The 54,941-nt window shown below is 69.2% G+C and carries 63 protein-coding genes (2 of these 63 running past the window's edge); 9 read left to right on the plus strand and 54 right to left on the minus strand.

Going from position 1 to position 54,941, the window contains the following annotated elements; genetic code table 11:
- The 3 genes in view from ORG17_RS16080 to ORG17_RS16090 are tightly spaced (at most 5 nt apart) and all read right to left on the minus strand, a layout consistent with a single transcriptional unit that may run on beyond the window.
- Positions 1–601, minus strand: the 5' portion of a protein-coding gene (locus ORG17_RS16080; RefSeq protein WP_214526143.1) for an SURF1 family cytochrome oxidase biogenesis protein. The gene continues 176 nt to the left of window position 1, outside the view; 601 of the gene's 777 nt are visible here — the first part of the coding sequence; its start codon is at positions 599–601; its stop codon lies off the left edge, out of view.
- 5 nt (positions 602–606) lie between these two features.
- Positions 607–2,058 (minus strand): cation:proton antiporter, encoded by a 1,452-nt coding sequence (locus ORG17_RS16085; protein ID WP_027466692.1) that lies wholly within the window; start codon positions 2,056–2,058, stop codon positions 607–609.
- 3 nt (positions 2,059–2,061) lie between these two features.
- A complete protein-coding gene (locus ORG17_RS16090) occupies positions 2,062–2,592 on the minus strand; it encodes a cation:proton antiporter regulatory subunit (protein WP_214526142.1) in 531 nt (176 codons plus the stop codon).
- 75 nt (positions 2,593–2,667) lie between these two features.
- Here ORG17_RS16090 and ORG17_RS16095 point away from each other — a divergent pair, with 75 nt between their 5' ends.
- Entirely contained in the window at positions 2,668–3,171 is a 504-nt protein-coding gene (locus ORG17_RS16095) for a hypothetical protein (RefSeq protein ID WP_214526141.1), read from the plus strand.
- A gap of 225 nt (positions 3,172–3,396) precedes the next feature.
- On the opposite strand, the gene ORG17_RS16100 is transcribed toward ORG17_RS16095, so the two are convergent.
- The 7 genes from ORG17_RS16100 to ORG17_RS16130 all read right to left on the minus strand — a co-directional run bounded on the left by ORG17_RS16100 (position 3,397) and on the right by ORG17_RS16130 (position 11,181).
- The gene (locus ORG17_RS16100) at positions 3,397–5,283 is read right to left on the minus strand and encodes a glycerol-3-phosphate dehydrogenase/oxidase (protein WP_071245430.1); all 1,887 of its coding nucleotides are present in this window, start codon (positions 5,281–5,283) and stop codon (positions 3,397–3,399) included.
- A gap of 62 nt (positions 5,284–5,345) precedes the next feature.
- Positions 5,346–6,464 (minus strand): GuaB3 family IMP dehydrogenase-related protein, encoded by a 1,119-nt coding sequence (locus tag ORG17_RS16105; RefSeq protein WP_027466694.1) that lies wholly within the window; start codon positions 6,462–6,464, stop codon positions 5,346–5,348.
- A gap of 206 nt (positions 6,465–6,670) precedes the next feature.
- Positions 6,671–6,862, minus strand: a complete 192-nt coding sequence (locus ORG17_RS16110; RefSeq protein ID WP_027466695.1) for a hypothetical protein — start codon at positions 6,860–6,862, stop codon at positions 6,671–6,673.
- Between the two features lie 323 nt (positions 6,863–7,185).
- Complete coding sequence (locus ORG17_RS16115; RefSeq protein WP_027466696.1) at positions 7,186–7,992, minus strand: ABC transporter ATP-binding protein; 807 nt, start codon at positions 7,990–7,992, stop codon at positions 7,186–7,188.
- Positions 7,989–8,879 carry an ABC transporter ATP-binding protein gene (locus ORG17_RS16120; RefSeq protein WP_027466697.1) on the minus strand — a complete coding sequence of 297 codons (891 nt, stop codon included), beginning with the start codon at positions 8,877–8,879 and terminating at the stop codon, positions 7,989–7,991. The genes ORG17_RS16115 and ORG17_RS16120 overlap by 4 nt, the downstream gene beginning before the upstream one ends.
- On the minus strand, positions 8,872–9,858 hold the full coding sequence (locus tag ORG17_RS16125; protein WP_027466698.1) for a branched-chain amino acid ABC transporter permease: 987 nt from the start codon (positions 9,856–9,858) through the stop codon (positions 8,872–8,874). Before ORG17_RS16125 ends, ORG17_RS16120 begins: the two co-directional genes overlap by 8 nt.
- A gap of 12 nt (positions 9,859–9,870) precedes the next feature.
- Positions 9,871–11,181 (minus strand): branched-chain amino acid ABC transporter permease, encoded by a 1,311-nt coding sequence (locus ORG17_RS16130; protein ID WP_214526159.1) that lies wholly within the window; start codon positions 11,179–11,181, stop codon positions 9,871–9,873.
- Positions 11,182–11,507: 326 nt separating this feature from the next.
- Between ORG17_RS16130 and guaB the strand changes: the two genes are divergently transcribed.
- The 3 genes from guaB to ORG17_RS16145 all read left to right on the plus strand — a co-directional run bounded on the left by guaB (position 11,508) and on the right by ORG17_RS16145 (position 14,681).
- Positions 11,508–13,010 (plus strand): IMP dehydrogenase, encoded by a 1,503-nt coding sequence (gene guaB / locus ORG17_RS16135; RefSeq protein WP_027466700.1) that lies wholly within the window; start codon positions 11,508–11,510, stop codon positions 13,008–13,010.
- Positions 13,011–13,216: 206 nt separating this feature from the next.
- Positions 13,217–14,113 carry a hypothetical protein gene (locus ORG17_RS16140; RefSeq protein WP_214526140.1) on the plus strand — a complete coding sequence of 299 codons (897 nt, stop codon included), beginning with the start codon at positions 13,217–13,219 and terminating at the stop codon, positions 14,111–14,113.
- Between the two features lie 166 nt (positions 14,114–14,279).
- Complete coding sequence (locus ORG17_RS16145; protein ID WP_214526139.1) at positions 14,280–14,681, plus strand: VOC family protein; 402 nt, start codon at positions 14,280–14,282, stop codon at positions 14,679–14,681.
- Positions 14,682–14,774: 93 nt separating this feature from the next.
- Here the strand turns inward: ORG17_RS16145 and ORG17_RS16150 are convergent, their stop codons facing one another.
- A complete protein-coding gene (locus ORG17_RS16150; protein WP_214526138.1) occupies positions 14,775–15,575 on the minus strand; it encodes an SDR family oxidoreductase in 801 nt (266 codons plus the stop codon).
- A 262-nt stretch (positions 15,576–15,837) separates the two neighbouring features.
- Between ORG17_RS16150 and ORG17_RS16155 the strand changes: the two genes are divergently transcribed.
- The gene (locus ORG17_RS16155) at positions 15,838–17,166 is read left to right on the plus strand and encodes an ABC transporter substrate-binding protein (protein WP_071245441.1); all 1,329 of its coding nucleotides are present in this window, start codon (positions 15,838–15,840) and stop codon (positions 17,164–17,166) included.
- A 153-nt stretch (positions 17,167–17,319) separates the two neighbouring features.
- Here ORG17_RS16155 and rarD read toward each other — a convergent pair whose 3' ends face one another.
- Both rarD and groES read right to left on the minus strand, forming a co-directional pair.
- Positions 17,320–18,282, minus strand: coding sequence for an EamA family transporter RarD (gene rarD, locus ORG17_RS16160; protein WP_214526137.1), 963 nt, complete (start codon positions 18,280–18,282; stop codon positions 17,320–17,322).
- A gap of 164 nt (positions 18,283–18,446) precedes the next feature.
- A complete protein-coding gene (gene groES / locus ORG17_RS16165; protein ID WP_017885484.1) occupies positions 18,447–18,743 on the minus strand; it encodes a co-chaperone GroES in 297 nt (98 codons plus the stop codon).
- Positions 18,744–18,903: 160 nt separating this feature from the next.
- Here groES and ORG17_RS16170 point away from each other — a divergent pair, with 160 nt between their 5' ends.
- Positions 18,904–20,106 (plus strand): class I SAM-dependent methyltransferase, encoded by a 1,203-nt coding sequence (locus tag ORG17_RS16170; RefSeq protein WP_071245445.1) that lies wholly within the window; start codon positions 18,904–18,906, stop codon positions 20,104–20,106.
- Positions 20,107–20,148: 42 nt separating this feature from the next.
- Here the strand turns inward: ORG17_RS16170 and ORG17_RS18415 are convergent, their stop codons facing one another.
- The 12 genes from ORG17_RS18415 to glmS all read right to left on the minus strand — a co-directional run bounded on the left by ORG17_RS18415 (position 20,149) and on the right by glmS (position 30,426).
- Positions 20,149–20,907, minus strand: a complete 759-nt coding sequence (locus ORG17_RS18415; RefSeq protein WP_214526136.1) for a DUF4190 domain-containing protein — start codon at positions 20,905–20,907, stop codon at positions 20,149–20,151.
- A 125-nt stretch (positions 20,908–21,032) separates the two neighbouring features.
- Positions 21,033–22,088: a tRNA (adenosine(37)-N6)-threonylcarbamoyltransferase complex transferase subunit TsaD gene (gene tsaD / locus ORG17_RS16180; protein WP_111191886.1), complete on the minus strand. Its 1,056-nt coding sequence runs from the start codon at positions 22,086–22,088 to the stop codon at positions 21,033–21,035.
- Positions 22,075–22,620 (minus strand): ribosomal protein S18-alanine N-acetyltransferase, encoded by a 546-nt coding sequence (rimI, locus tag ORG17_RS16185; RefSeq protein ID WP_214526135.1) that lies wholly within the window; start codon positions 22,618–22,620, stop codon positions 22,075–22,077. The genes tsaD and rimI overlap by 14 nt, the downstream gene beginning before the upstream one ends.
- A complete protein-coding gene (gene tsaB / locus ORG17_RS16190) occupies positions 22,617–23,252 on the minus strand; it encodes a tRNA (adenosine(37)-N6)-threonylcarbamoyltransferase complex dimerization subunit type 1 TsaB (RefSeq protein ID WP_111056667.1) in 636 nt (211 codons plus the stop codon). The genes rimI and tsaB overlap by 4 nt, the downstream gene beginning before the upstream one ends.
- 41 nt (positions 23,253–23,293) lie before the next feature.
- Positions 23,294–23,839, minus strand: a complete 546-nt coding sequence (locus ORG17_RS16195) for a hypothetical protein (protein ID WP_214526134.1) — start codon at positions 23,837–23,839, stop codon at positions 23,294–23,296.
- Complete coding sequence (locus tag ORG17_RS16200) at positions 23,823–24,494, minus strand: hypothetical protein (protein ID WP_214526133.1); 672 nt, start codon at positions 24,492–24,494, stop codon at positions 23,823–23,825. The genes ORG17_RS16195 and ORG17_RS16200 overlap by 17 nt, the downstream gene beginning before the upstream one ends.
- Positions 24,481–25,281, minus strand: a complete 801-nt coding sequence (locus tag ORG17_RS16205; RefSeq protein ID WP_214526132.1) for a TIGR04255 family protein — start codon at positions 25,279–25,281, stop codon at positions 24,481–24,483. The genes ORG17_RS16200 and ORG17_RS16205 overlap by 14 nt, the downstream gene beginning before the upstream one ends.
- Positions 25,282–25,399: 118 nt before the next feature.
- A complete protein-coding gene (tsaE, locus tag ORG17_RS16210; protein WP_214526131.1) occupies positions 25,400–25,915 on the minus strand; it encodes a tRNA (adenosine(37)-N6)-threonylcarbamoyltransferase complex ATPase subunit type 1 TsaE in 516 nt (171 codons plus the stop codon).
- The gene (alr, locus tag ORG17_RS16215) at positions 25,912–27,078 is read right to left on the minus strand and encodes an alanine racemase (RefSeq protein ID WP_173032762.1); all 1,167 of its coding nucleotides are present in this window, start codon (positions 27,076–27,078) and stop codon (positions 25,912–25,914) included. The genes tsaE and alr (ORG17_RS16215) overlap by 4 nt, the downstream gene beginning before the upstream one ends.
- Positions 27,075–28,178, minus strand: a complete 1,104-nt coding sequence (gene alr, locus ORG17_RS16220) for an alanine racemase (RefSeq protein WP_071406148.1) — start codon at positions 28,176–28,178, stop codon at positions 27,075–27,077. The genes alr (ORG17_RS16215) and alr (ORG17_RS16220) overlap by 4 nt, the downstream gene beginning before the upstream one ends.
- Positions 28,175–28,570: a holo-ACP synthase gene (locus ORG17_RS16225; RefSeq protein ID WP_214526130.1), complete on the minus strand. Its 396-nt coding sequence runs from the start codon at positions 28,568–28,570 to the stop codon at positions 28,175–28,177. Before ORG17_RS16225 ends, alr (ORG17_RS16220) begins: the two co-directional genes overlap by 4 nt.
- A gap of 8 nt (positions 28,571–28,578) precedes the next feature.
- A complete protein-coding gene (glmS, locus tag ORG17_RS16230; RefSeq protein ID WP_071245461.1) occupies positions 28,579–30,426 on the minus strand; it encodes a glutamine--fructose-6-phosphate transaminase (isomerizing) in 1,848 nt (615 codons plus the stop codon).
- Positions 30,427–30,496: 70 nt separating this feature from the next.
- On the opposite strand from glmS, the gene ORG17_RS16235 reads away from it, so the two are divergent.
- Together ORG17_RS16235 and coaA are read left to right on the plus strand one after the other, a co-directional pair.
- On the plus strand, positions 30,497–30,982 hold the full coding sequence (locus ORG17_RS16235; protein ID WP_071245463.1) for a glutathione peroxidase: 486 nt from the start codon (positions 30,497–30,499) through the stop codon (positions 30,980–30,982).
- A 105-nt stretch (positions 30,983–31,087) separates the two neighbouring features.
- The gene (coaA, locus tag ORG17_RS16240; protein ID WP_027466714.1) at positions 31,088–32,032 is read left to right on the plus strand and encodes a type I pantothenate kinase; all 945 of its coding nucleotides are present in this window, start codon (positions 31,088–31,090) and stop codon (positions 32,030–32,032) included.
- 93 nt (positions 32,033–32,125) lie between these two features.
- On the opposite strand, the gene glmM is transcribed toward coaA, so the two are convergent.
- From glmM to infA, 13 genes are all read right to left on the minus strand, one after another.
- Positions 32,126–33,499 carry a phosphoglucosamine mutase gene (gene glmM / locus ORG17_RS16245; protein ID WP_214526129.1) on the minus strand — a complete coding sequence of 458 codons (1,374 nt, stop codon included), beginning with the start codon at positions 33,497–33,499 and terminating at the stop codon, positions 32,126–32,128.
- A gap of 22 nt (positions 33,500–33,521) precedes the next feature.
- Positions 33,522–34,007, minus strand: a complete 486-nt coding sequence (gene rpsI / locus ORG17_RS16250) for a 30S ribosomal protein S9 (protein WP_027466716.1) — start codon at positions 34,005–34,007, stop codon at positions 33,522–33,524.
- Positions 34,008–34,043: 36 nt separating this feature from the next.
- Positions 34,044–34,490: a 50S ribosomal protein L13 gene (gene rplM, locus ORG17_RS16255; protein ID WP_027466717.1), complete on the minus strand. Its 447-nt coding sequence runs from the start codon at positions 34,488–34,490 to the stop codon at positions 34,044–34,046.
- Between the two features lie 330 nt (positions 34,491–34,820).
- The gene (locus ORG17_RS16260; protein WP_214526128.1) at positions 34,821–37,886 is read right to left on the minus strand and encodes an ExeM/NucH family extracellular endonuclease; all 3,066 of its coding nucleotides are present in this window, start codon (positions 37,884–37,886) and stop codon (positions 34,821–34,823) included.
- Between the two features lie 85 nt (positions 37,887–37,971).
- A complete protein-coding gene (locus ORG17_RS16265; protein WP_214526127.1) occupies positions 37,972–38,715 on the minus strand; it encodes an MBL fold metallo-hydrolase in 744 nt (247 codons plus the stop codon).
- Positions 38,712–39,620, minus strand: a complete 909-nt coding sequence (gene truA, locus ORG17_RS16270; protein WP_081827412.1) for a tRNA pseudouridine(38-40) synthase TruA — start codon at positions 39,618–39,620, stop codon at positions 38,712–38,714. The genes ORG17_RS16265 and truA overlap by 4 nt, the downstream gene beginning before the upstream one ends.
- Positions 39,621–39,696: 76 nt before the next feature.
- Entirely contained in the window at positions 39,697–40,815 is a 1,119-nt protein-coding gene (locus ORG17_RS16275) for an aromatic acid exporter family protein (protein ID WP_214526126.1), read from the minus strand.
- 140 nt (positions 40,816–40,955) lie between these two features.
- Entirely contained in the window at positions 40,956–41,534 is a 579-nt protein-coding gene (gene rplQ, locus ORG17_RS16280) for a 50S ribosomal protein L17 (RefSeq protein WP_071245471.1), read from the minus strand.
- A gap of 63 nt (positions 41,535–41,597) precedes the next feature.
- Positions 41,598–42,593, minus strand: coding sequence for a DNA-directed RNA polymerase subunit alpha (locus ORG17_RS16285; protein ID WP_017885506.1), 996 nt, complete (start codon positions 42,591–42,593; stop codon positions 41,598–41,600).
- Between the two features lie 205 nt (positions 42,594–42,798).
- On the minus strand, positions 42,799–43,197 hold the full coding sequence (rpsK, locus tag ORG17_RS16290) for a 30S ribosomal protein S11 (protein WP_017885507.1): 399 nt from the start codon (positions 43,195–43,197) through the stop codon (positions 42,799–42,801).
- Positions 43,198–43,206: 9 nt separating this feature from the next.
- Entirely contained in the window at positions 43,207–43,581 is a 375-nt protein-coding gene (gene rpsM / locus ORG17_RS16295) for a 30S ribosomal protein S13 (protein WP_017885508.1), read from the minus strand.
- Positions 43,582–43,764: 183 nt separating this feature from the next.
- Positions 43,765–43,881: a 50S ribosomal protein L36 gene (rpmJ, locus tag ORG17_RS16300; RefSeq protein WP_022903266.1), complete on the minus strand. Its 117-nt coding sequence runs from the start codon at positions 43,879–43,881 to the stop codon at positions 43,765–43,767.
- A gap of 70 nt (positions 43,882–43,951) precedes the next feature.
- Positions 43,952–44,173: a translation initiation factor IF-1 gene (gene infA / locus ORG17_RS16305; protein ID WP_017885509.1), complete on the minus strand. Its 222-nt coding sequence runs from the start codon at positions 44,171–44,173 to the stop codon at positions 43,952–43,954.
- Positions 44,174–44,467: 294 nt separating this feature from the next.
- On the opposite strand from infA, the gene ORG17_RS16310 reads away from it, so the two are divergent.
- The gene (locus ORG17_RS16310; protein ID WP_214526125.1) at positions 44,468–45,745 is read left to right on the plus strand and encodes an LCP family protein; all 1,278 of its coding nucleotides are present in this window, start codon (positions 44,468–44,470) and stop codon (positions 45,743–45,745) included.
- A gap of 160 nt (positions 45,746–45,905) precedes the next feature.
- Here the strand turns inward: ORG17_RS16310 and map are convergent, their stop codons facing one another.
- The 16 genes from map to rpsC all read right to left on the minus strand — a co-directional run.
- Entirely contained in the window at positions 45,906–46,685 is a 780-nt protein-coding gene (gene map, locus ORG17_RS16315; RefSeq protein ID WP_250892070.1) for a type I methionyl aminopeptidase, read from the minus strand.
- Positions 46,686–46,744: 59 nt separating this feature from the next.
- Positions 46,745–47,335 (minus strand): adenylate kinase, encoded by a 591-nt coding sequence (locus ORG17_RS16320; protein WP_214526124.1) that lies wholly within the window; start codon positions 47,333–47,335, stop codon positions 46,745–46,747.
- A complete protein-coding gene (gene secY, locus ORG17_RS16325) occupies positions 47,332–48,654 on the minus strand; it encodes a preprotein translocase subunit SecY (protein WP_027466722.1) in 1,323 nt (440 codons plus the stop codon). The genes ORG17_RS16320 and secY overlap by 4 nt, the downstream gene beginning before the upstream one ends.
- A 147-nt stretch (positions 48,655–48,801) precedes the next feature.
- Positions 48,802–49,266, minus strand: a complete 465-nt coding sequence (gene rplO / locus ORG17_RS16330; protein ID WP_027466723.1) for a 50S ribosomal protein L15 — start codon at positions 49,264–49,266, stop codon at positions 48,802–48,804.
- Entirely contained in the window at positions 49,263–49,448 is a 186-nt protein-coding gene (rpmD, locus tag ORG17_RS16335) for a 50S ribosomal protein L30 (protein WP_017885515.1), read from the minus strand. The genes rplO and rpmD overlap by 4 nt, the downstream gene beginning before the upstream one ends.
- A complete protein-coding gene (gene rpsE / locus ORG17_RS16340; RefSeq protein ID WP_111056574.1) occupies positions 49,448–50,296 on the minus strand; it encodes a 30S ribosomal protein S5 in 849 nt (282 codons plus the stop codon). Before rpsE ends, rpmD begins: the two co-directional genes overlap by 1 nt.
- Complete coding sequence (gene rplR, locus ORG17_RS16345) at positions 50,293–50,667, minus strand: 50S ribosomal protein L18 (RefSeq protein WP_027466725.1); 375 nt, start codon at positions 50,665–50,667, stop codon at positions 50,293–50,295. Before rplR ends, rpsE begins: the two co-directional genes overlap by 4 nt.
- Before the next feature lie 2 nt (positions 50,668–50,669).
- The gene (gene rplF, locus ORG17_RS16350; RefSeq protein ID WP_017885518.1) at positions 50,670–51,206 is read right to left on the minus strand and encodes a 50S ribosomal protein L6; all 537 of its coding nucleotides are present in this window, start codon (positions 51,204–51,206) and stop codon (positions 50,670–50,672) included.
- A gap of 6 nt (positions 51,207–51,212) precedes the next feature.
- On the minus strand, positions 51,213–51,611 hold the full coding sequence (gene rpsH, locus ORG17_RS16355) for a 30S ribosomal protein S8 (RefSeq protein ID WP_017885519.1): 399 nt from the start codon (positions 51,609–51,611) through the stop codon (positions 51,213–51,215).
- A gap of 153 nt (positions 51,612–51,764) precedes the next feature.
- Complete coding sequence (rplE, locus tag ORG17_RS16360) at positions 51,765–52,355, minus strand: 50S ribosomal protein L5 (RefSeq protein ID WP_042537502.1); 591 nt, start codon at positions 52,353–52,355, stop codon at positions 51,765–51,767.
- Entirely contained in the window at positions 52,355–52,714 is a 360-nt protein-coding gene (gene rplX, locus ORG17_RS16365; RefSeq protein ID WP_017885522.1) for a 50S ribosomal protein L24, read from the minus strand. The genes rplE and rplX overlap by 1 nt, the downstream gene beginning before the upstream one ends.
- Positions 52,715–52,717: 3 nt before the next feature.
- Positions 52,718–53,086, minus strand: coding sequence for a 50S ribosomal protein L14 (gene rplN / locus ORG17_RS16370; protein WP_017885523.1), 369 nt, complete (start codon positions 53,084–53,086; stop codon positions 52,718–52,720).
- A gap of 31 nt (positions 53,087–53,117) precedes the next feature.
- The gene (gene rpsQ, locus ORG17_RS16375) at positions 53,118–53,402 is read right to left on the minus strand and encodes a 30S ribosomal protein S17 (protein WP_017885524.1); all 285 of its coding nucleotides are present in this window, start codon (positions 53,400–53,402) and stop codon (positions 53,118–53,120) included.
- Entirely contained in the window at positions 53,402–53,722 is a 321-nt protein-coding gene (gene rpmC, locus ORG17_RS16380; protein ID WP_017885525.1) for a 50S ribosomal protein L29, read from the minus strand. Before rpmC ends, rpsQ begins: the two co-directional genes overlap by 1 nt.
- Positions 53,722–54,141: a 50S ribosomal protein L16 gene (gene rplP / locus ORG17_RS16385; RefSeq protein ID WP_017885526.1), complete on the minus strand. Its 420-nt coding sequence runs from the start codon at positions 54,139–54,141 to the stop codon at positions 53,722–53,724. The genes rpmC and rplP overlap by 1 nt, the downstream gene beginning before the upstream one ends.
- 2 nt (positions 54,142–54,143) lie before the next feature.
- A protein-coding gene (gene rpsC / locus ORG17_RS16390; protein ID WP_017885527.1) for a 30S ribosomal protein S3 crosses the window boundary here: on the minus strand, positions 54,144–54,941 show its 3' portion. Its footprint extends 15 nt past the window's final position; the window shows 798 of its 813 coding nt (coding positions 16–813); its start codon lies beyond the right edge, outside the window; it ends in the stop codon at positions 54,144–54,146.

The raw sequence follows: 54,941 nt of genomic DNA on the forward strand, positions 1-54,941 counted from the left end.
GTGCACGGTCGGCGATGGTGCCGAGGTCGGCGGCCTTCGCGGTGGTGCCGTCGGCGACAACGTACCCGAGGTACATGCGGTCGTCGAAGGCCTGCCAGATGTTCACGAACCGGGCGGGGGCGACCGCGGAGTACTCGCCCTTCTTGTAGGCGTCCTGGTCGGGCGACTCGGCCGGGTAGTAGCGACCCTGGATCGTGAGCGTCTGCCCGTCCGCCAGGCGCTCGCCCCCGGCGACGGCGGCCCCGCGCTGGTCGGACCACCCGATGACGACCGGGAGGCTCGCCCCACCGTCCGAGTCCACCAGGTGTCCGACGGTCTGGTACTTCCCACCCCCGGTGCGGCCGGTCAGGACGGTGGTGTCGTCGGCGACGAAGGTCCCGGTGACGGTGACCTTCTGCCCGGCGAGACTCTCGCTGACGGGGCGCTCGGGGGTGGTGACCGCCTCGAGCGTGCGGCGGGTCTCGGTGGTCGCCGGCAGGGGCTTGCCGTTGGCGATCGACCGCTCCAGCTGCCACTTGCCCAGCCCGGCGAACACCGCCGCCAGCACGAGCGCCAGCAACAGCAGCGCGATCCACCTCGGTCGTCGGGCAACGGCCCACATCTGTATCAGTACTCCGGATCGCGCTGTCGGACCGGGCGCTCGGGGCGCTCGGCGGGGATCTCGACCGGCGACGTCACGGGGGCGGACGTCGGCTCGGACCCCTCATTGTCTCGCTCGTCCCTGCCAGCTGCCTCGACGAGCGCGAACTCCTCGGCGAACTGGCGGTCCCGCTCGGCCTTCCGCGCCGCGGCGGTGGCGTCCGCCTCGGCCTCGGCCGCTTCGGCGCTCTCGGCAGCGGCTGCCGCGGCGACGGCACGTCGGCCGCCCAGGCGTCCGCGCAGGCGGATGAGCCGGCCCGGGCGCACCACGAGGCGGCCGATCCGGTCCGAGTTCACCGCGAGCAGCGGCCCGAGGACGGCCATGCAGAGGACGTAGAGGCCCGCGAAGGCGGTGATCCGCGCCTCCAGCCCGGCGGCAGCCGACAGCGTCGCGAGGATCAGCGCGAACTCGCCACGGTTCACCAGGATGACGGCGGTGTTGATGCCCTGCTGGACGTTGAAGCCGTTCATCCGCGCGACGATCTGGCCGGCGACCGCGTTGAGCACGACCGTCATGCCGATCGCGCCGAGGACGGGCCAGAGCACCTCGCCGAAGGTCGACAGGTCGAGGCCGAGCCCGAAGTTGACGAAGAAGAACGCGGCGAAGACGTCGCGCATCGGCAGGGCGAGCTGTTCGATGCGGTCGCGGTACCGGGTCGCTCCGCAGAGCAGGCCGATGACGAAGGCACCGATGGCGTCGGTCACGCCGAGCAGGTCGCCGATGCCGCCGAACATGACCGCGAGTCCGAAGAACAGCACCGTGAACAGCTCGTCGTCACGGGTGGCGAAGATCTTCGAGACCCACTTTCCCGCGAAGCGCGCGAGCGTGAACATCACGATGAGGAACCCGAACGCGAGTGCCAGCTTGCCGACGACGGCCCAGACGTTGGTGTCGCCGGACAGCACGACGGAGACGATCGCCAGGTAGACGGCGATGAAGACGTCCTCGATCACGGTGACGCCGAGGATCATCGGGGTCTCGTCGTTCGCCAGGCGCCGGAGCTCGATGAGGAGCTTCGTCACGATGGCGCTCGAGGACGTCGCCGTCATGCCCGCGATGATCAGGGCTTCACGGGTACCCCAGCCGAGTGAGAACCCGAAGGCGAACCCGACGCCCATGTTGATGACGACGTAGGTGCCGCCCGACACCAGGAGCTTGCCGGCGTTGCCGTAGAACTCCTCTTGGTCGAACTCGAGCCCGAGGTTGAACAGCAGCAGGATGAGCCCGAACGTCGCGATGAGCTCGATCGTGTGGGACTCGACGCTCAGCCCGAACCACGGCGTGTTCGGACTCGCGACGAGTCCGACCACCATGTAGATCGGGATGGCCGGCAGACCGATGGTCTTGCCGAGCCGGCCCAGGACGTAGGCGATGACGAAGAGCACACCGATGGTGAGCAGCTCACCACCCAGGTGCATGCGCTAGATCTTCCGCGGGGCCTCGGCCGAGGCGGCCGCAAGCTCTCCGCTGCGGTAGAAGGAGAACGCCTTGGCGACCTTCTCGGGGGAACCGGCGACGACGATCGTGTCTCCGGGGAAGACGACGAAGTCCGACGAGGGCGCCGGGTTGGCGCTGTCGCCACGGACCACGGCGACGACGGTCAGGCCGATGAAGCCCGAGTCGTGCAGGTCGCCGAGGGGCTTGCCCGCGATGGCGTCGTCGTAGTCGACGGAGAACCAGTCGATGGAGAGCCCGGGGATCTCGTCGAGCTTGTCGAGGCCCTCGGTGATCCGGGTGCCGCCGAGCAGCTCGGCGAGCGTGTGCGCTTCGTCCTCGCTGAGACGCAGCGAGACCTTCTCGGACTTGTCCGCGCCGTCGGAGACGTCGGCGAACGAGATGAGGTCGGAGTGCCCCGACCGGTGCGTGATGACACCGCACTTGCCACCGTCGTCGGTGTAGAAGCTGTGCAGCACGCCGACTCCGGGGAGTTTGACGCGATGGACGTCGACCATGATGGCTCCCTCTTCGAGTACCCCCATGCTAACCACCCGGTGACCCCGCGCATTCCGCGCACTACTGTTCTGTGGATGGGGAGAACACGGATCGTCGTGGCCGTCGTCGGGGTGCTGGTCGTCGCGCTGTACGCAGCGCTGCTGGCGGTGGACGCACTGGTGCTGGACCCGCTCGCCGCGGTCCCCGGTGCGACCCTGGCTGAGATCCACGCCGAGCTCACGCAGCAGGGCTTCCCGGTCGGGGCGGACGTCGCGACCGTCGTCGGGATCGCCGTCGTCGGCGTGCTGTTCGCCGCGGGGCTGTCGGTGCTGCTGCTCATCACCCGGGCACCGGCGCACGTCATCGCGGCGGTGCTGCTCGCCGTCGTGGTGATGGGGACGCCGATGTCGTTCGTGGCGGCGATCGCCCTCGGCATGGACGTCGCGGACGCCTACGGGGTCGGCGGTGGTGCCCACACGATCTGGTCGGGCGTGCTGTACGTGACGAGCCTCGTCGCGCTGATCGCGATCCCGGTGGTGCTCGTGGTCGGCCAGTCGGTGCACGTGCGCCGCGCCGCCCTGCGGGCGCGCGCCGTCTGACGGACGCACCACGGGCCTCCAGTCCGGTCTTCCGTGCTTCCGGTCTGGAGGCGCGGGTGGACTCCGCAAGACGCCGTCGTCTTGTCGAGACGCCTCGTCGACACCGAGACGCCGCCGGATCCGGCGGCGTCTCGACGACCAGACGGCGTCAACACGACACGACGGCGTCTTGTCCGACCCGCAGACGCCGGCTTTTCGGTGACACGACGGCGTCTGCTGGCCTCGCTACTCCGGCTCGCTCGTCTTCTCGCCGACGACCTGCTCGTCGGACGCCTTCGCGCCCTCGGCGCCGTCCGAGCGACCGCCGCCCACGACCACGTCGTCCTCGTCGAAGCCGAACGCGATGTCGGGGGCCTCGAGCCGCACGCGGTCCGCACTCTCGTCGTCGGGCTGCAGCTGCGACTCCCGTTCGGCGGCGACGCGCTTCAGGTAGTTCGCGACCTCGTGCTCGGTCGTCTCCTGGTCCCACCCGAGCACGTCCGCCATGAGCTTCGCGGCGACGGGCGCTGCTGACTCGCCGCGGTCCCAGGCCTCGATGGAGATGCGGGTACGACGGGCGAGGACGTCCTCCAGGTGCAGGGCACCCTCGTGCGAGGCGGCGTAGACGACCTCGGCGCCGATGTAGTCGTCGGCCCCCGGCAGCGGCTCGGCGAGCGCCGGGTCCTGCTCGACGAGCTGCAGCACCTCGGTCGCGAGGGTGCCGTACCGGTTGAGCAGGTGCTCGATGCGCACCTTGTGCACGTTGAAGCTCCGTGCGGTGCGGGCGCGTCGGTTCCACGCAGCGGGGTACCCCTCGGCGCCGAGGAGCGGGATGTCCTCGGTCGTCGACTCCGGGATCCTGCCGTCCATGGCCGCGACGGCCTCGTCGATGGCGTCCTTGCCCATCACCCGGTAGGTGGTCCACTTGCCGCCGGCGACCACGACGAGGCCCGGGACGGTGTGGGCGACGACGTGCTCCCGGCTGAGCTGCGAGGTCTGGTCGGACTCCCCCGCCAGGAGCGGGCGGAGTCCGGCGTAGACGCCCTCGACGTCCTCGCGGGTGAGCGGGACGGCGAGCACCTTGTTGACGTGCTCGAGGATGTAGTCGATGTCCGCCGCGGTCGCTGCCGGGTGCGCCTTGTCGAGGTACCAGTCGGTATCGGTCGTGCCGACGAGCCAGTGCCGGCCCCACGGGATGACGAAGAGCACGCTCTTCTCGGTGCGCAGGATCATGCCCGTGTTGGACTGGAACCGGTCCCGGGGGATCACGAGGTGGACGCCCTTCGACGCCCGCACCTTGAACTGGCCGCGGGTGCCGATCATCGCCTGGGTGTCGTCGGTCCAGACACCGGTGGCGTTGACGACCTGCTTCGCGCGGATCTCGAACCGTTCGCCGGTCTGGATGTCGTGGGCCTGCGCGCCGACCACGCGCTCTCCGACCTTGATGAACCCCTCGATGCGGACGCGACTCGCTGCCTCGGCGCCGTACGAGGCCGCGGTGCGCACGAGCGACGCGACGTAGCGGGCGTCGTCGACCTGGGCGTCGTAGTACGTCATGCCGCCGACGAAGGCGTCCTTCTTGAGCCCGGGCATGTTCCTGAGCACCTGCTTCCGGCTCAGGTGCCGGTGGTGCGGGACGCCGGGCGGACGGCCGCCGGACCAGCTGAACACGTCGTACATCGCCATGCCGATGCCGATGTAGAAGCGCTCCCACACCCGGTGGTTGAGCGGGTAGAGGAAGCGCACAGGCTTCACCAGGTGCGGGGCGATGCGCTGGAGCAGCAGGCCGCGTTCGATGAGGGCCTCGCGGACGAGCGCGAAGTTGAGCTGCTCCAGGTAGCGGATGCCGCCGTGCACGAGCTTGGACGAGCGGCTCGACGTCCCCGAGCCCCAGTCGCGGGCCTCGACGATGCCGACGCTCAGGCCGCGGGTCACGGCGTCGAGCGCACTGCCCGCACCGACGATCCCGCCGCCGACGACCAGGACGTCGAGCTCCTTGGTCTTCAGCGTCTCGATCGCGGCCGCACGTTCGTCCGGGCCGAGCTTCGCCGCGGGGTCGAACCCCACGCCGGGCGCGACGTCACGTGGACGTCCGGCCGTGCTGGTCTGCTTCGTCGTGCTGGACTTGGCCATCGTCGCCTCCGGGTCACGGTCGGCGCCGTGGCGTCACCCGGGGTCGTGCCCGGGTGCCACCGTCACTGGTGGTACGGCGCCACGACCACTTCTACTCGCTGGAACTCCTTGGCGTCGGAGTATCCGGTCGTCGCCATCGAGCGGCGCAAGGCACCGACGAGGTTCGCGCGGCCGTCGTGGGTCGGCGTCGGGCCGTTCAGGACGTTCTCGAGCGGGGCGATCGTGCCCACCTCGACCCGGCGGCCGCGGGGCAGCTCGGGGTGGTGCGCCTCGGCACCCCAGTGGTAGCCACCACCCGGAGCCTCGGTCGCACGGGCCAGTGCGGTGCCGAGCATGACGGCGTCGGCGCCCACGGCGATGGCCTTGACGATGTCGCCTGCGGTGTCGAGCCCGCCGTCGGCGATGACGTGCACGTAGCGGCCGCCCGACTCGTCGAGGTAGTCACGACGGGCCCCGGCGACGTCCGCGACGGCAGTGGCCATCGGGGCGTGGATGCCGAGCGCGGCGCGGGTGGTCGACGCAGCGCCGCCACCGAAGCCGACGAGCACGCCAGCGGCACCGGTGCGCATGAGGTGCAGCGCCGACGTGTAGGTCGAGGCACCGCCCACGATCACCGGGACGTCGAGCTCGTAGATGAACTTCTTGAGGTTGAGGGGTTCCTCGGTCTGGGAGACGTGCTCGGCCGAGACCGTGGTGCCGCGGATGACGAACAGGTCGACACCGGCGTCGACGACCGTCTTCGAGAACTCCTGGGTGCGCTGCGGGCTGAGCGAACCGGCGACCGGCACCCCGGCTGCGCGGATCTCGGCCAGGCGTGCTGTGATCAGCTCGGCCTTGATCGGCTCGGAGTAGATCTCCTGCATGCGCTTCGTGACGTTGCCGTCGGTGAGCGACTTGATCTCGTCGTAGTACGGGGTCGGGTCCTCGTAGCGGGTCCACAGACCTTCGAGGTCGAGCACACCGAGGATGCCGAGCTTGCCCATCTGGATGACCGTCGCCGGCGAGGACACGGAGTCCATCGGCGCCGACAGGATCGGCGACGCGAACGTGAACGCGTCGATCGACCACTGCACGCTGACGTCGCGCGGGTCACGCGTCCGCCTGGAGGGGACCACTGCGATGTCGTCGAACGCGTACGCCCGACGTCCGCGCTTGCCTGCACCGATCTCGACTTCGCTCACTCGGACAGCCTACCGGGCGGGCTCTGCGGCGTGCACGGGCCGGACGGTGCGGGCGGAGGGCGCCCTCGCACCGTGCGAGGCCTGCCGCGTACGGTGCGAGGTTCCGTGTTCGGTGCGAGGTCGCGAGGGTCGCACGACGTGCGGAACCTCGCACCACGCAGCCGTCACCACGCAGTCGTCAGCGCGGAGCCGTCACCACGCAGTCGTCAGCGCGGACGCCGCGGCGCCCGTCGGCGCTTCCGGAGCGCCCGCAGCACGAAGCCGAGCAGGAGCGCGAGCACCACGAGGACGACGAGCAGCACGGCCGCGACCTTGACGAGCAACGCCGCCCCGACGAAGAGCGCGATGAACACGAGCCAGACGAGGGCGTCGAGCACGAGGGGTCCAGAGGTGCGCACCCGCGGAACGATACCGACCCGCGCGGGGCGAGCCGCGCCTCCTGGCCGGGTACGACGGGCGACGCCGTCGTACCCGGAAGACGCCGTCGTCCGCGCAGGACACCGCCACGCCCACGAGACGCCGCCGAATTTCGTGGCGTCTCGACGGGACCGCGGCGTCAACGGAACACGACGGCGTCATGCGACCACAGTCATGCGACGCGGGGCGAGCCGCGCCTCCGGGCCGGGTACAGGAGCGGGGCCGTGCGGCGCGAAGCGACCACGCACGGCCCCACCCGTCACGGATACCACCCCCACAGCGGTACCCGTAGTCGACGACAGCGCTAGCGCTGTGCGTCGACGTCCTTGGCGAGCGTCCCCAGGTAGAGCTCGATGACCTTGGGGTCGTCAGCGAGTTCCTTCCCGGTGCCCGAGTACGCGTTCTTCCCCTGATCGAGCACGTACCCACGATCGCAGATCTGCAGACAGCGTCGCGCGTTCTGCTCCACCATGATGATCGACACACCGGCCTTGTTGATCCGGCGGGTCCGCAGGAACGTCTCGTCCTGGCGCACGGGGGACAGTCCGGCGCTCGGCTCGTCGAGCAGCAGCACCTTCGGGTCCATCATCAGCGCACGGGCCATCGCGACGGACTGCCGCTCACCACCCGAGAGCGATCCGGCCCGCTGGTTGCGCCGCTGGGCGAGGACCGGGAACAGGTCGTAGATGACCTCGAGCCGTTCGGCGAACTTCCGGGGCCGCAGGTACAGCCCCATCTGCAGGTTCTCCTCGATCGACAGCGAGGGGAACACGTTGTTCGTCTGCGGCACGAAGCCGACACCGGCCTGCACGAGCTTGTTCGCCTTGAGGTTCGTGATGTCGTCCCCCTGCAGGGTCACCGATCCCTCGCGGATGGACACGAGGCCGAACAGCGCCTTGAGGAGCGTCGACTTGCCCGCACCGTTCGGCCCGATGATGCCGATGAGCTCACCCGGGTAGCAGTCCAGGTCGCAGCCGTTCAGGATGTTCACGCCCGGCAGGTAGCCGGCGACGAGGTTCTTCGCGCTGAGCACCGGCTCGCGTTCCAGCGTGGCCGCCGGGGACGGACTGGAGGCACTGCTCGCGTTCGTGGGGTCCGTTGCGTCCGTCATCGGGTCGTCTCCTCTGCTGCGTCCTCTTCGGCGACTTCCTCCGCCAGTTCCTCGAAGGTCTCCTCGGTGAGGAGCGAGTCGTCACCCAGGTCGGTGTCGTGGTGCGCACCGAGGTAGGCGTCGATCACGGCCTGGTCGTCCATCACCGTGTCCGCCGGGCCCTCGGCGACGACCTTCCCCTCGGCCATCACGACCACCCAGTCCGAGATGTGCCGGACCATGTGCATGTCGTGCTCGACGAAGAGCACGGTCATGCCGTCGTCGCGCAGGGACTGGATGTGCCCGAGGAGCGACTGGGTGAGCGCGGGGTTCACACCGGCCATCGGCTCGTCGAGCATGATCATCGTCGGGTCGGACATCAGCGCCCGGGCCATCTCGAGCAGCTTGCGCTGCCCGCCGGACAGCGAACCGGCGTAGTCGTCCGCCTTCGTGTCGAGCTTGAACCGGGCGAGGAGGTCCTCGGCCTTGGCCGTGATCTCGCGCTCCCGCTTCGCCCACACCGGCTTGACCAGGGCGGCGAAGAAGTTCTCGCCGGGCTGGTCGCGGGCACCGAGCAGCATGTTCTGCATCACGGTGAGCCGGGACAGCGCCTTGGTCAGCTGGAAGGTGCGGACCATGCCCTTGTTCGCGATGTGCGTCGCGCTCGTCTTCTGCAGCGTGGCGCCGTTGAACTGGGTCTTCGCACCCGGGCTCGGCTTGTCGAACCCGGTGAGCAGGTTGAAGAACGTGGTCTTGCCGGCGCCGTTCGGGCCGATCAGGGCCGTGATGGAACCGCGCTGGACCTCGAGGTGGTCGACGTCCACGGCGGTCATGCCCCCGAAGCGGCGGGTGACGTCGTCGACGGTGAGGATCGGGTCGGCCTTGGGGTGGCCGTAGGTCTCAGACACTGAACGTCAGCTCCTTCTTGTTGCCGAGCAACCCCTGTGGACGGAACACGATGAGCAGCATGAGCGCGACGCCGACGAGGACGTACGAGAACTGCTCGGCCTGCTGCGCGTTCATGATCGAGTCGGGGATGAAGTCGCCGGCCAGCGTGCGGATGAAGAGCCGGACGACGAAGAAGAGCACGGCTCCGAGCACCGGTCCGAACACCGTCGCCGCACCACCGAGGATGAGCGCCGTCCAGATGAAGAACGTCATCGAGCGGCCCATGGCGTCCGGTTGCACCGAACTCGGCAGCACGTAGATGATGCCCGCGATCGCACCGAGCGCCCCACCGAACACGAGCGCCTGCATCTTGTACGAGTAGACGTTCTTGCCGAGCGAGCGGACGGCGTCCTCGTCCTCGCGGATGGCCTTCACCACGCGGCCCCACGGGCTGCGCATGAGCAGGAAGAGCACCAGGGTGAACAGGGCGACCATGGCCCACGCCGCGATGCGGATCCACCAGCCGTTGACGCCGTTGTTCGCGTACGTGAACCACAGGATCGTGGTGGTGCCGTCGGGCAGTGGGCTGAGGGCGGTGAACGGGTCGCGGTAGCTCGACCCGGTGATGCCGTTCGAGCCGCCCGTGGTCGAGGTGAGCAGGCTCGAGCGACCGACCATGCGGATGATCTCGGCGCCGGAGATCGTGACGATCGCCAGGTAGTCGCCGCGCAACCGCAGGGTCGGGATGCCGAGGATGATCGCGAACACGATCGCGACGAGCAGGGCGATGAGGACCGCCATCACGAACGGCAGTCCGTTGGTGATCGAGATCGCGAAGCCGTAGGCGCCGAGCAGCAGGAACGCCGCCTGGCCCATGTTCACGAGGCCGGTGAGCCCGAAGTGCACGTTCAGGCCGATCGCGGCCAGGGCGAACGCGGCCGTCGTCGGGGCGAGTGCCTCCTGGGTGAGCGAGGACAGCAGGTTGAGGATGTAGTCCATGCGCGTGCTCCCTTAGCCGATCCGCTCGGCGCGGCCGAAGATGCCCTGCGGCCGGAACAGCAGGATGAGGATGAGGATGACGAGGGCGGTGGCGTACTTGAAGTCACCGGGGAGCACCAGGTTCGTGAGCTCCACGACGACGCCGATGATCATCGAGCCGACCAGGGCGCCGTACGCGGTGCCGAGGCCACCGAGCGTGACGGAGGCGAACATGAGCAGGAGCAGCTGGAGCCCGGTCTGCCAGTTCACGCCGTTCAGGACGAGTCCGAGCATCACGCCGGAGAGCCCCGCGAGGCCGGCGGCGAGCGTCCACACGAAGCGGATCACCCGGTCGACGTCGATGCCGGAGGCCGCGGCGAGCGCCGGGTTGTCGGACACGGCGCGGGTCGCCCGGCCGAAGCGCGTCTTCGCCAGGAAGAGCCCGGTCGCGACCAGGACCACGAGGGCGATCCCCATGGCGACGTAGGACTGCACCGTGAGGGTGACGCCGGCGAACCGCACGGTCTCCGGGTTGCCCTGCTGGATGCGGACCGTCGAGGCTCCGAAGAAGTACTGGAACGCGTACTGGGCGGCGATCGACAGACCGATCGTCACGATCATGAGCTGCGTGAGGCTGATGCGCCGTCGCCGGAGTGGCCGCCAGATCGCGGCGTCCTGCAGGTACCCGGTCGCGGCGCACAACAGCGTGACGACGATGCCGGTGACCCAGATGTTCCAGCCGAGCTGGTTGGCGAACACGTGCGCCAGCAGACCGCCGAGGGTGACCTGCTCACCGTGCGAGAAGCTCGACAGCCCCGTCGTGCCGTAGATGAGCGAGAGCCCGATGGACGCCAGGGCGATGAGCAGCCCGAGCCGGAGCCCGGAGGCGAACTGCTGCCAGGCCCGCTGGATGCTCACACCCGACGAGTCCGTCGAGGTCGTGGCGCCCTTCTGGTCGGACAGCTGGAAGATCTGCCCGACGTTGGCGTTCAGGGTGGCCTGCACCTTGCGCTCGGCGTCGGCGGCGTTCGTCAGGTACTGGCCCTTCGGCAGGGTGCCCTGGTCGACGCTCACCGTGTACTCGCCGGCCGTGTCGACGCTGACGGACCAGCGGCCGTCGCCGTTGGTCGTGGCCGTCTGGTCGAAGCCGCTCGGGCCGGTCACGTCGACGTCGACGCCCTCGGCCGGTTCACGCTCGGAGTCGGTGATCGTGCCCTGGATGCACCCGTTGTCGGGGCTGACGGTGCACGCCTGGCTGGTGGCGGGTGCCGAGGTGGCACTGAAGGCCGGCAGGGTGACCGCCCAGTCGATCAGGAAGGTCGCCAGGAACGCGGCGACGAGCACGGCCGCCAGGACCGGTCGTCGTCGTGCGTGGCGGAGGCGGAACAGGCGCGGCTGCGCCCGTCCCGGAGGAGTGATGGATCCCACGGAAGAGCCTCTCGTTCGGATGACGAGGAACCTATGGGGATTTTGTGACACCCGTGTTTCCAACACGTTCCCTGTGTGATTCGTACCCGAACTGTGACGTTGTGGAGGAATGCTCCGAGGCGGGCGCGATCCGTGCCTCCAGGCGGAATGCGGCGACAGCCGCTCGCGTTACCATGTCCTATCCGGAACCCGTCGTCGTGTTCCCGGTGTCTCGACACTTCACTCGCCCACGAAGGGGACCCATGGACCAGCCGGATCCGTTCGGATTCATCGGACTCACGTACGACGACGTCATGCTGCTGCCCGGGCACACCGACGTCATCCCGAGCGAGGCGTCCACGGCGTCCCGGCTCACCAAGCGGATCTCCGTCAACGTCCCGCTGCTCTCCGCCGCGATGGACACCGTCACCGAAGCCCGCATGGCCATCGCCATGGCGCGCCAGGGCGGCATCGGGATCCTGCACCGCAACCTGTCCATCGAGGACCAGGCTGCCTACGTCGACAAGGTCAAGCGCTCCGAGTCGGGCATGATCACCAACCCGGTGACCACCACCCCGGACGCCACCGTGGCCGAGGTCGACGCGCTCTGCGGCCAGTTCCGTGTCTCCGGCCTGCCGGTCGTCGAGCAGGACGGCACCCTCGTCGGCATCATCACGAACCGCGACATGCGCTTCGTGGCCACGTTCGAGCAGGCCACCACGTACGTGCGCGACGTCATGACGAAGGCCCCGCTGATCACCGCGATGGAGGGCATCGACCCCGAAGAGGCGATCGCCATCTTCGCGCAGCACAAGATCGAGAAGCTGCCGCTGGTCGACGCCGAGGGCAAGCTCCGCGGCCTCATCACCGTCAAGGACTTCGACAAGAGCGAGCAGTACCCGGACGCCACGAAGGACGACGAGGGCCGACTCCGTGTCGGCGCCGCGATCGGCTTCTTCGGCGACGCGTGGCAGCGTGCCGAGGCCCTGCGTGACGCCGGCGTCGACGTGCTCGTCGTCGACACCGCCAACGGTGAGAGCGAAGGCGTGCTCGACATGGTCCGCCGCCTCAAGGCCGACCCGACGTTCGACGCGATCGACGTCATCGGCGGCAACGTCGCCACCCGCGCGGGCGCCCAGGCGCTCATCGACGCCGGTGTGGACGCCGTCAAGGTCGGTGTCGGCCCGGGCTCCATCTGCACCACGCGCGTCGTCGCCGGTGTGGGTGTGCCGCAGGTGACCGCCGTGTACGAGGCCTCCCTCGCCGCACGCGAAGCCGGTGTGCCGATCATCGCCGACGGTGGCCTGCAGTACTCGGGCGACATCGCGAAGGCCCTGGTGGCCGGTGCCGACACCGTCATGCTCGGCTCGCTGCTGGCCGGCACCGACGAGTCCCCCGGTGACCTGGTGTTCGTGAACGGCAAGCAGTTCAAGGCCTACCGCGGCATGGGGTCCCTCGGGGCTCTGCAGACCCGTGGCAAGAAGACCTCGTACTCGAAGGACCGCTACTTCCAGGCGGACGTGCCGAACGACGACAAGCTCATCCCCGAGGGCATCGAGGGCCAGGTGCCCTACCGCGGTTCGGTCGGCAACGTCGTCTACCAGCTCACCGGTGGGCTGCGGCAGTCGATGTTCTACGTCGGCGGTCGCACGATCCCCGAGCTGAAGGCCCGTGGCAAGTTCGTCCGGATCACGGCGGCGGGGCTCAAGGAGTCCCACCCGCACGACGTGCAGATGGTCGTCGAGGCGCCGAACTACCGCAGCTGAGTGCTGGTCCGGGCCAAGTCTGGTCCGGAAGACGCCGTCGTGTCGTTGAGACGCCGCCGAATTCGGCGGCGTCTCAACGCTTTCCGGGCGTGGTGCGGAGACGACGGCGTCTTGCGACTCCTCCACAGCCGACAACGGCCTGGAGGCTCTCCACCGGTCCGACGTGCGAGTCGCCGCGCGCCGTGGCCGCGTTCCAAGCTGCCGGCATGAACGCGCTCGCCCAGACCGTCCTGGTCCGTGTCCCGTCGGCCCTGCACGAACCGGTGCGTCTGTTCCACGGCGCCGCCGTCGAACGCCCCGAGTGGGAGGCACTCTCACTCCTGGAACGCCGGCGCCTGTTCGTCCGCGCACGGTACGGGTCCCTGGAGTCCGACTGCGTCGTCTCGGGGACCTCGGCCGCGGCGCTCTGGGGGTTGCCCGACTTCGACGCTGCCGACTGGCGGTTGCACGTGATCGACGTCCGGCTCGACAAGACGCACACCGGTCGGGGCGTCGTTCGTCACACCGGGCGGATCCGGAGCGGCGAGCGCGTCGTGGTCGGCGGTATCCCGACGACGTCCCTCGAGCGGACGGTCCTCGACATCGCACGGCGGCAGTCGTTCACCCACGCCGTCGTCGTCCTCGACCACGTGCTCCGGTTCGACCTGCTCCGTCGTGATGTACTCGCCGGCGCACTCGAAGCCCTCGGACGCGTGCGTGGATGCCGACAGGCTGCTGCGGCGGTCGCCTTCGCAGATGCGCGGGCCGAATCCCCGGGGGAGTCGATCAGCCGCGTCACCGCTCATCTCCTCGGGGTTCCTGCCCCGGAGTTGCAGCACGAGTTCGAGACGCCGCGCGGCAGGTTCAGAACGGACTTCTGGTGGCCCGACGCAGGCGTGATCGGGGAGTTCGACGGTCGCCTGAAGTACGACGTCCCCCGAGCCCTCTGGGACGAGAAGACCCGTGAGGACACCTTCCGTCGACTGCCGGAGGTACGCGGGTTCGCGCGGTGGACGATGCGGGAGGCCGGGGATGCACGTGCGCTGGCTGCGGTGCTGTCGGCTGCCGGGCTCCCCTTGTTCCGTGCTGCGCCGATCAGCGCACGTCGCCAGCCGGACTCGTGAGCAGCGGCTGGCGGAGAGCGCAAGACGCCGTCGTGTGGGTTGGACGCCGCCGAGTCCCCGAAACGCCACCGAATTCGGCGGCGTCTCGCGAGCACCGCGGCGTCAGAGCACCACGACGGCGTCTTCACCCCCGGCGTGCTGCGTTACCCGGCGGTAGTGTCACCGCATGGTCAGCGCCGTCTCACACACCACGATCGACTCCCGCGACGCCTACGCCCAGTCGGAGTGGTGGAAGCAGGTGCTCGGGTACGTCGACCTTCCCGACGACCCGAACGCTCCCGGACACGAGGAGTGCGAGATCACGGCACCCGACCGATCGCACACCGAGCTCTTCATCCAGGTGCCCGAGGCGAAGACCGTGAAGAACCGGATCCACTTCGACCTGCGCCCCACCGACCGCACCCGCGACGAAGAGGTCGAGCGGCTCCGCGGCATCGGTGCCGTGGAGCTCGCCGACCTGCGCCACCCGGACGGCGGATGGGTGGTCTTCGCCGACCCGGAGGGCAACGAGTTCTGCGTCCTGCGGTCCCAGGCCGAACTCGACGAGGAAGCCAGCCAGCCGAGCTGACCAGCCCGGCGACCGGCCCGCTGGCCGGACCGCCGGACCGCCGGACCGGCCGGACCGCCAGAGCGCCGGACCGCCAGAGCGCCGGCCGAGCTCCTACGCCGAACGCCAGTCGTTCGACGTGATGTGCGAGCCGCCGTGCGGGCCCATCTGCAGCATCCCGCCGTCCACCGGCAGGGACACCCCGGTGATGTAGGACGACGCACGCGAGGCCAGGAACGCCACGGCTGCCGCGATCTCCCACGCGTTGCCCGGACGGCCGAGCGGGACACCGGGGCGGTCGATGGTGTGCGGGTCCTCGTCCTCGGCGCCGGTCATCCGGGTGGCGATCTCGCCGGGGGAGACGGCGTTCACGGTGATGCCGTGCTCGGCGAGCTCGATCGCCATGGTCTTCAGCAGGCCGCCGAGCCCGTGCTTGGCGGCGTCGTAGGCGCTCGAGCCGTAGCGGGGCTGGTGTTCGTGCACGCTCGTGATGCCGATGATCCGGCCGCCGGTGCCGGCCTGCGCCATGTGCTTCGCGGCGGCCTGCATCGTGACGAAGGCGCCGTCGAGGTCGGTCGACACCGTGTGGCGCCACTGGTCGAGGGTCATCTCGAGGAACGGGGCGTTGTCGCCGGTGCCGGCGTCGGCCACGAAGACGTCGACGCCGCCCAGCTGCGAGACGAGTCGGTCGACGACGGCGGCGGCCCCGGCGAGGTCGGAGACGTCGATCTGCTCGACGAAGGCCTGACGACCGGTCTTCCGGACCTCCTCCGCGGTCTCCTCGGCACGGTCGGGCTCGGACAGGTAGGTGATGCCGACGTCCATGCCGGCTTCGGCGAGTACGACGGCGGTCGCACGGCCGATCCCGGATTCGGAGCCGGTGACGATGGCTTTGGTGGGCTGGAAGTCGCTCATGCGGCGGAACGTACGCCGGGCCTCCCGGGCGCCCTGCCGGACCATCCGCCTGGCGCAGGTCGGGTCGCCACGCTGGCACCGCCGCTCCTGTGCCGATCCCTGTCCCTGCGCACAGGAACGTCACGGCTCGGTAACGAAACACCTTTGCGTACCGCCCCGTCACACGGGCGAAACACATGGACCCTACGTTTCTCGACATCCAGTGGAGGCGTCGCATTCACCCGAAGCGGCACAGCCTCCGCGCAGAGAAAGGGCTCCACGGATGATCAGAACCACCCGTGCCACCGCGGCACTGGCGTTGGCGGGCGCAGCAGCCGTCCTCCTCGCCGCGTGTTCCACCACCGGCAGTGCTTCCCCCTCGAGCTCGGCGTCGAGCGATGCGAAGAAGGATCCCGCCGCCAGCTGCAAGGCCCCGGACACCCCCGGTACGGACGCGCTGAAGATCGGCACGATCCTGCCCCTGACCGGTTCGCTGGCCTACCTCAACCCGCCGGCCGAGTCCGGTGTCGGCCTGGCCGTCAAGGACATCAACGCCGCGGGCGGCGTCCTCGACAAGGACGTCACGATCGACCCGGCGACCGACTCCGGTGACAGCAATGACATGACCGTGTCGAGCTCCGCCGCGACGAAGCTCGTCAACGCGAAGGTGCCGGTCGCGATCGGCGCCGAGTCCTCGTCCGTCACGCTGAACGTCATCGACCAGCTGACGAGCAACTGCATCGTCGAGATCTCGCCCGCGAACACCGCGACCGACCTCTCCGGCTACTCGTCGTACTACTACCGGACCGCACCGCCGGACTCGGTGCAGGGTTCCGCGCTCGGCCAGCTCGTGACCGGTGACGGCAACGCGAAGGTCGCCTTCCTGGTCTTCAACGACACGTACGGCACCGGCCTCCGCAACTCCGTGCAGGCTGCGGTCGAGGCGTCGGGCGGCCAGGTCGTCTACGGCGGCAAGGGTGAGGGCCAGGAGTTCCCGCCCGGCCAGACCACGTTCTCGTCCGAGGTGACCGCGGCCCTGGCCGCGAAGCCCGACGCGATCGTCGTCCTCGCCTTCGACGAGACGAAGTCGATCATCCCGGAGCTCGTCTCGCAGGGCAACGAAGCGAAGATCTACATGTCCGACGGCAACACGGCGGACTACTCGAAGGACTTCGACAAGGGCACCCTGACCGGCGCCCAGGGCACCATCCCCGGTGCCTCGCCGAAGGACGACTTCAAGAAGCAGCTCGCTGCGTTCTACAAGGACTCGTCGGGCAAGACGCTCGCCGACTACTCGTACGCGGCGGAGTCCTACGACGCCACCGTCCTCGCCGCCCTCGCCGCGGTGAAGGGCAAGGGCACCGACTCCGGCACCATCCAGGCCAACATGGCTGCGGTGTCGGGTGCTGACGGCGGCACCGAGTGCGCGACGTTCAAGGAGTGCAAGACGCTCCTGGACGACGGCAAGGACATCCACTACACCGGCCCGTCCGGCATCGGTCCGTTCGACGAGAACAACGACCCGTCGGCCGCCTACATCGGCATCTACAAGTTCGACGCCGACAACAAGCCCGTCTACCAGAGCGCCATCCAGGGTGCGGTGAAGAAGTAGGGCTCAGCCCAGCACCGCTCGCGAAAGCGACAGTCCCCCACGGAACTTCCGTGGGGGACTGTCGCTTTCGCGTCGGTGGCCGGACGCCCGGCAGTGTCCGTCACCGGGTGCAGGACGGACCGACGGGCGGACTGGAGGCCCGTGGTGCGTTCGTCAGACCGGCTCGACCCGGGTGGGTGCGAGCGCCCGGCGACGGGACGCCCGCGCGGCGGCGAACGAGTCCGCCGTCAGCACCACGAGCGCGAGCCACACGATGCCGAAGCCGAACCAGCGCCCGGCGGACATCTCCTCGTGCTGCACCAGCACCCCGACGAGCAGCTGCATCACGGGCGCCAGGTACTGGGTCAGCCCGAGCGTCGACAGGCTCACCCGCCGAGCCGACGACGCGAAGAGCAGCAGCGGCACCGCGGTCGCCGGGCCGGTCAGCACGGTGATGACCGAGTGCCCCCAGCCCTCGCTCGTGAACGTCACGCCGCCACCGAGCCCGGTCACACCGAGCACCACCAGCGCCACGACCGCGATCGGCAGCAGCCACACGGTCTCGATCGTCAGGCCGCTCAGGGCGTCCACGGTGCCGCCGACCCGCTTCTTCACCAGGCCGTACAGTCCGAACGAGAACGCCAGGGCCAGCGAGATCCACGGCATCTGCCCGTAGCCGATCGCGATGACGACGACCGCCACGACGCTCAGCCCGACGGCTGCCCACTGCGCCGGACGCAGGCGTTCGCGCAGGACCACCACGCCGAGCGCGATCGTGACGAGCGGGTTGATGAAGTAGCCGAGCGCCGCCTCGACGGTGTGGCCGGTGGTCGTCGCGAGGACGTAGACGGTCCAGTTGACCAGGATCAGGACGGCGGCGAGCCCCATCACGAGCATCACACGGCGTTGGGCCATCAGGGTGCGGGTGCGGAGCCACGACCGGGTCACCGCGATCGCCACCGCGCAGAACACCAGGCCGAAGACGATCCGCCACGACACGATCTCGAACGCCGCCGCGGGGGCCATGGCGGCGAAGAGCAGGGGCATCAGCCCCCAGAGCCCGTAGGCCACGATGGCCTGCACCACGCCAACGGATGCCTCGCTGCGGACGGGTCGCGCCGGACTCGGTTCACTCACGGAACCATCCTAGGAACGACCGCCGACCCGCGGGACGCGCACCGGGCCTCCAGGCGGGCTGATGGCGGGCTGGTCAGGACCGGAGCACCGGGGTGAACGCCCCGGACGCACGGACGCCCCGTCGGCCCGAAGGCCGGACGGGGCGTCCGAGGTGAGTACTCGACTCAGTGAACGATGACCGCGAGGACGTCGCGGGCCGACAGGACCAGCAGGTCCTCGCCCGAGTACTTGACCTCGGTTCCGCCGTACTTGGAGTAGATGACCTTGTCACCCACGGCGACGTCGAGCGGGACGCGGTTGCCGTTGTCGTCGATGCGACCCGGACCCACGGCGACGACCTCGCCCTCCTGGGGCTTCTCCTTCGCGGTGTCGGGGATGACCAGACCGGAAGCGGTGGTCTGCTCCGCCTCGACCTGGCGGATGACGATGCGATCCTCGAGCGGCTTGATGCTGACGGCCACGGTGACCTCTTCTTTCTCGGTACGGACTCGGTACAGATGAAAACCGGGTTGGCACTTCGCACAGGAGAGTGCCAACGCCAACTCTAGGGGGCCTCTGGCACTCGGTCAATCCGAGTGCCAGCACATCCGGAGAACACGCAGCACCTGCGAGGATCGACGCATGGACGCCGCCGAACTCACCGCACTGCTGACCCCCGACGGGATGGCCCTGCTCGACCGTACCCCGGGCGTCTCCGACGGCGGCGAGATCGTCCGCGTGGTGTCCCGGCTGCGCGCCGAGGGCCACGATCCCCGACTGGTCGCCGCGGTGCTGACCCAGGCGAAGCTGCGGCTGAAGGCCCGCGGCAAGTTCGGCGACTTCGCCTCCCGCATGCTCTTCACCGAGGCCGGGCTCGAGCAGGCCACCCGGCTGCAGGTCGCGGCCCAGCACGCAGGACGCTTCGCCGCGGCCGGGCTGACCCGTGTCGCCGACCTCGGTTGCGGCATCGGCGGGGACGCCATGGCGATGGCGGCGCTCGACCTCGACGTCACCGCCGTCGACCGCGACGAGGTGACGGCGGCCGTCGCGACCCACAACCTGGCGGTCTGGCCGAACGCGCGGGTGGAACTCGGTGATGCCGCGTCCTTCGACCTGTCCTCGGTGGACGGCGTGTGGATGGACCCCGCACGCCGCACCTCCGGCCACTCGGACACCCGCCGCCTCGCCGACCCGGACGACTGGTCGCCGTCGCTCGACACCGTGTTCGCCGCGGCCACGACGACGCCGACCGGCGTGAAGCTCGGTCCGGGCATCGACCGCGACCTGATCCCGGACACCGCCGAGGCGCAGTGGACCTCCGTCGACCGCGAGGTCGTGGAGCTCGCCCTGTGGTTCGGCCCCCTCGCCCGCCCCGGGATCCGCCGCGCCGCCACCGTCATCGGTGCACACGGCATCGCCGAGATGACCGGAGCGGCCGACGCCGACGACGCCGAGGTCGGACCGCTCGGCGCCTACCTGTACGAGCCCGACGGCGCCGTGATCCGCGCACGGCTGATCGGCGACCTCGCACGGGGCCTCGACGGGCACATGCTGTCCGACGGCATCGCCTACGTCACGTCCGACCGCGCCGCCTCGACCCCCTTCGCGCAGGGCTTCCGGGTGCTCGACACGATGCCGCTCGACGTCAAGCGACTGGCCGCGCGGCTCGCTGCCGACGGCATCGGCACCGTCGAGATCAAGAAGCGCGGCGTCGACGTCGATCCGGCGCAGTTCCGCAAACGGCTGCGGTTGCGCGGATCGGGCCGCGTCACACTCGTGCTCACCCGCCTGGAGGGACGCCACACGGCGATCCTGTGCGAGCGGCTCACCGACACGGTCGGCTGACGGCCGGGGGCCGCTCGTGGTGCCCGTTGCGCGGGGGCTGCGTCAGCTGACGAAGGCGCCGGAGTTCGAGCTGTAGTCGGAGTAGTCCGAGTAGTCCGACGCGTTCGCGATCGAGATCCACACCAGGGCGACGATCAGGATGAACAGGCCCGTCAGGATCCAGCCACCGATGATGCCGGCGAGCGCGAGGCCGCGGCCACCCTCGCCGGTCTGCTTGATCTTGCCGAGGGCGATGTGGCCCATGATCGCGCCGGCCGGGCTCGTCAGGATGATGATCGGCCAGATGATGATGCCGCCGAACGCGAAGACGATCGACAGGATCGACAGGACGTTCGTCTTCGGGCGCTGCGCGTAGGGCTGGTACGTGTACGGGTTCGACGCGTAGGGCTGCTGCTGCGGCTGCGCGTACGGGTTCTGCTGCTGGCCGTACGGGTTCTGCGGGGCGCCGTAGGCGTTCTGCTGCTGCGGGGCCGCGTACGGGTCCTGCTGCTGCGCGTACGGGTTCGACTGCTGCGGGGCCGCGTACGGGTTCTGCTGCTGCTGGCCGTACGGGTTCGACTGCTGCTGCTGGCCGTAGGGGTTCTGGGGCTGCTGCGGCTGGCCGTACGGGTTCTGCTGCTGCGGGGCCGCGTACGGGTCCTGCTGCTGGCCGTACGGGTTCTGGGGCGCTTCCGGGGCCGACGGCGCCTGCGGAGCGTCGGGGGCCTGCGGGGCGTCCGGGGCCGGCGAGCCGTCGGGCTGTCCGTTCGCTGGGCCGTTCGGCGTCTCGCCCGGCTTCGGCCACTCGTTCTGATCGGACACCGTCCACCCCTCTCGGGCGTCCGGTCTCTCCGACGCCCGTGTGAATCCTCCCACAGGCTCCCGACGACCGACCGGGTGGGGCCGGCCAGACCTGATCAGAGCTGGTCAGACCGGGTCAGACCGGGTCAGACCTGGACGGTCGTCACCGGCAGGGTCGAGTCCGCGGCGATGCCGAGGTCGCTCGGAGCGTGCCCCTCGGCCACGAGTCGGGCGCCGACGGCGGCGATCATCGCGCCGTTGTCGGTGCACAGGTCGAACGGCGGGATCCGGAGCCGCACGCCAGCGGCCGCGCAGCGCTCCTCGGCGACCTGTCGCAGTCGGGCGTTCGCGACGACCCCACCGCCGAGCAGCAGCCGGTCGACCCCGGTGTCGCGGCACGCGTTCAGGGCCTTGGTCAGCAGGACGTCGACGACGGCCTCGCGGAAGCTCGCGGCGACGTCGGCCACCGGCACCTCGCGGCCCTCGTCGCGGCAGCGCTCGACCCACCGTGCGACGGCGGTCTTGAGCCCCGAGAACGAGAAGTCGTACCGGTGCGCGGCCATGTCCTTCGGCAGCGTCAGTCCCCGGGGGAACCGGATGGCCGTGGGGTCGCCGTCGGCCGCGGCTCGGTCGATCTGCGGGCCGCCGGGGTAGGGCAGTCCGAGCAGCCGCGCGACCTTGTCGAACGCCTCGCCCGCCGCGTCGTCGATCGTCTCGCCGAGCAGTTCGACGTCGCCGACCAGGTCCCGCACCAGCAGCAGTGACGTGTGACCGCCGGAGACCAGCAGCGCGATCGTCGGCAGCTCGATCTCGCTGCCGTCCTCGCGCAGCACGTCGGCGCCGACGTGCCCGACCAGGTGGTTCACGCCGTACAGGGGCTTGCCGGTGGCCACGGCGAGCGCCTTCGCGGCCCCCACTCCGACCATGAGCGCTCCCGCCAGGCCCGGCCCGGCGGTCACCGCGACGGCGTCGAGTTCGTCGAGGGTGACGCCGGCACGGTCGAGCGCCTCGTGCAGCGTCGGGGTCATCGCCTCCAGGTGGGCCCGTGCGGCGACCTCGGGCACGACTCCGCCGTAGCGCGCGTGCTCGTCCATGCTCGAGGCGATCACGTTCGCCAGCAGGGTGCTCCCCCGCACGATGCCGACGCCCGTCTCGTCGCAACTCGTCTCGATGCCGAGCACCAGTGGTTCAGTCGCGCTCACCGAGGGCCTCCTGTCCGATGGGTCCGACGCCCGACGACCGCTCGGCGTCCGGGCCGGGCAGCTCTGCCCGCATCACCCAGGCGTCGACGCCGTCCGGTTGGTAGTAGCGCGGTCGGGTCGCGATGTGCTCGAACCCGAACGCCGTGTACATCGCCTGCGCCACGGGGTTGTCCGCGCGCACCTCGAGGAACACCTCGCGCACACCGCGGCGCCGCGCCTCGTCGAGCAGCTCCGTGAACAGGACCCTCCCGAGCCCCTTGCCGCGCTGGGCCGCGGCGACGGCGATGGTCTGCACGTCGGCCACCGGGTTCCCCGCGAGCGACGAGAGCCCGGCGTACCCGACGACCAGCGGGGCAGAGGTGTCGTCGGCCGTCTCGATCACGACGTAGTACCCGTGCGGTGAGTACAGCTCGCCGGACATCTGCGACGCCGACCAGGCGTCCGTCGGGAACGAGACGTGCTCGAGCCACATGATGTCGTCGAGGTCCTGCGGGTGTGCTCGCCGCAGGCGGAGCCCGTCCGGCAGGGTCACTGCTTCACCCGCTTCGGCGCACCCGGCACCGTGACGTCGGGGTCGCGCAGGTACAGGGGCGTGTCCTGGTCGAACGCCGCACCGGACGCGAGCCGGTCCGCGGCGAGCGAGCCGAGCCTCCAGGCCGGGATGGACGCGACCGTCACTCGGTCCCAGCCCACCGCTTCGGGCCGGGAGGCGCGGATCGCGTCGTCGAGATCGGCGGGCTTGGCGAGTCCGGGGCCGGCCACGCGGACGCCGTCGGCGTCGTAGGCGCTCCAGTAGACCTCGCGGCGGCGGGCGTCCGTGAGGACGACGAACGGCCCGGCGATCCCCGAGTCGCGCTGGTCGAGGGCGACGGCGTCGTGGCTGACGAGGGGCAGGACGGGGACGCCGCGGGCTGCGGCGAAGGTGCGGGCGGCGGCGATGCCGACGCGCAGGCCGGTGAAGGGGCCGGGGCCCATGCCGGCGACGACGCCGGTGACGTCGGCTCCGGTGATGCCGGCCTCGGCGAGGGTCTCGGCGAGGAACGGGCCGATCACCTCGGCATGCCGGCGGCTGTCCTCGGTGTCGCGGGTCGCGAGGGCCTGGCCGGTGGCCGGGTCGACGACGGCGACGGAGGTCCCGGCGGAGGTGTCGATCGCGAGCAGCACCCGTCCATCGTAGGGATAAACGCGATCATTTCCCACCCAGTCTAGCTCTCGCCTAGTCGCGCACCTGTCCACTGACCGCCTTCAGGATTGGGGTCTGGGAAATAGGTGAAAAGCTTAACGTGGCTCTTGTAGTAGTTGATCTCCTCGAGATTTCCCTCCCCGGCAACTTGCGGCTCATAAGGCTCGAAAGGTAGAGGCCACGAGCGAAATTCAATTTCCGCATGACCACGGTACTCGCCGGACCGTCTTCGATCGACGACTTCTAAATGCGCATCGCGAAGCTTGCCGACGGATGCCTCCGCAAGGCCACAATAGCGATTCTTCACGCCTTTCGCTGTGAGCTTGGTTTGATCCGCACCGATTATCAGACGAATAACCGACGCGCCTTCCTCACCTTTTGAGAGCTTGAGCGCCTGCCACTTGATGCTTCCGACGGCCGTTACGTGACCTTTCGCCACCGCCCGCTCGATGTATTCGTTCGAACCCACATCCATAGGTAACTCATCGCCATCAACGCCGGAAGCCACACTTGAACGTGCCTCAGGCAGCTCAATGCCGGGCTCAATATTGTCATGCAACTCGGGCATAGAACGTGGGCTTGATGGACGTCATGAGCGAAGGCGAAAGCATCGAGTCACTCTGAGCGAACTTTACAGTTCGGAAGATATTCGTATCGATGCGGGCGAGGGCGCGATCGACATTCAGCTCTGAATACAATCCATTCTCGAAGACCGGCATTCCGTTGACGTCATCAATTGTCAATGCATACTGAAGCAGGCCGATTTCCAAAAGCGCGTAGCCGCCGGAGCTTTCCCACTCAATCGACACCGTGCCACTATCATTTGGGGTCAGCGTGAAGTCGCCACCACCCCGCTGCGCACTCGCAATGACTCGGAGCACATTGTCAAGAACTTTAGGCGACGGAGCGAGACTATGAGCCCCATTCCAGCCGTCAGCAAGACCAGCGATATCCAGAAATTCTTGCACCCACCGCAGGTTTCGCTCGCGTCGGGCGGACTCCATATATTGACCAGATACGATCCCATTAAACGATTGCGCGGCTCCGGCAATAACCGCACTTAAGGTAGTAACAGCAGCCGTCATCGACTGAGCTATTGCCCCCACCGCGAGATTCGACGCCGAACTAAAAAAGGTGCTAGCGGCGAGTGACGGACTGTGGGTAGTGGCATTGGCGCGAGTCGGATAGGACTCGACTGCAGAAGTACTTTTATTCATCGACACCCACCGGCCCCATCATCTGAGTGATCGACTTAGTCGATCCTATAAAGATATTGTGAATGACCGAATGCGCGTCCTCGAAATGCTGCATTACGGCCTCAGCGGAGCCTTCTACGGTGCTGACCGCGCTCACAACAGTGTCTGTTATCAACGACGGTTGATTGTTGACCACGCCTTCCGAGAGCGAAATCTGGGCCTGCAGCCCCTCAGTGGTGACAAATCCATAGTTCACCGCAATGTGCGCCGGAACTTCTTTGTTGCGCTCAGACTGTACCGCCTCGGGGAAGTCAATGCGGTAGCCCAACACTTCGCTGGCAAACTCTGCAGGAGCCGCCCCATCGAGGAATCTATCCCCGAAAGCATCGAGATATCTAAGGCTCGCAGCACTAAAACCGTGTGTCGGCCCCATCTGAGCGAGCAGAATCTCGATGACCTTGCCGACCTCCGGCGAGAAACTCTCCCAGGAACTGTAAGGGGGTAGCGCGTGGATGAATAACACCCCGACGCCCACCTGAACAACCATATCTCGCGCGGCACGCGTCATTCGCAACACCGGCTGACCCGGTGCTGGTGGCTGCCCGAAGGGGATTAGTCGCTCCGTGTAGGTGAATGCAAGATTGCGCTGCAGGGCTTCTCGAAAGGAATCAAAGGAGCTATCGTCCACACCGGGTGCAATTTGAATACGAAAAACCCCATCGGAAGAGGTCGTCGCTTGCTGATCGGGGAAAAAGTCCCAACGCAACTCTGCAATCAGTTCCAGGAGTGGCGGGTTTCGGAACTGGGCAGTCAACGGTGAGTCCAGTCACTTCGCATATGGTTACAATAGCGCAGATGCCTTGGGCTCGCCCTACGAACTCTCCGTGATGGACACAAGGAAAGCGCGGAGCTGTGAGTTTCGGTCGGTTCGGTTACAGAGCCACGCCTTCCCAGCGCGGGCCGGTGGCGGTGACGACGACGCGGCGGGGTTCGTCGGGGACGTCGTCCGGGTCGGTGTCGTCGGTGTCACGGTCGGCCTCGTCGGCACCGGTGGCACGGGTGATCTCGACGTCGAGCACGCTGTCGCTGATGCCGTCGACCATGCCGCGGCCCCACTCGACGACGACGATCGCGGCGTCCCAGTCGAGGTCGAGGTCGTCGAGCTCGACCGGGTCGGACAGGCGGTAGGCGTCGACGTGCACCAGGTCGGGTCCGGCGGTCGTCGGGTGCGTCCGGGCGAGGACGAAGGTCGGGCTGGACACCTGGCCGCGTGCACCGAGTGCGGCGCCGAGCCCGCGCGTCAGGGTCGTCTTGCCGGCACCGAGTGGTCCGGTCAGCACGACGAGGTCCCCGGCGCGCAGCACCGCGGCCAACCGGGCCCCGAGCTCCCCCATCGCCTCGGTGCCGTCGACGGAGGTGTCGAGCAGGACGTGCGGCGACCCGGTCACGGCCGCTCGCCCCGCAGGTACTCCCCGACCCGTCCCTCGATGTCGTGGCCCTCGTAGAACCGGGGCACACGGCTGCCGATCCGGCAGACGATCTCCTCGCCGATGGTCTCGAGCGCCGCGCCCCACTCGAGCACGGTCATCTCGTCGTGCTCGCCGGTGCCGAACAGCACGACGGTGTCGCCGGTCTGCACGTCGTCCTCGCCGACGTCCACCAGGAACTGGTCCATCGCGACGCGGCCAGCGATCGGGTAGCGCTTGCCGCGGATCGCGACCTCGATGCGGCCCTGCGCCAGACGCGGGACCCCGTCGGCGTACCCGACGGGCACGAGGGCCAGGGTCGTCTCGGTCGCGGTGCGGTACGTGTAGTCGTAGGAGACGCCGGTGTCGACGGGGACGCGCTTCGTCTTCGCGACCGACGCGGTCAGGGTCATCACCGGCTCGAGTCCGAGGTCGGCCGCCGAGACGCCGTCGGCTCCGGGGATGCCGAACAGGTTCGCGCCCATCCGGACCATGTCCTTGCGGAACTCCTTGCGCTCCAACCCCGCGAGCGACGCGGCGACGTGCTCCATCGGGACGTCGAGCCCCAGGTCCTCGGCGATCTCGATCGCGGCGTCGAACACGGCGACCGCGGCGCTGTCCTCGTGGTCGGACGCCTCGGCCAGGTGCGTGTACGCGGCGACCACCTCGATGCGGCCGTTCCGCTGGGCGTCCCGGGCGAGCTCGACGAGCGCCGGCCAGTCCGCCGGGGTCGCGCCGTCGCGGTGCAGGCCGGAGTCGACGCCGAGGTGTACCCGGGCCGGGCGCTGGTCGACGGCGTCGACGATGCGCTGCAGCTCGGCGACGTTCGAGACGCCGAGGTCGACGGCCGAGTCGATGGCGTCACGGAAGTCCAGATCGGGGTCGTGCTGCCAGGTGAACAGGTGGACGTCCTCGCCGACGCCGATCGAGCGCAGGCGCAGGGCCGCGGGCACCGTCAGCACACCGATCCAGCGGATGCCGGCGTCGACGGCGGCGAGCGCGATCGGCTCGAGGCCGTGCCCGTACGCGTCGGCCTTCATGATCGCCATCACGGCGACCGGGTCCATCCACTCACGGACACGGTCGAGGTTGGCACGGTAGGCGTCGAGGTCGATGCGCGCCTGACGCAGCGGTGCGGAGCTCACGTCGTCCTCCGTTCCACGCTGCGGCCGATCCGGGCGACCACCTCGTAGTTGATCGTGCCGATGGCGTCGGCCCAGTCCTCGACGGCGGGGTCGCCGTTCGCGGGGTCGCCCCACAGCACCGCCTCGTCGCCGACCTGCACGTCGGCGTCGCCGATGTCGACGTGCATGGCGTTCATCGCGACGCGTCCGACCACCGGGAACGTCCGGTCGCCGATCCGCACCGAGACCCGGTTGCCGAAGTCGCGGTCGAAGCCGTCCGCGTAGCCGAGGCCGATCACGGCGAGACGGGTGTCCGTCTCGGCGCGCCAGGTGTAGCCGTAGGAGACGCCGTCGCCCGCGGCGACCGGCACGGTGCGGAGCACGGCTGCGGTGACCCGCATCGCCGGGCGCAGCCCCAGGTCGGCCGAGGTGCGACCGTCGAAGGGGCTCAGCCCGTACAGGGCGAGTCCGACGCGGGACAGGTCGTGGCGGGTCTCCGGAACGGCGATGCTCGCGGCACTCGCGGCGAGGTGCACCACGTCCGGCACGATGCCGTTCGCGGCGAGGCCGTCCAGCGCCCGCTGCAGCGCGGCGTCCTGGTCGAGGTCGTCGGTGCGCGACGCGTTCGACAGGTGGGACATGAGCCCCTCGACCCGGGTGCGGTTGCCGCCGCGGGCCAGGGCGCCGGCGGTCGCGAAGAGCTCGGCCCACTCGGACTCGACCGCACCGTTGCGGCTGAGGCCGGTGTCGACGCACAGGTGCACGGCGCGGACGTCGGAGTCGGCTGCTGCGGAGAGCTGCTCGACGCTCGACACCGCGGGCGTGACGTCGAACTGCGCCGCGCGGCGGAAGTCCTCGTCGGGGGCGTGCAGCCACGCGAGGATCCGGACCCCCTCGTCGATGCCGCCCTGACGGAGCGCGACGGCCTCGTCGATGTCGGCGACCCCGAGCCACTCGGCACCGGCGTCCACGAAGGCCTGCGCGGCGTCGAGGGCCCCGTGGCCGTACGCGTTCGCCTTGACCACCGCGATGACCCCGGCCGGGGCGACCCGGTCGGCGATGGTCGCGTAGTTCTCGATCAGGGCTCCGCGATCGACCGTGATGCCGGTGAACGCGCTCACCGGACCGTTCCTTCCAGGACCACGTCTGTTCCTTCCAGGACCACGAACGCGGTCGCGATCCCTCCATCATGCGAGAGCGACAGGTGCACGCTCGTCACGCCACGCGCGTGCGCCACCTGCCGGGCGCCCTGGTGCAGGGTGAGCGACGGGTTCCGCTGGTCGTCGGACACGACCTCGAGGTCCTGCCAGCTCAGCCCGGCACTCGACCCGAAGGCCTTGATCAGGGCTTCCTTCGCCGCGAACCGTGCGGCGAGGGACGCGATCGGCCGGGGTTCGCCGTCACGGACCTGCTCGGACGGCGTGAACAGCCGCGCCCGCATCGCCGGTGTGCGCTCCAGCACCCGTTCGAACCGCTCCAGGTCGACCACGTCGACCCCGATCCCGATGATCACCGTCGCGACTACTCGACGGTGACCGACTTCGCGAGGTTGCGTGGCTGGTCGACGTCGAGGCCCTTGGCGGCGGCGAGCTCCATGCCGAACATGTGCAGCGGTGCCACGGCGAGCAGCGGCTCGAACAGCGGGGTCGCGAGCGGGATCCGCAGGACCTCGTCGGCGAAGGGCAGCACCGCGGCGTCGCCTTCTTCGGCGATCGCGATCACCCGGGCGCCGCGGGCGCGGATCTCCTGGATGTTCGAGACGACCTTCGGGTGCAGCGATCGGGGGTCGCGCGGCGACGGCACGATGACGAAGACGATCTGACCCGGCTCTATCAGGGCGATCGGGCCGTGCTTGAGCTCACCGGCGGCGAAGCCCTCGGCGTGGATGTACGCGAGCTCCTTGAGCTTGAGGGCGCCCTCGAGTGCGATCGGGTAGCCGACGTGGCGGCCGAGGAACAGCACGCTCCGGGTGTCCGCCATCCAGCGGGCCAGGTCCTTGATGCCGGCGGCGTCCTCGATGGTCTGCTGCAGCTTCGGCGCGAGCCCCTCGAGCTCGGCCACCTGCTCGGCGATCTGCTCGGTGGTGAGCGTGCCGCGCAGCGTCGCCAGGTGCAGCCCGAGCAGGTAGAGCGCGACGCCCTGGGCGATGAAGGCCTTGGTCGACGCGACGGCGACCTCGGGTCCGGCGTGCGTGTAGATCACGGCGTCGGACTCACGCGGGATCGTGGCGCCCTGGGTGTTGCAGATCGACAGGACCTGCGCGCCCTGCTCGCGGGCGTACTTGACGGCCATCAGCGTGTCCATGGTCTCGCCGGACTGGCTGATCGAGACGACCAGGGTGCGCTCGTTCAGCACCGGGTCGCGGTACCGGAACTCGTGCGCGAGCTCGACCTCGACCGGCACACGTGCCCACTGCTCGATGGCGTACTTGCCGAGGATGCCGGCGTAGGCGGCGGTGCCACAGGCGATCACGATGACGCGGTCGACGGTCGCCAGGCGGTCGGCGATCGGGTCGAGGTCGGTCAGCGTGACGGCACCGTCGTGGACGCGACCGAGGATCGTCTTCGCGACGGCCTCGGGCTCCTCGCTGATCTCCTTCGCCATGAACGAGCTCCAGCCGCCCTTGTCGGCGGCGGAGGCGTCCCAGTTGACCTCGAACTCGCTCGGCGTGGCCGGGGTGCCGTCGAAGTGGATGACGTCCACGCCGTCGGGGCGGATCGTGGCGATCTCGTCCTGCCCGATCGACAGCGCGCGCTGCGTGTAGGCGACGAACGCGGCGACGTCCGAGCCCATGAAGTTCTCGCCGTCACCGAGCCCGACCACCAGGGGCGAGTTGCGACGGGCACCGACGACGACTCCGGGCTGGTCGGCGTGCACGACGAGGAGCGTGAAGGCCCCCTCGAGTCGCTGCACGGCCTGCTGCATGGCTGCGGTCAGGTCACCGGTCTCGCGGAAGGCGCGTCCGACCAGGTGCGCGGCGACCTCGGAGTCGGTCTCGCTGCGGAACTCGATGCCCTCGGCCTGCAGTTCGGCGCGGAGCTCGGAGAAGTTCTCGATGATGCCGTTGTGGATGAGGGCGAGCTTGTCGCCGTCGGCCAGGTGCGGGTGGGCGTTGCCGTCGGTCGGGCCACCGTGGGTCGCCCAGCGGGTGTGCCCGATGCCGGTCGCGCCGTCCGGGATCGGCGACGACTCGAGCTCGTCGACCAGGGCCTGGAGCTTGCCGGCCTTCTTGGCCGACACGAGGTCTCCGGCTGGGTCGACGACGGCGATGCCCGCCGAGTCGTAGCCGCGGTACTCGAGGCGACGGAGGCCACCGAGGAGGACGTCCTGGCTGCTGTTGCTGCCGACGTAGCCGACGATTCCACACATGGAACCGATCCTACGGTCTGCCTGGACGCCCACCCTGCGAAGTCCCGGGGGTGGGGATAACGTTTCGGCCATGGGACGCTTCGACGACATCGCCATCACCACGCTGCACGGCGAGGACACCACGTTCGGCGCCTACGCCGACAAGGCCGTACTGGTCGTGAACGTCGCCTCCCGGTGCGGCCTCGCTCCGCAGTACGAGCAGCTCGAGGCCCTGCAGAAGCAGTACGGCCCCCGCGGGTTCACGGTGCTGGGCTTCCCGAGCAACCAGTTCCTGCAGGAACTCGGCTCGTCCGAGGCGATCGACGAGTACTGCTCCACCACGTGGGGTGTGACGTTCCCGATGTCCGAGAAGGTCAAGGTCAACGGCAAGAGCGCGCACCCGCTCTACCAGGCCCTCAAGGAGACCCCGGACGCCGACGGCAAGGCCGGCCGGGTCGCGTGGAACTTCGAGAAGTTCCTCGTCGCCCCCGACGGCACCGTCACGCGCTTCCGTCCCACCACGAAGCCGGACGCCCCCGAGGTCGTCGCTGCCATCGAGGCGGCCCTGCCCGCCTGACGCGTCGCGTCCTGCGGGCGCGCACCGAGCACTGGACGGGAGGCCCGGGGCACGTGAGCCGGTCGGCTCACGTGCCCCGGGCCTCCCGTCTGTACGCTCGATCCCATGCCGTTCTCGGAGACCGCCGTCGCGCACCCGACCCCGTTCGTGGAGATCCCGCGTGACGAGTGGTCCCAGCTCGCACCGAAGGAGCACCTGTCGCTCACCGAGACCGAGATCGTGCAGCTGCGCGGTCTCGGCGACCGGCTGGACATGCAGGAGGTGCAGGAGGTCTACCTGCCCCTGTCCCGCCTGCTCACGCTCTACGCCGCCGGTGCGCGCAACCTGCACGCCGAGACGAGCCGCTTCCTCGGGGAGCGCGCCGGACGCACGCCCTTCGTCATCGGCGTCGCGGGCTCCGTCGCGGTCGGCAAGTCCACGGTCGCCCGTCTGCTGCGCGAGCTGACGAAGCGCTGGCCGGACACCCCTCGGGTCGAGCTCGTGACGACCGACGGCTTCCTGTACCCGAACGCCGAGCTGGAGCGACGCGGGATCATGGACCGGAAGGGCTTCCCGGAGTCGTACGACCGCCGCTCCCTGCTGCGCTTCGTGAGCCAGGTGAAGAGCGGGGCGACCGAGGTCCGCGCGCCGTACTACTCGCACCTGGTCTACGACATCGTGCCCGATGCCGAGATCGTCGTCCGGCAGCCCGACGTGCTCATCGTCGAGGGCCTCAACGTGCTGGCGCCGCCGGTGCACGGGCGGCTCGCGCTGTCCGACCTGTTCGACTTCACGATCTACGTGGACGCGAAGACGAAGGACATCGAGTCCTGGTACGTCGACCGGTTCCTCGCGCTGCAGGAAGAGGCGTTCTCGAGCCCCGACTCGTTCTTCCACCGGTTCGCCTCGCTCTCGCGTGAGGACGCGGTACGGACGGCGACCGAGGTCTGGCGGGCGATCAACGAGCCGAACCTGATCGAGAACGTGCTGCCCACGCGCTCCCGCGCCACCCTGGTGTTGAAGAAGGGCGCGAACCACAAGGTGAACTCGGTCCTGCTCCGCAAGATCTAAGCGGAGGGCAGCGCAAAACACCGGTGTTCGCGAGCTGAACCGCGGTCTGCGCGTGTTCAACCGGCGAACACCGGTGTCTTGCGGAGGAAACCCCTACGCGGCGTCGAGCGCCAGGCGGTCCTGCACGACGGCGGCGAGCTCCTCGGCGATGCGCTGGGCATCGTCCTGCGAGGCAGCCTCGACCATGACGCGCACGACCGGCTCGGTGCCCGACGGACGGAGCAGCACACGGCCGCTGTCCCCGAGCGCCTCGCTCGCGGCGGCGATGGCGTCCTGCACACCCTGGTCGGCGAGCCCGTGACGATCAACGCCCCGGACGTTGAGCAGCACCTGCGGGAACACGGTCATGCACGAGGCGAGCTCCTGCAGCGACTTCCCCGTCCGCGCCATCTCGGCGACCAGGTGCAGTCCGGTCAGGATGCCGTCGCCCGTGGTGGCGAACTCGTTGAAGATGATGTGGCCGGACTGCTCGCCACCGATGGAGTAGTCGCCCTCGGTCATCTTCTCGAGCACGTAGCGGTCGCCCACGCCGGCCTCGATCACGGTGATGCCCGCGTCGGCCATGGCGCGCTTCAGCCCGAGGTTCGACATGACCGTCGCGACGAGGGTGTCGTCCTTCAGGCGGCCGCGCTCCTGCAGGGACAGCGCGAGGATCGCCATGATCTGGTCACCGTCGATCGCGTTGCCCGCGGCGTCGACGGCCAGGCAACGGTCCGCGTCACCGTCGTGCGCGACGCCGACGTCGGCACCGTGCTCGAGCACCGCGCGGGCGAGGTTGTCGATGTGGGTCGAACCGACGCCGTCGTTGATGTTCCAGCCGTCGGGATCGGCGCCGATGAGCGTCACACGGGCACCCGCGTTGACGAAGACCTCGGGCGAGACGCCGGCGGCGGCACCGTTGGCGCAGTCGAGCACCACGTGGATGCCGTCGAGCCGGTGCGGCAGCGTGCCGAGCAGGTGCACCACGTAGCGGTCCTCGGCGTCGGCGAACCGCGAGATGCGCCCGACGTCGATGCCGGTGGGGGTGGGTGCGGAGTGGTCGTGCATGGCCGCTTCGATGCGGTCCTCGACCTCGTCCGGCAGCTTGCGGCCACCCGTGGCGAAGAACTTGATCCCGTTGTCGGGAGCGGGGTTGTGCGATGCGGAGATCATCACGCCGAAGTCGGCGTCGATGTCCGCGACGAGGAACGCTGCGGCGGGGGTGGGGATGACCCCGGCGTCGAGCACGTCGACGCCGGCCGAGGCGAGCCCGGCCGCGACGGCGGCACCGAGGAACTCGCCGGAGACGCGCGGGTCACGCGCGAGGACCGCGCGCGGGCGCGGTCGACCCGACGCCCGGCGGGCGTCGGCATGGTGTCCGTGTGTGAGGACGGCCGCGCTCGCCTGGGCAAGACCCAGTGCGAGCGCGGCCGTCAGCTCGCCGTTGGCGAGACCACGAACCCCGTCGGTACCGAACAGACGCGGCATGGCGATCTTCAGCCGGTGACGACTAGCGCTTCGAGAACTGCGACGCCTTGCGGGCCTTCTTGAGACCGGCCTTCTTGCGCTCGATGACGCGGGCGTCACGGGTGAGGAAGCCGGCCTTCTTGAGGGTCGCGCGGTTGTTCTCGCGGTCGATCTCGTTCAGGGTGCGGGCGATGGCGAGGCGGAGCGCGCCGGCCTGACCCGAGGGGCCACCACCGGTGATGCGGGCGACGACGTCGTACGAGCCGAGGAGCTCGAGCACCTTGAAGGGGTCGTTGATGAGCTGCTGGTGCAGCTTGTTCGGGAAGTAGTCCTCGAGCGTGCGGCCGTTCACGACGAACGTGCCGGAGCCCGGGACGAGCCGGACGCGCGCGATGGCCTCCTTGCGGCGCCCGACGGCACCGCCGGAGACGTTGAGGATCTGACGGGGAGCAGCCTCGGCAGCGGCGGGTGCGCTCTCCGTGGTGAAGCTCTCCGGGGTCTGGTCGAGGGAATCAGCGATCTGAGCCATGAGTTTTCTGTGTCCTTGAAGTCGTCGTGGCCGGAACTACTGTGCGACCTGGTCGAAGATGTACGGCTTGGGCTGCTGCGCGGCGTGCGGGTGCTCCGCGCCGGCGTAGACCTTCAGCTTCTTGAGCTGCTCGCGGCCGAGGGTGTTCTTCGGCAGCATGCCGCGGATCGCCTTCTCGACGGCGCGGGTGGGGTGCTTCTCGAGCATCTCCGGGTAGGAGGTCGCCGTCAGGCCGCCCGGGTAGCCCGAGTGACGGTAGTAGACCTTCTTCGCGAGCTTCGAACCGGTCAGGGCGACCTTGTCGGCGTTCACGATGATGACGAAGTCACCCATGTCCATGTGCTGGGCGAAGGTGGCCTTGTGCTTGCCGCGCAGGAGCGCCGCGGCGTGGGTGGCGAGACGGCCGAGGACGACGTCGGTGGCGTCGATGACGATCCAGTCGTGCTGGACGTCTGCCGGCTTCGGTGAGAACGTGCGAGTCACAGGAGTGCTGCTTTCGTGTCGAGGTGAGGAGTCCGTGAATCCCACTCCGGTCGGGAGTTCCACGGGCAGAAGCACGGGGAACACCTCGGTTGGAGGGCTCATCTGACTGTCCGCGCGCGGGGCGCACAGACCAAGGTGAGAGCCTAGCCGACGCGGGGTACGTCGGTCAAACGCGTCCCGCTGCCGGCCTGGAGGCGCGGGGCGGCCCCGCACCGCGCCTCCCGTCCGCCGCACGGTCGCGCCCACCGCGCATGGTGCGCAGAAACGGTCGGGTCCGCTGTTCGAACCCGACCATTCCTGCTCACGAAGTGCGCCCGTGGGGCGTGGGGACTACTCCGCAGCCACCGTCCGACGTCGGCGACGCACCACCAGCACACCCGCACCCGCCGCGAGCAGCAGGAACGCCACCAACGCACCGGCACCGAGCCCTGCGGCACCCGTGAACGCGAGCTGCCCGTCCGTGGTGATCGTGATCGGGGTCCACCCGATCAGACTCCCGTCCGCAGCCGTCACCGCCAACCGGTGCACACCAGCCACCGTGTCCGCCGGGATCGTCACCCGAACCGTCCCGTCAGCACCCACCACCACGGTACCGATCAACGTCGGCTCCGAGAACAACCACACGTTCACCGCGTCACCGGCAGACGCCGTGCCCACCGTCACCGTGATCGTCTCCCCCGCACGAGCCGACGCCGGAGCCGACACCCCACCACGACTCGCCTCCGTCAACAGCGACCCCGACGGCGCCACCGGAACAACCGGCGGGGTGATCCCGTCGACCGGCGGCACCGGAGTCGGCACCGGCGTCGGGGTCGGGGCCGGCACCGGCGTCGGGTCCGTGCCCGGGTCGGTGCCCGCGGCGTCGAGGTCGAAGCCGACCAGGATCGGGTCGTGGTCGCTCGCCCGGTACACGTCGTCGTTGTACAGGTTCGTGGCGTTGTAGTTGTAGCGGCTGTACTCCAGACCCACCGACTCGACCGAGTTGATGTTCCAGATGTCCACGCCGGTGACCGTCTCGAGCGCGGCCTCCGACGCGAACACGTGGTCGAGCGAGCCGCTCAGGCCGGAGAACACGTACGAGTACTCGGTGCTGTCGAGCGCCGGGCCGAGGTCGGTGTAACCGGCCTCGTCGAGGACCACCACCGGGTCTTCCTTGCTGTAGGCGTTGAAGTCGCCGAGCATGAACACCTTGTCGGTGCCGTACTGCTCCTGCATGTCGGTGGAGAAGGTCACCAGGGCCTTCGCCTGCTCGACACGGTCGGCGTTCGACGCACCCTGCCCGTCGCCCTGGTCGGCGTTCTCGCCGGTGCCGGAGCCCTTCGACTTGAAGTGGTTCGCGATCACCAGGAAGTCGTCGTCCGCGGTGCCGCCGACCGGGCGGAACGCGTCCGCGACGGGCTGGCGGGCGTTCGTGAACGCGTCGTCGAGCAGGATCGTCGACTCGCCGACGGGCTCGACGCGGTCCTTCTTGTAGATCAGGGCGAGGCGGATGACGTCCTCGCTCGCGGGCACGACGGCCGGGGACTTCGCGTAGGCCCAGGTGTCCTGGCCGGTGGCGGCGTTGAGCGCGTCGACCAGGGTGGCCACGGCGGCGTCACGGTCCTGACCGAAGCGGACGGAGTTCTCGATCTCCTCGAGCGAGACGACGTCGGCGTCCAGGCCGTTGATCGCCTTCACGATCTTGACCTGCTGGCGCAGGAAGTCGTCCTGCTCGGCGGCACCGCGGGCGTCGCAGCCCGAGTTCACCGTGACGGGGTCTCCGGCACGGTCCGTGTAGTACTTGCAGCCGGTGAGCTCGTCGCCCGTGGTCGGGAAGTAGTTGAGGACGTTGAAGCCGGCGAGCTTCAGGTCACCACCGACGTCCCGCGGGGCCGGCTGGCGCACCTTCGAGAACGACGCCGGCAGTTCGGCGGCCGGGGTCGCACCCGTGATCGGCGCGGTCGGCTGGAACTTCCACCCGTTGTTGCGGTAGTCCAGGACGACCGGCTCGGTGAAGGTGGCGGCGGCCCCGACGGTGACCGGGCCCTGGGTGAGCCACGACACCGGGATGCCCTGGTTCGCCTGGGTCAGGAAGTTGGTGCTCGCACCGTCGTCGAGCGTGACCTTGCGCGCAGCGTTGTCGGCCTCGACGGCCTTCGCCGCGGCGCTGCCCGGGCGGCCGACCTCGGTCGGCTGGATCAGACGCTTCGTGCCGCTGGCGAGCACGACCTCGCCGTACTGGTTCGTCGTGTAGTTGTCGGCGACGGTGTACGCCCCCTGGGGAGCGACGAGCATGCTCTCGAGCGACTCGCGCTGGGCGTCGGACGACGGGAACGCGACCGCGGCCGGCTGCGGTGCCGCGACGCTGTCGTCCAGCTGCTGCAGCGACGAGGCCCCGGACACCGTGAGCTCGGTCAGGCCGAAGTACTCGGACACGGCGCCGGTGACCCGCACGTGGTCGCCCTCGCGCACCAGCCCGGCGGTGGCGAACGAGAAGACGAACACGGCGTCGGACGCGGTGTGGGCGGCGAGGTCGATCGCGCCGCCGGTGCCCGGGGTCTGGATCGTGTAGCCGTTGAAGCCGCCGGTGCCGTAGACCGCGGTGACGACGCCGTCGGTCGTGACGTTCTTGCCGGCGTACGGCGAGGTGTCCGTGGTGCCCTGCAGCTGGGCGATGGTCACCGTCTCGGCGGGGGTGCCGGGCGTGGGGGTCCCGCCGTCACCCGGGTCGGTCGGTTCCGTGGGCGCGGTCGGTGCAGTGGTCTCGCCCGCGGCGTTCCGCGGGGTGAGCGTGGTCGTCACCGAGAAGTCCGCACCGTTGACGTCGGTGTCCGTGGTGCCCTGGCGGACCAGGCCGTTCGGCACGGAGTTGTCCCCGGTCACGGTGCGCACGGTCGACTCGAACGTGTTCGAGGCGCCGTAGCCGAGCAGGTCGACCACGCCGTCGGTGCCGGTGGCGACGGGTCCGGCGGCGAGCGCCAGGGGTGCGGTGGCGTCGGACAGCACGAGCGTGCCGGTGGTGCCCGACGGGTTGAGCGTCGCGGTGTCGTCGGCTGCGGGCAGGTCCTCGCCAGCCGGGCTGGCCCCGCCGTTGCCCGCCATCGACACCAGGAAGGTGCCCTTTGCCGGCACGGTGCCCTGGAGCGCACTGGCCGAGAACGTGCCGGCGCCCGTCGCGGACCGGTACTGCAACGACCACCCGTCGAGCGACACGGCGGCGTCGGTCGGGTTGCCGATCTCGACGAACTTCTCGTTGTAGAACGCGCCCTTGCTCCCCGCCTTCAGGTAGGCCTCCTCGATGACGAGGCCGGTCCCCTCGGGGTTCGCGGTCGCTGCGGTGACGGTGACGAGTGGGGCCGCGAGGAGCGTCGCGGCCGCCGTGGCGCACAGCAGAGTGCGCCCGAGGGTGTTGGCCATGCCCGCACGCTACCGACCTGCGGGGACATTCAGGTTGCGTCGAGGTAAATGATTGCGTTCGGCAACATCAGCCGATCGCGCGGCATCAGCCGATCGGCATCCAGGTCCCGCCCACACGTCGGACGGCCGGTCCGTGTCCCGGCAGCACGAGGGCCGGGAACGGCAGCGCCCGTGCCGACTCGAGCGCGCGGTCCTGGTCGGCGGTGAAGAACGGTGTGATCATCCGCGGGCGCGGGGCCCACGACCCCGGCTGGGTGTCGTGTCGGCTGACGACCGCGTCGCCCGTGACGATCGCATCCGCCGCGGGCAGCAGGTACGCGGTCGAGCCGTCGGTGTGGCCGACGGCCGGGAACGGCGAGATCGCCCGACCTGCGAAGTCTGCACCGGTGAACGCGCGAGCGGACGGCACGGTGGTGGGTCGCAGGGCGTCGGATCGGATGGCCCGCGCCAGCCAGGCGAGCACGCGGGGGCTGGCGAGCCGGCCGCCGATCTCCGCCGGCGTGACCTGCTGCCGTTCCGGTCCGCGCACGTTGGCGAGCTCGTCGGCGTGGGCGAGCACCTCGACGTCGGGGTGCCGCTCGAGGATCCCGGGGATGCCGCCGACGTGGTCGACGTGCCCGTGCGTCACGTAGACGCGACGGAGGTCGTCGGGGTCGTGTCCGGCGGCGCGCACGGTGTCGAGCACGAGGTCAGTGTCGGCCGGGTACCCGGCGTCGATCAGCGCGACGCCGTCCTCCTCCGCCAGCACCACCCAGTTGGACACCGGGCCCTCGACGAAGACGACTCCGGGGGCGACGGACACGACGGAACGGGGTTCGCGCGGGCTCATCCCTCGACGGTACCGTCCACCGACCGTCGGGCCCGGGTCTGCTCCGCCCGCTCCGCGAGCTCCGCGTCCGCCGGGTACCCCACCTCGGTCAGCGTCAGTCCCTTCGCCGGCGCCGTCTTGAAGGCGCTCGTGCGCTCCTCGGCGACGCGCAGTTCCTCGAGGCGGTCCGGGCCGAAACGGCCCTCGCCCACGGCGATGGTCGCGCCGACCATCGCCCGCACCATCGAGTGGCAGAAGGCGTCAGCCTGGAGGCGCGCCACCAGCACACCGTCCGGCTCGCGGTCCCAGCGGAACTGCTGCAACGTCCGGATGGTCGTCGCCCCCTCGCGCGGCTTGCAGAACGTCGCGAAGTCGTGCAGCCCGAGCAACGTCAGCGCACCGCGCTCCATCGCTGCCGGGTCGAGCCGCGCCGCGTGCCAGACCGTGTGCCCACGACGACGTGGATCGCGCGGGGCGTCGGCGTCCGCGATCCGGTATTCGTACCGGCGCCAGAGCGGGGAGAACCGCGCGTCGAACCCGGCGGGTGCCACCGAGGCACCGGTGACGACGACGTCCCCCTCGGGTGCCGCGATGCCGTTGACCCGCTTGAGCAGCCCGTCGAGCGGTGAGCGGCCCGTCCCGCGCTTGGCGGTGAGCGCTGCCCACTGCTCCGCCGACAGGTCCAGGTGTGCGACCTGCCCCGTGGCGTGCACCCCGGCGTCGGTGCGTCCGGCGACGGTGAGCAGCGGCGGTTCGCCCCAGCGGGTGAAGACGGTGGCGAGTGCGGTCTCGAGCGCGCCCTGCACGGTCCGGAGCCCCGGCTGCCGGGCCCACCCGGAGAACGCCGCCCCGTCGTAGGCGATGTCCAACCGCAGCCGCACGTCGCCCGTGCTGTCGGGGTCCTGGAAGCCGACCGTCTCGTCCACGTGACCACCGTAGCGGGGGTGATCCGTGCCTCCCGGCCCGCGCTGGATCTGCCGGACGGCGACCGCCCGCGCCCGCTCAGCCCCGCGGACGACCGAACGCCGACGGACCCGTCCGGGTGTCGAGGTCGTCGGTGGCGCGTCGCTCGGACTCGACGATCCCGCGCAGGGCGACGAGCGCGGCCGAGGTGACCGCGACGTGGGAGGGGTTCTCACGCGAGGCGTCGAGCGCTGCCTCGAGTCGTGCGATGGCCTCTTCCGCCTGGTCCTCCGGGGAGTCACCGCGGATCGTGCTGGCGATCTTCCGCAGGGCCTCGGCGATGGGGGTGGCGAACGCCGGGTCCGGACGCCCGACGCCCTCGGACACCGGGCCGGAGCGTGCCACGAGCTCGGTGAGGTCGGTCGTGTACCAGGCGACCCGCTCCAGTGCCCGGAAGCGTCCGCCGTCCTCCTGGAGCCGCGCTCGCGACCCGCGCAGTGCACCACGGGGGTTGAGCCGGCGGCTCTCGTGCGCGATCGCCACCCGCGACCGCACGTCCGCGATCGCGCGGTCCAGGCGGTCCTGCTGGTGGTCCCACGCCTTCTCGTCGCGCTTGCCCTCCTCGAGCACGGCTGCCAGCCCGTCGAGGTGGTCCGCCAGCACGCCGTTCACCGCGTCGATGCGGTGTTCGGCGTCCCAGAAGTGCAGCGGCGGGAACACCAGGAAGTTGACCAGCAGCCCGACGACGACGCCCACGGCCATCTGCACGAGGTACCCGAGCGAGTAACCCTCAGCGTTGGCGCCGCCGACGAGCAGCACGAAGAGCGCCGCGGTGGACACCCACGAGCTGCCCTCCCCGAGCACGCGGAACCCGCCGACCAGCACCCCGACGCCGACCGCGAGCGCGATCGCGAGGAAGCCGGGGTCGCCGACCCACATCGTGAACGCGGCGATGAGGATGCCGAGGGCGATCCCGACCAGGGTCTGCACACCGCTCCGGATGCCGGCGAACACCGTGGTCTGCATCGCGACGACGGCGCCGAGTGGTGCGTAGTACGGGTACTCGGCCGCGACGCCCGGGATGTGCCGCGCCACGAACCACGCGATCACGGCGGCGGCGGCGGCCTTGCCGGCGTGCAGCAGGCGCGGCTGCGTGCCCGAGGTCCGGCTCCACCGCCAGACCCTCGTCCCCAGACCCGCAACGTGCTGGAACGCCATGACTTCCTTCCCTCGCACCCGGCCGGGGACGTTACGCCGAGCCGTCCGTGCCCGTGACCAGCCTCGGACACGAGGAAGCCCCCGCGACCTGGGTCGCGGGGGCTTCCTCGTGGTGGTGCAGCGCCCCGGAGGGCACCGGACTACTTGGTGTCGGCGTCGTCCGACTTCTCGGCGGCGTCGGCCTCGACCTCGGCAGCAGCCTCGGTCTCGGACTCGGTCTCGACCGGTGCGGACTCCTCGGTGGTCTCGGTCTCCTCGACCGGGGCCTCCTCGGTGGTCTCGTCAGCGGCGGGCTCGTCGACCGGGGCGGCAGCAGCGGCCGGAGCCGAGTTGCGCTTGACCGGAGCGGGCGTGCTCGAGACGGGCTCGAGGACGAGCTCGATCGACGCCAGCGGGGCGTTGTCGCCCTTGCGGAAGCCGAGCTTCGTGATGCGGGTGTAACCGCCCTGGCGGTCCTCGACCTGGGGGGCGATCTCGGTGAACAGCGTGTGCACGACGGACTTGTCGCGCAGGATGCTGATCACACGACGACGCGCGTGCAGGTCGCCGCGCTTCGCGAACGTGATGAGACGCTCGGCGACCGGACGGAGGCGCTTGGCCTTCGTCTCCGTGGTCGTGATGCGACCGTGCGTGAAGAGGGCGTTGGCGAGGTTGCTCAGGAGCAGGCGCTCGTGGGCGGGACCGCCACCGAGGCGGGGGCCCTTGGTGGGCTTCGGCATGTCAGTTCTCCAGTGGTGAAAGTGGTGCGCGCGGTGTCAGCGCGCTTGCGCGTGAGCGCGAGGTCAGTTGTTGGACTCGTCCTCGTCGTACCCGCTGTAGAAGTGGGCGCCGTCGAATCCGGGGACGGTGTCCTTAAGGGACAGGCCGAGCTCGGTGAGCTTGTCCTTGACCTCGTCCACCGACTTCTGACCGAAGTTGCGGATGTTCATGAGCTGCGTCTCCGACAGGGCGACGAGCTCGGACACCGTGTTGATGCCCTCCCGCTTCAGGCAGTTGTAGCTGCGGACCGACAGGTCGAGGTCCTCGATCGGGGTCTGCAGTTCGTTCGAGAGCACGGCGTCGACCGGCGCGGGGCCGATCTCGATGCCCTCGGCCGCCGTGTTGAGCTCGCGAGCGAGCCCGAACAGCTCGACCAGCGTGCGACCGGCCGACGCGATGGCGTCGCGCGGCGTGATGGCCGGCTTCGCCTCGACGTCGACGACCAGGCGGTCGAAGTCCGTGCGCTCACCGGCACGCGTCGCCTCGACGCGGTAGGTGACCTTGAGGACCGGCGAGTAGATCGAGTCGATCGGGATCTGACCGGCTTCGCTGAACTCGGAACGGTTCTGCGTCGCCGAGACGTAGCCACGGCCGCGCTCGATCGTGAGCTCGAGCTCGAAGCGCGCGGTGTCGTTCAGGGTCGCGATGACGAGTTCCGGGTTGTGGATCTCGACGCCGGCCGGAGCGGAGATGTCCGCTGCGGTGACCTGACCGGCACCCTGCTTGCGCAGGTACGCCGTGATGGGCTCGTCGTGCTCGCTGGAGACGACCAGGCTCTTGATGTTGAGGATGATCTCGGTGACGTCTTCCTTGACACCGGGAACGGTGCTGAACTCGTGGAGGACGCCGTCGATGCGGATGCTGGTGACAGCCGCGCCGGGGATCGAGGAGAGGAGCGTGCGGCGCAGCGAGTTGCCGAGGGTGTAACCGAAGCCCGGCTCGAGCGGCTCGATGACGAAGCGCGAGCGGTGCTCGGAGATCGGCTCCTCGGTCAGGGTGGGGCGCTGTGCAATGAGCACTGTGGGATTCCTTTCGGCGAAGTGTCCGCTATATGACACTTGGCGGTACGACGGGGCCGCATGGGCCCCGACGGGTCTGTTGAGTTGTGATCACGCGCACACACGTGCGCGATCGAACGACCAGGAATGGCCGCGGGCCCTGCCCGCCCTCGCCGGAACGGATCCGGTCAGGGGACGAGCAGGGCGCGGCCGGTTGCTCCTCGCGTCAGACGCGACGGCGCTTGGGCGGGCGGCACCCGTTGTGCGCCTGCGGCGTGACGTCGTTGATCGAGCCGACCTCGAGGCCAGCGGCCTGGAGGGAGCGGATCGCGGTCTCGCGACCCGAACCCGGGCCCTTCACGAAGACGTCGACCTTCTTGACGCCGTGCTCCTGCGCCTGACGCGCAGCGGACTCGGCAGCGAGCTGCGCCGCGAACGGCGTCGACTTGCGCGAACCCTTGAAGCCCACGGCACCCGAGGACGCCCAGCTGAGGACGGCACCCGACGGGTCGGTGATGCTGACGATCGTGTTGTTGAACGTGCTCTTGATGTGGGCCTGGCCCACAGCGACGTTCTTCTTCTCCTTGCGGCGCGGCTTGCGCGCGGCAGTCTTGGGGGTAGCCATCGGGGTCTCCTATCGAGCCTTCTTCTTGCCTGCCACGGTGCGCTTCGGGCCCTTGCGGGTACGAGCGTTGGTCTTGGTGCGCTGACCGCGCACCGGGAGACCACGACGGTGGCGGAGACCCTCGTAGCTGCCGATCTCGACCTTGCGGCGGATGTCGGCGGCGACCTCACGGCGGAGGTCACCCTCGACCTTGAAGTTGCCCTCGATGAAGTCACGGAGGGCGACGAGCTGGTCGTCGGTCAGGTCCTTGACGCGGATGTCACCGGAGATACCGGTCTCCGTCAGTGCCTGGACGGCGCGGGTACGGCCGACGCCGTAGATGTACGTGAGTGCGATCTCCACGCGCTTCTCGCGCGGGATGTCGACGCCTGCTAGACGTGCCATGTGATGGCTGCTCCTGTTGTCGATGGAGGTGTGGCGCAGTACCGGTGCTCGGGCCTCCGCCCCGAGGTGTCCCCCGGCCGTCGTGCGACCGGGTTCTGGTACTGCGTTGTCGATCTTCAGTTGTGGGTCGTGCTCGAGCAGCCTAGTGTCCGAGGGACACCGGTGCCGGTCACGCGCCCGGGACTAGCCCTGGCGCTGCTTGTGACGCGGGTTGCTCTTGCAGATCACCATGACGCGGCCCTTGCGGCGAATCACACGGCAGTGTTCGCAGATGGGCTTGACGCTGGGGTTGACCTTCATGGTTCTTTCCTCGTGCTCGCTGGCTTCGTGCTCGGCAGGATTGCCGTGCCGTTCCTTTCCAGCTCGCGGATCACTTGTAGCGGTAGACGATCCGGCCGCGGGTCAGGTCGTACGGGCTCAGCTCCACGATCACGCGGTCCTCGGGGAGGATGCGGATGTAGTGCTGGCGCATCTTCCCGGAGATGTGCGCGAGGACCTTGTGTCCGTTCGTCAGCTCAACGCGGAACATCGCGTTGGGCAGAGCTTCGAGCACCGAGCCTTCGATCTCGATGACGCCGTCTTTCTTGGCCATAGCCTCACTGTCGCTTGGTTGTGGAACAGGTGTGATCCCCGAACCGGTCTGCGGGTCGGTCGCCACACCCGAGAGGGCATGACACACCAAAGATCGATCTTATGTGGTAAACCCGCAATTGCCAAGTGGGGATGCGGAACACCCCACGTCTGGGGCTTCCGGAACCGTGGCTGAGCGTTCCACAGTGGTTTGACGGCGCGCTCAGGGCGCGCACCAGCGCGCGAACCGTAGTTTGGCTCCGCAGCCACGTCCGCCGCACCAGCAGTTCGCGCCGGACCACCGAACGGAGAACACGTGCCCGACGCCACCCGACGCCCCTTCGCCAGCCACGGCAAGCAGGCCCGTCGTCGGGGTTGGGGCACGCTCGTCACCGTCGTCGCGGCCACCGTCCCCGTCCTGCTCGTTAGCGGCACCAGCGTCGCCGCGATCGCCGGGGCGCAGCTCGCCACCGCCCCGCAGACCGTCGCACTGAGCACCGACGACCAGAACACCGCCAAGACCGCGGACATCTCGGCGATCAAGGGCGGGGCGAACATCCTGCTCATCGGCAGCGACACCCGGGTCGGCCAGTTCGACTCCGACGAGGACGTCGAGGGCGCCCGCAACGACGTCACGATGCTCATCCACATCTCGGCGGACCACCAGCAGCTCACCGCGGTCAGCTTCCCCCGTGACCTGATGGTCCCGATCCCGGCCTGCACCAACCCCGCGACCGGCACGACCTACCCCGCGTCCACCTCGGCGATGTTCAACACCGCGCTCGGCAACGGCGGTGTCTCCTGCGTCGTGGACACGGTCGAGAACCTGACCGGCCTGAGCATCCCCTACGCCGGGCTCATCACCTTCGACGGCGTGATCGAGATGTCGAACGCCCTCGGCGGCGTGGACGTGTGCGTCGCCGAGCCGATCGACGACACGTTCACCGGCCTGCACCTCACGACGGGCTCGCACTCCCTCGAGGGCTCGGACGCCCTCGCCTTCCTGCGCACCCGCCACGGGGTCGGCGACGGCAGCGACCTCGCCCGCATCAGCTCGCAGCAGGTGTTCCTGTCGGCGCTCCTCCGCAAGGTCACCTCGGACGGCACGCTCTCGAACCCGATCACGCTCTACAAGCTGGCCGGTGCCGCCCTGTCCAACATGACGCTGTCCGACGGCCTGGCCCAGACCGGCACCCTGGTCAAGCTCGCCGCGGCGCTGCGGGGGATGAGCACGGCCAACATGCTCTTCGTGCAGTACCCGGTGGCCGACGACCCCGACGACAGCGCCCGGGTGATCGTCGACCAGGAGACGGCCCACACCCTGAACGTGGCGCTGCAGAACGACGTCCGGTCCTCGCTGAGCGACTCGAGCACCGGTCGCGCGTCCGAGGAGTCGCCGTCGGGCGGCGGGACCTCGACCGGCACCGGGTCGTCCGGCACCACGGGTTCGTCCGGGACCCCGTCGACCGCCGGCACGCCGTCAGCGACGCCGAGCGCGACCGCCACCCGGACGCCGACCGCGTCGGCGACGCCGCTGCCCTCGTCGATCACCGGGCAGAGCGCCTCCGAGGAGACCTGCTCCGTCGGCAACTGACGCGACGCCAGGGCGTCCGTCCGGCACTGGTCGGGCGGGTCCGCGCGAGGTGGGCGATACGTCGGACGTCAGCCGGGCCTCCCGGCCGTCGCGTCGCGCAGATGCGCGCGTCGCGCAGGTGCGCCGGTCGTCGGCACCGGATCCGGACTGGAGGCCCGTCCTACGGGATCGGGACGGGCGTCACACCCAGCGGGGCCAGGCCGCGAGCGCCGCCGTCGGCGGCCGTGAGCACCCAGATCCCAGCCGCGTGCACCGCGACGCTGTGCTCCCAGTGCGCGGCGTCCGAACCGTCGAGCGTGCGGACGGTCCAGTCGTCGTCGTCCGTCGAGCTGTCGATCGTGCCGGCCGTGACCATCGGTTCGATGGCGACCACCAGCCCCGGCTTGACGGCAGGGCCGGCACCACGGACGCGGTAGTTGAAGACCGGCGGGTCCTCGTGCATCGACCGGCCGATGCCGTGACCGGTGTAGTCCTCGACGATGCCCCACGCGCCGGTCTCGTCGATCGCGTCTTCCACCGCGGAGCCCACCTCGTGCAGGTTCTTCGCGTGGGCGAGCGCGGCGATGCCGTGCCAGAGCGACCGCTCGGTCGTCTCGCAGAGCGTCTGCCGCGCTGCGGTGACCGTGGCGTCGCCACCGGGCACGACCGTCGTGAACGCGCTGTCGCCGTTCCAGCCGTCGACCTCGGCGCCGGCGTCCACCGACACGATGTCGCCGGGCGCGAGCACGCGCTCACCGGGGATCCCGTGCACGATCTCGTCGTTCACGGACACGCACAGCGTGTGGCGGTAGCCGGGCACGAGCTGGAAGTTCGGGATCCCGCCGCCGTCACGGATGGTGCGCTCGGCGATCGCGTCGAGTTCGCCGGTCGTGATGCCCGGGCGGATCGCTGCACGGACGGCGTCGAGCGCCTCGGCGGTCAGCAGGCCCGGCCGGACCATCGCCCGGAGCTCGTCCGGGGTCTTGTAGATCGAGGGCTTCTTGAACCGCACCACGCTGGTCAGACGGTCGCGGAGAGCCCGCGGCCCGCCAGTGCCGTCTGGATGCGGTCGCCGACCTCGTCGATCGCGCCGAGGCCGTCGACGTCGACAACCAGGCCACGCTCGCCGTACGCCGCCACGATGGGCGCCGTCTGCTCGGCGTAGACCTGCTGACGACGACGGATCGTCTCCTCGTTGTCGTCGCTGCGACCCTGGTCCTCGGCACGCTTGAGCAGGCGGCCGACGAGCTCGTCCTGGTCGGCGACGAGCTGCACGACGGCGTCGATCGCGGTGCCCTGCTCGGCGAGCAGCGCATCGAGGTACTCGACCTGACCGACCGTGCGCGGGTACCCGTCCAGCAGGAACCCGTGCTCGGCGTCGGGCTCCTGCAGGCGGGACTTCACGAGCTCGTTCGTCAGGGAGTCCGGCACGTACTCGCCGGCGTCCATGATCGCCTTCGCCTGCACACCGAGCGGGGTGCCCTCTGCCACGTTCTTGCGGAAGATGTCCCCGGTCGAGATCGCGGGGATCCCGAGGGAGTCAGCGATGCGGCCGGCCTGGGTGCCCTTCCCTGCTCCGGGAGGTCCGACGATGATGAGACGTGCGCTCAACGGAGAAGCCCTTCGTAGTGACGCTGCTGCAGCTGCGAGTCGATCTGCTTCACGGTCTCGAGACCGACACCCACGATGATGAGGATGCTCGCGCCACCGAACGGGAAGTTCTGGTTCGCGCCGAACAGCGCCAGTGCTGCCAGCGGGATGAGCGCGATGAGACCGAGGTAGAGCGAGCCGGGCAGCGTCACCCGGGTGAGGACGTAGTCGAGGTACTCGGCGGTCGGACGACCGGCACGGATGCCGGGGATGAACCCGCCGTACTTCTTCATGTTGTCGGCGACCTCTTCGGGGTTGAAGGTGATCGCCACGTAGAAGTACGTGAACCCGACGATGAGCAGGAAGTACAGGACCATGTAGAACCAGTTGTCACCCGAGGTCAGGTTGTTCTGGATCCAGGTCACCCACGCGGCCGGCTCGGAGCCGTCCGAGGGCTGGTTGAACTGCGCGATCAGGGCCGGCAGGTACAGCAGCGACGAGGCGAAGATGACGGGCACGACGCCGGCCATGTTGACCTTGATCGGGATGTAGGTGTTGTTGCCGCCGTACGTCCGCCGCCCCACCATGCGCTTGGCGTACTGCACGGGGATCCGCCGCTGTGACTGCTCGACGAACACGACGGCCATCATGATCACGAGTCCGACCAGGATCACGAACAGGAAGAGCTCGAACGACTGCGACTGCTCGATCGCCCAGAGCGCCGACGGGAACTGCGCCGCGATCGACGTGAAGATCAGGAGCGACATGCCGTTGCCGATGCCGCGCTCGGTGACGAGCTCGCCCATCCACATGATGAGGCCGGTGCCGGCGGTCAGCGTGACGACCATCAGCATGATGGCGTACCAGCTGTCGTTCGAGATGATCGAGGTGCAGGACGCGGAGGCGTTGGTGCCGAACAGGGCGCCGGAGCGGGCGACCGTGATCAGCGTCGTGGACTGCAGGACACCGAGTGCGATCGTGAGGTAGCGCGTGTACTGCGTCAGCTTCGCCTGGCCCGACTGGCCCTCCTTGTAGAGGGTGTCGAAGTGCGGGATGACCACACGCAGGAGCTGCACGATGATCGACGACGTGATGTACGGCATGATGCCGAGCGCGAAGACCGAGAGCTTCAGCAGCGCGCCGCCGGAGAAGAGGTTGATGAGGTCGTAGAGACCGCCGGAGGACGACGCGCTGGCGAGACAGCTCTGCACGGCGGCGTAGTCGACGAACGGTGCCGGGATGTACGACCCGAGACGGAACAGCGCGATGATCGCGAGGGTGAAGCCGATCTTCTTGCGAAGATCAGGGGTGCGCATGATGCGCGCGACCGCTCTGAACACGATGACTCCGAACTTGTGGGACCGGGGCCGTCGATCGCGGCCGGACCGGTTTCGGTCGGCAGGGCCGACCTGGCCGACGGATGCCGGCCACTGTCAAGGAAACCGTAACGGCGGCCCGTGCGCAAACGCACGGGCCGCCGACGGGGGTTACTGGGAGACGGTGCCGCCAGCAGCCACGATCTTCTCGGCGGCGGACGCCGAGACCTTGTCGACCGTGACCGTGATCTTCACGGTGATGTCACCCTGACCGAGAACCTTGACCTTCTCGTTCTTGCGGACGGCGCCCTTGGCGACCAGGCCCGCAACGGTGACGTCGCCACCATCGGGGTAGAGCTCCGAGATCTTGTCCAGGTTCACGACCTGGTACTCGACCCGGAACGGGTTCTTGAACCCGCGGAGCTTCGGGGTGCGCATGTGCAGCGGCATCTGCCCACCCTCGAAGCCGACCCGGACCTGGTAACGGGCCTTCGTGCCCTTGGTACCACGCCCAGCGGTCTTGCCCTTCGAGCCCTCACCGCGACCCACGCGGGTGCGGTCCTTCTTGGCGCCCTCTGCGGGACGGAGGTGGTGCAGCTTCAGCACCTGCACGCGCTCGTTCTTCTCGTCGCTCATGCGTCGACCTCCTCGACCTTCACGAGGTGCGCCACCGTCGCGATGTACCCGCGGTTCTGGGAGTTGTCCTCACGCTCGACCGAACGGCCGATGCGCTTGAGGCCCAGGCTGCGCAGGGTGTCGCGCTGGTACTGCTTCTCGCTGATAACGGACTTGATCTGCGTGATCTTCAGCATCGCCATCACGCACCTGCCTTCTCGGTCGCGGCACGCAGGGCTGCGGCCTCGGCCTGGAGCAGACGGGCCGGGACGACCCGCTCGACGTCGAGGCCACGACGGCTCGCGACGGCGCGGGGCTCCTCGAGCTGCTTCAGAGCCTCGACGGTCGCGTGCACGATGTTGATGGTGTTCGACGAGCCGAGCGACTTGCTCAGGACGTCGTGGATGCCGGCGCACTCGAGCACGGCGCGGACCGGACCACCGGCGATGACACCGGTACCGGGGCCGGCCGGACGCAGGAGGACGACGCCAGCGGCGGCTTCACCCTGCACCGGGTGCGGGATCGTGTTGCCGACGCGGGGGACGCGGAAGAAGTTCTTCTTCGCCTCTTCGACACCCTTGGAGATCGCCGTGGGGACCTCCTTGGCCTTGCCGTAGCCGACGCCCACGAGGCCGTTGCCGTCACCGACGACGACGAGCGCCGTGAAGCTGAAGCGACGACCACCCTTGACGACCTTCGAGACGCGGTTGATGGTCACCACGCGCTCGAGGAACTGGCTGTCGCCACCGCGGTTGTTGCGGTCGCGGCCCTGCTGACGGTCACGACCGCCACCACGACGGCCACGGTTGTCAGCGGAGTCGCGGTTGTTGGACGCGGAGCCCGCGGCGGTCTCGACCGGACGCTCGGCAACGGCAGGTGCCTCCGCCTCCTTGCCGGTCTTGGCGCCCTCGGTGGTCGCCTCGGCGGTTGCCTCGGTGGCCGTGGCCTCCGTGCTCGCCTCGGTGGTCTCCGTGGTCTCGACTGCCTCGGTCTCCGTGGCCTCGACGGCCTCGGTCTTGGCGTCTTCGTTGGTGTTCGCGTTGTCGCTCACAGGTTCAGCCCTCCTTCACGGGCACCATCGGCGATCGCGGCGACGCGACCGGCGTACTTGCTGCCACCGCGGTCGAAGACCACGGCCTCGACGCCAGCCGACTTCGCGCGCTCGGCGAGGAGCTCACCGACGCGACGGGCCTTGGCGGTCTTGTCGCCGTCGAACGAGCGGAGGTCTGCCTCCATCGTCGAGGCGCTGGCGAGGGTGTGACCCTTCGAGTCGTCGATGACCTGCACGAACACGTGACGCGACGAGCGGGTGACGGCGAGACGGGGACGAGCCTCGGTGCCGGTGATCTTCTTGCGGAGACGGTTGTGACGACGCGCCTTGGCGGCCGCCTTGCTCTTGCCTCGTGTCTTGAGGAGTCCCATGATCACTTACCTGACTTTCCGGCCTTGCGGCGCACGTTCTCGCCGGCGTAACGGACACCCTTGCCCTTGTAGGGCTCGGGCTTCCGGAGCTTCCGGATGTTCGCGGCGACCTCGCCGACAGCCTGCTTGTCGATACCGGCGACGGTGACCTTGTTGTTGCCCTCCACCGCGAAGCTGATGCCCGCCGGCGGCTCGACCGTGATCGAGTGGGAGTACCCGAGCGCGAACTCGAGGTTCGAGCCCTTGGCCGCGACACGGTAACCGGTGCCGACGACCTCGAGGCCCTTGGTGTAGCCCTGGGTCACGCCGATGATGTTGTTGGCGATGAGGGTCCGGGTCAGTCCGTGGAGCGAACGCGACTCGCGCTCGTCGTCCGGACGGGTGACGAGGACCTGGTTCTCCTCGACCTTGGCCTGGATGGGCTCCGCGATGACGAGCGCGAGCTCGCCCTTCGGGCCCTTGACCGCCACGTTCTGACCGTCAACGGAGACGGTGACGCCGGCGGGGATGTCGATGGGGAGACGTCCGATTCGTGACATTGTCGATCACCACACGTAGGCGAGGACTTCCCCACCCACGCCCTTCTGCTCGGCTTCGCGGTCGGTCAGGAGGCCGGAGGAGGTCGAGAGGATCGCCACGCCGAGGCCACCGAGGACCTGGGGGATCTCCGTCGACTTCGCGTAGACCCGGAGGCCCGGCTTCGAGACGCGCTTGATGCCGGCGATCGAACGCTCGCGCTCGGGGCCGTACTTCAGGTCGATGGTGAGGGTCTGCCCGACTCGGGCGTCCTCCACCTTCCACTCGCTGATGTAGCCCTCACGCTTGAGGATGTCGGCGATGTTCTTCTTGAGCTTGGAGCTCGGGAGCGCGACTGCGTCGTGGTGCGCGGAGTTCGCGTTCCGCAATCTGGTCAGCATGTCTGCGACCGGATCGGTCATCGTCATGATGTTCGTCCATTTCTCACCTGGTTTCGACACCCGTTCCACGAATGCCGACCTGAGCGATCGAGTGATCCCGGGGCGGTTCCCCGAGATCGGTGTGTTCGTGCGTGCGGGCCGGAGGACGTGAATCCTCCGGCCCGCACCGCCCGAAGTAGTTTAGACCGTCTGCTCGTTGGAGCGGAACGGGAAGCCGAGCTGGCGGAGCAGCGCGCGTCCCTCGTCGTCCGTCTTCGCGGTGGTCACGACAGTGATGTCGAAGCCGCGGACACGGTCGATGCGGTCCTGGTCGATCTCGTGGAACACGGACTGCTCCGTGAGACCGAACGTGTAGTTGCCGTTGCCGTCGAACTGCTTGTCGCTGAGACCGCGGAAGTCGCGGATGCGAGGCAGTGCGAGCGTCACCAGGCGGTCGAGGAACTCCCACGCGCGGTCACCGCGGAGGGTGACGTGCGCGCCGATGGCCTGACCCTCGCGCAGCTTGAACTGTGCGATGGACTTGCGGGCGATGTTGACCTGGGGCTTCTGACCCGTGATCGCCGTGAGGTCCTTGATGGCCCCCTCGATGATCTTGGAGTCACGAGCGGCCTCGCCGACACCGGTGTTCACGACGACCTTGACCAGGCCGGGGACCTGGTTGACGTTCGCGTAACCGAACTGCTCGGTGAGGGCCGTCTTGATCTCGGCCAGGTACTTCTGCTTGAGGCGCGGCTGGATCTTGCCAGCGGGCGCAGCAGTCGTGTCAGTCATCAGAGCTTCTCACCAGACTTCTTCGCGTAGCGGACACGGACGGTCTTCTTGACGCCGTCCTTCTCCACCTCTTCGGTGCGGAAACCGACACGCGTCGGCTTCTTCGTCTTCGGGTCGACGAGTGCGACGTTCGAGACGTGGATCGAGGCTTCGTGCTGCTCGATGCCACCGGTCTTCGAACCACGCTGCGTCTGACCGACGCGGACGTGCTTCGTGACGAAGTTCACGCCCTCGACGACGACGCGGTTCTTGTCCTTGAGGACCTCGATGACCTTGCCCTGCTTGCCACGGTCGCCGCCACGCTCCTGCGTCGCGCCCGTGATGACCTGGACGAGGTCACCCTTCTTGATGTTCGCCATGGCTTACAGCACCTCCGGCGCGAGCGAGATGATCTTCATGAACTTCTTGTCACGGAGCTCGCGACCGACCGGACCGAAGATGCGCGTACCGCGCGGGTCGCCGTCGGCCTTGAGGATCACTGCCGCGTTCTCGTCGAACTTGATGTAGGAGCCGTCCTGACGACGGGTCTCCTTCTTGGTGCGAACGATGACCGCCTTGACGACGTCACCCTTCTTCACGTTGCCGCCGGGGATGGCGTCCTTCACCGTGGCGACGATGACGTCACCGAGGCCGGCGTAGCGACGACCCGAGCCACCGAGCACGCGGATGGTCAAGATCTCCTTGGCACCCGTGTTGTCGGCGACCTTCAGGCGGGATTCCTGCTGAATCACTGCTGTCTCCTATTCCGAAGCAGGCCGAGGCCTACTTGGCCTTCTCGAGGATCTCGACCAGGCGCCAGCGCTTGGACGCGCTGAGGGGACGGGTCTCGCTGATCACGACGAGGTCGCCGACACCAGCGGTGCCGAGCTCGTCGTGGGCCTTCACCTTGGACGTGCGACGGATGATCTTGCCGTAGAGCGCGTGCTTCACGCGGTCCTCGACCTCGACCACGATGGTCTTGTCCATCTTGTCGCTCGTCACGTAGCCGCGACGCGTCTTGCGGTAGCCGCGAGTGAGGGCGGCGGAGTTCTTCTCTTCGTTCGCCATTACTTCTCCTCGGCGGTCTCGGCCTCGGTCGACTCGGCCGGCTTGTCAGCCTTCTTCGTCGTCTTCTTGGCCTTGGGGGCGGTCTCGACGGGCGCGGGAGTGGCACGGATGCCGAGCTCGCGCTCGCGGAGGACGGTGTAGATGCGGGCGATGTCGCGCTTGACGGCACGGAGACGACCGTGGCTCTCCAGCTGGCCGGTGGCCGACTGGAAGCGGAGGTTGAAGAGTTCCTCCTTGGCCTTCTTCAGCTCGTCAGCGAGACGCTCGTTCTCGAACGTGTCGAGCTCCGTCGGACGGAGCTCCTTGGAACCGATCGCCATTATGCGTCGCCCTCCTCGCGCTTGATGATGCGTGCCTTGAGGGGCAGCTTGTGGATTGCACGAGTCAACGCCTCACGGGCGATCTCCTCGCTGACGCCGGAGAGCTCGAAGAGCACCCGGCCCGGCTTCACGTTCGCGACCCACCACTCGGGCGAACCCTTACCGGAACCCATGCGGGTCTCGGCGGGCTTCTTGGTCAGCGGACGGTCCGGGTAGATGTTGATCCAGACCTTGCCACCACGCTTGATGTGACGCGTCATGGCGATACGAGCGGACTCGATCTGACGGTTGGTCACGTACGCCGGGGTGAGGGCCTGGATGCCGTAGTCGCCGAAGCTGACCTTGGTACCACCGGTGGCCTGACCCGAACGCTTCGGGTGGTGCTGCTTGCGGTGCTTGACTCGACGGGGAATAAGCATGGTTACGCCTCAACTCCTGCGCCGGCCGGCGCGTCCTGCGGGGCCTGCTGCGGGCGACGGTCACCGCGGTCGCCGCCACGACGGTCGCCGCCACGGTCGCCGCGCTCACCGCGCGGGCCGCCACGACGCTCGGGGCGCGACGAACGCTGGTTCGCCTGCTCGCGAGCGAGCTCCTTGTTCGTGATGTCGCCCTTGTAGATCCAGACCTTCACGCCGATGCGGCCGAACGTGGTCCGGGCCTCGTAGAAGCCGTAGTCGATGTTCGCGCGGAGGGTGTGCAGCGGCACACGGCCTTCGCGGTAGAACTCCGAACGGGACATCTCGGCGCCGCCGAGACGGCCCGACACCTGGATGCGGACACCCTTGGCGCCGGCGCGCTGTGCACCCTGCAGGCCCTTGCGCATGGCGCGACGGAACGCGACACGAGCGGAGAGCTGCTCGGCGATGCCCTGCGCGACGAGCTGGGCCTCGGTCTCGGGGTTCTTGACCTCGAGGATGTTCAGCTGGATCTGCTTCTTGGTGAGCTTCTCGAGCTCACCGCGAACGCGCTCCGCCTCGGCGCCGCGGCGGCCGATGACGATGCCCGGACGAGCCGTGTGGATGTCCACGCGGACACGGTCACGGGTGCGCTCGAGCTCGATGCGTGCAACACCGGCGCGGTCGAGGGTCTTCTTCAGGTACTCGCGCACCTTGATGTCCTCGGCCACGTAGTCGGCGTAGCGCTGACCGGCCTTCTTGCTGTCGGTGAACCAGTGCGAGACGTGGTCCGTCGTGATCCCGAGACGGAAGCCGTACGGGTT

It is taken from the genome of Curtobacterium flaccumfaciens pv. betae (genome assembly GCF_026241855.1).
GTDB lineage: Bacteria > Actinomycetota > Actinomycetes > Actinomycetales > Microbacteriaceae > Curtobacterium > Curtobacterium flaccumfaciens.

Excerpts from the sequence above, each read along its gene's own strand:
- rplP (WP_017885526.1), bottom strand. The coding sequence starts at position 54,141 with ATGCTTATTCCCCGTCGAGTCAAGCACCGCAAGCAGCACCACCCGAAG.
- rplO (WP_027466723.1), bottom strand. The coding sequence starts at position 49,266 with ATGAGCGACGAGAAGAACGAGCGCGTGCAGGTGCTGAAGCTGCACCAC.
- rplE (WP_042537502.1), bottom strand. The coding sequence starts at position 52,355 with ATGACTGACACGACTGCTGCGCCCGCTGGCAAGATCCAGCCGCGCCTC.
- ORG17_RS16170 (WP_071245445.1), top strand. The coding sequence starts at position 18,904 with ATGGACGCCGCCGAACTCACCGCACTGCTGACCCCCGACGGGATGGCC.
- guaB (WP_027466700.1), top strand. The coding sequence starts at position 11,508 with ATGGACCAGCCGGATCCGTTCGGATTCATCGGACTCACGTACGACGAC.
- ORG17_RS16100 (WP_071245430.1), bottom strand. The coding sequence starts at position 5,283 with ATGGCCAAGTCCAGCACGACGAAGCAGACCAGCACGGCCGGACGTCCA.
- rplF (WP_017885518.1), bottom strand. The coding sequence starts at position 51,206 with ATGTCACGAATCGGACGTCTCCCCATCGACATCCCCGCCGGCGTCACC.
- rpsM (WP_017885508.1), bottom strand. The coding sequence starts at position 43,581 with ATGGCACGTCTAGCAGGCGTCGACATCCCGCGCGAGAAGCGCGTGGAG.
- ORG17_RS16260 (WP_214526128.1), bottom strand. The coding sequence starts at position 37,886 with ATGGCCAACACCCTCGGGCGCACTCTGCTGTGCGCCACGGCGGCCGCG.
- map (WP_250892070.1), bottom strand. The coding sequence starts at position 46,685 with ATGGTCCGGCCGGGCCTGCTGACCGCCGAGGCGCTCGACGCCGTCCGT.
- ORG17_RS16195 (WP_214526134.1), bottom strand. The coding sequence starts at position 23,839 with ATGCCCGAGTTGCATGACAATATTGAGCCCGGCATTGAGCTGCCTGAG.
- ORG17_RS16125 (WP_027466698.1), bottom strand. The coding sequence starts at position 9,858 with ATGGACTACATCCTCAACCTGCTGTCCTCGCTCACCCAGGAGGCACTC.
- infA (WP_017885509.1), bottom strand. The coding sequence starts at position 44,173 with ATGGCCAAGAAAGACGGCGTCATCGAGATCGAAGGCTCGGTGCTCGAA.
- rpmD (WP_017885515.1), bottom strand. The coding sequence starts at position 49,448 with ATGGCGATGCTGAAGATCACGCAGATCAAGTCCGTTATCAGCGAGAAG.
- rplR (WP_027466725.1), bottom strand. The coding sequence starts at position 50,667 with ATGGGACTCCTCAAGACACGAGGCAAGAGCAAGGCGGCCGCCAAGGCG.
- ORG17_RS16085 (WP_027466692.1), bottom strand. The coding sequence starts at position 2,058 with ATGCACCTGGGTGGTGAGCTGCTCACCATCGGTGTGCTCTTCGTCATC.
- ORG17_RS16095 (WP_214526141.1), top strand. The coding sequence starts at position 2,668 with ATGGGGAGAACACGGATCGTCGTGGCCGTCGTCGGGGTGCTGGTCGTC.
- ORG17_RS16150 (WP_214526138.1), bottom strand. The coding sequence starts at position 15,575 with ATGAGCGACTTCCAGCCCACCAAAGCCATCGTCACCGGCTCCGAATCC.
- rpmC (WP_017885525.1), bottom strand. The coding sequence starts at position 53,722 with ATGGCGATCGGTTCCAAGGAGCTCCGTCCGACGGAGCTCGACACGTTC.
- rpsQ (WP_017885524.1), bottom strand. The coding sequence starts at position 53,402 with ATGGCGAACGAAGAGAAGAACTCCGCCGCCCTCACTCGCGGCTACCGC.
- ORG17_RS16235 (WP_071245463.1), top strand. The coding sequence starts at position 30,497 with ATGGGACGCTTCGACGACATCGCCATCACCACGCTGCACGGCGAGGAC.
- ORG17_RS16275 (WP_214526126.1), bottom strand. The coding sequence starts at position 40,815 with ATGGCGTTCCAGCACGTTGCGGGTCTGGGGACGAGGGTCTGGCGGTGG.
- ORG17_RS16155 (WP_071245441.1), top strand. The coding sequence starts at position 15,838 with ATGATCAGAACCACCCGTGCCACCGCGGCACTGGCGTTGGCGGGCGCA.
- glmS (WP_071245461.1), bottom strand. The coding sequence starts at position 30,426 with ATGTGTGGAATCGTCGGCTACGTCGGCAGCAACAGCAGCCAGGACGTC.
- ORG17_RS16140 (WP_214526140.1), top strand. The coding sequence starts at position 13,217 with ATGAACGCGCTCGCCCAGACCGTCCTGGTCCGTGTCCCGTCGGCCCTG.
- ORG17_RS16145 (WP_214526139.1), top strand. The coding sequence starts at position 14,280 with ATGGTCAGCGCCGTCTCACACACCACGATCGACTCCCGCGACGCCTAC.
- glmM (WP_214526129.1), bottom strand. The coding sequence starts at position 33,499 with ATGCCGCGTCTGTTCGGTACCGACGGGGTTCGTGGTCTCGCCAACGGC.
- ORG17_RS16090 (WP_214526142.1), bottom strand. The coding sequence starts at position 2,592 with ATGGTCGACGTCCATCGCGTCAAACTCCCCGGAGTCGGCGTGCTGCAC.
- rpsK (WP_017885507.1), bottom strand. The coding sequence starts at position 43,197 with ATGGCTACCCCCAAGACTGCCGCGCGCAAGCCGCGCCGCAAGGAGAAG.
- rplQ (WP_071245471.1), bottom strand. The coding sequence starts at position 41,534 with ATGCCGAAGCCCACCAAGGGCCCCCGCCTCGGTGGCGGTCCCGCCCAC.
- rpsH (WP_017885519.1), bottom strand. The coding sequence starts at position 51,611 with ATGACGATGACCGATCCGGTCGCAGACATGCTGACCAGATTGCGGAAC.
- rplX (WP_017885522.1), bottom strand. The coding sequence starts at position 52,714 with ATGGCGAACATCAAGAAGGGTGACCTCGTCCAGGTCATCACGGGCGCG.
- rpmJ (WP_022903266.1), bottom strand. The coding sequence starts at position 43,881 with ATGAAGGTCAACCCCAGCGTCAAGCCCATCTGCGAACACTGCCGTGTG.
- ORG17_RS16265 (WP_214526127.1), bottom strand. The coding sequence starts at position 38,715 with ATGAGCCCGCGCGAACCCCGTTCCGTCGTGTCCGTCGCCCCCGGAGTC.
- rpsI (WP_027466716.1), bottom strand. The coding sequence starts at position 34,007 with ATGGCTCAGATCGCTGATTCCCTCGACCAGACCCCGGAGAGCTTCACC.
- coaA (WP_027466714.1), top strand. The coding sequence starts at position 31,088 with ATGCCGTTCTCGGAGACCGCCGTCGCGCACCCGACCCCGTTCGTGGAG.
- ORG17_RS16115 (WP_027466696.1), bottom strand. The coding sequence starts at position 7,992 with ATGACGGACGCAACGGACCCCACGAACGCGAGCAGTGCCTCCAGTCCG.